This is a genomic window from Synechococcus sp. MIT S9508 (assembly GCF_047303045.1).
Lineage (GTDB): Bacteria > Cyanobacteriota > Cyanobacteriia > PCC-6307 > Cyanobiaceae > Synechococcus_C.
Map to the genome: position 1 here is coordinate 224,144 of NZ_CP138941.1, position 55,929 is coordinate 280,072.

Consider the following 55,929-nt stretch of genomic DNA (forward strand, 5'->3'; position numbering starts at 1 on the left):
TTCACGCAAATCGGCGTTTCTGAGATCTGCATCACGAAGGTCAGCGCCGATCAGGTGAGCACCCTGCAAACGAGCCGATCGCAGATCGCAGCCTGAACAGGCACCGCTGATCAGCAATCGCTCCCTGGCAGATCCATGAGGCTGCACGAGCAATGACTGAAAAGGTTCAGCCTTCGTCACAGCAAGAGGAATAAGTGTGGTGACCAGAAGGGCAGCGGTGAGCTGAACAGGTCGGAACTGGTTCATGGCAGCAGTGCCTCTGTCTAAGTCTTAGACAATCTGGTCCCTGTCTGCCGTGGACCATTGATCACAAGGTCTCAGCGAGCTTAAAAACCATTCAGATAAGGGAGTGCCACCATCGTGCGGGTCAGCTCCGCATCTCTTGAGACCAGCTGCCCCGTGGCATCCCACTGGCCTGTGCGAAGCATGTCCAGAGAGCCTGAAGCCAAAGAAATAGTCTGCGACGTTGATCCATCACTGAACGTGAGGGCCTGAAGATCGAGCGTCCATTCAGCAGTGGGGTCCGCTGCTACCGCATCCTGAAGAGCGGAGATTTGATCAGGAGTGGCCGTGGCACAGGGAATGCCCAAAGCGAGGCAATTGCCTTGAAAAATTTCGGCATAACTCACACCCAGAACAGCACGAATCCCCCAGCGCATCAGTGCCTGCGGCGCATGTTCACGACTTGAACCACAGCCAAAATTGTCGTTAACAACCAGAATCGAAGCCCCTTGATGCACCGCCTGGTCAAACGGGTGTTCACCGGCCAGTTCCTTGCGGTCATCGGCAAAAGCCTGTTCCCCAAGAGCTTCAAAGCTCACACACTTAAGAAAGCGGGCTGGAATGATCCGGTCGGTATCGATGTCATCACCCCTAAGCACAAGACCTCGGCCCGACACATGGCCGATTGGGCCTTGAGGGAAGGCGATGGTCTCAGTCATCACAGATCAAGCAGCATGGGGAGAACGGTCAGCGGTGGAATGGAACTGAATGCGATGCACGCTCAGCTCAGCTGGCGCACATCGCTCACTCGACCAGCAATGGCAGCAGCCGCCACCATCGCGGGACTCATCAACAGAGTCCGGCCACTGGCGGAGCCCTGACGACCCTTGAAGTTGCGGTTGCTTGAACTCGCACTGATCTGGCTGCCCTCAAGACGGTCAGGGTTCATGGCCAGACACATAGAACATCCCGGCTCACGCCACTCAAAACCTGCCTCGCGAAACACCTGATCGAGGCCTTCCTTGATCGCGGCACGAGCCACCTGTTCTGAGCCAGGCACAACAAAGGCCTTGATTCCTTCAGCGACGTGCCGACCGCGAGCCACAGCAGCTGCGGCCTGAAGATCACTGAGGCGACCGTTGGTGCAACTGCCAATGAAACAGACATCAACAGGCACTCCTTCAATCGGCTGTCCGGGAGCCAGGTCCATGTAGCGATAGGCCTCTTCAGCAATCGGGCGGTCGGCCGGATCAAGCTGCTCAGAGACCGGAACACGTTCATCAACACCAATGCCCTGTCCTGGTGTGATCCCCCAGGTCACCGTGGGCGCGATGGCAGCCGCATCGAAGCGAATTTCATCATCGAAGGTCGCATCATCGTTGGACGCGAGTGAACTCCACCAGGCAACAGCACGGTCCCAAATGTCTGCTGCTGGAGCCTCAGCGCGACCCTTCAGGTAATCAAAAGTGATCTGATCAGGATTGACATACCCGCAGCGTGCACCTCCCTCAATCGCCATGTTGCAGAGGGTCATCCGCTCCTCCATGGAGAGAGCCTCAATCGCAGGCCCTGCGAATTCATAGGCGTAACCGACGCCGGCCTTCACCCCCAAAGTGCGAATTACATGGAGGATCAGATCCTTGGCGAAGACACCATCAGTGAGTCGGTTCTCCACCCAGATCCGACGCACCTTCAACTTGCTCATGGCCAAGCTCTGACTGGCGAGCACATCACGCACTTGGCTCGTTCCAATACCGAAGGCAATCGCCCCGAATGCTCCATGCGTGGAGGTATGGGAATCACCGCAAGCAACGGTCATTCCTGGCTGGGTGAGGCCCAGTTCAGGTGCAATCACATGCACAATTCCCTGCCGACCACTCCCCAGTCCGTTGAGTGTGATGCCGTGACGCGCGCAATTGCGCTCGAGGGTGCTGAGCATCTCCTCGGCCAGAGGATCAGAAAACGGTCGCTCCTGACTGATGGTGGGAACGATGTGATCGACAGTGGCAACTGTGCGTTCTGGGCAGCGCACGGGAAGACCCTTTTCATCTAAGGCCGCGAAGGCCTGAGGACTCGTGACCTCATGAATCAGATGAAGGCCAATGAACAACTGCGTGGCACCTCCGGGAAGATCCGCGACGCAATGCAGATCCCAGACCTTGTCGTAGAGGGTTCCGCTGCTCATCTGATGTCAGCCTTCAACAGCCAACACTAATGGCCGACATCCATTACATAGCCTCCATCAGACGCAACCGCAATCGATTGAGAGCCTCTCCAACGCTCACGGTCTGGACCCAGTCTCGTCCTCGCGTTTCACCGAGACGGATGGGCTGACTAAAACAACCATCGGGACCGGCAACGGCGATGTAGACCAAGCCAACCGGCTTCTCCGCCGAACCACCTCCAGGGCCGGCAATGCCCGTCACCGCCATCGACCAGTCGCTTCCCGTGACGCGTCGTGAACCCTCAGCCATGGCTTGAGCCACAGGATCACTGACCGCCCCGAACTGCTCAAGCAGCTCAGCTGATACGCCAAGAAGACGTTGTTTAAGGGCATTCGAGTAAGCGATCACACCACCCAGAAGAACGTCAGAGGATCCTGGGATCGCCGTGAGTTCGGCCCCCAAACCACCGCCGGTACAGGATTCCGCAACCGAGAGGGTTTGTTGCTGTTTGCGCAGCTGTTCAAGAACCACCGACGCCAGCGACTGATCATCACAACCAAAACAGAGCGAGCCGGTGCGCTGACGCAGTTCAGCTTCGGTGGCATCCAGCAGCCGAAGCGACTCGGCTTCAGAAGTGGCGTGAGCTGTGACGCGCAGCTTGACCTCACCACGACCCGCATAGGGCGCCACCGTGGGGTTGCTCTGATCCAGCAGATCATGAAGCTGTTCAGCCAGGGTGGATTCACCAATGCCCCAGAAACGCAGTAATCGACTGTTGAACACACCTTTTGACAGCCCCGAGCGTTGAAACCAGGGCACTGCCGTGGCTTGCCACATACTCCGCATCTCACTGGGGACCCCAGGGAAGGTGAGAACTGTGAATCCCTCGATCGGGGACCAGATCATTCCTGGAGCCGTTCCAGTGATATTGGGCAGCACATCCGCACCGCGCGGCAGCAGAGCCTGCCGGCGCGTCTCGGCTCCAGGAGTACGCCCGCGACTGCGCGCTTTGGTTGTGATGTCGTCCCAGACCTGGGGACGCTCGTCCAACGGCGTGGAAAACGCTGCTGCAATGGCTTCCGTCGTCAAATCGTCGGGCGTTGGGCCCAATCCACCCGTGGTGATCAACACCCGCGAACGACGCGAGATGGCCTGCACTTCAGCGATCAAGCGATCACTGTTGTCACCCACCACCGTCTGACGGAAGTGCGGCAATCCAAGAGCTGCCAGTTGCTCAGCCAGCCAGCGTGCATTGCCGTTGACGATGTTGCCGAGCAGCAGCTCAGTCCCAATGCAGAGAATCTCCACCCCGGAAGGCGGGGACGCATCAGCCACGGGAATCCGAGCAGCACGACTGGGCGCATTCTTCCTGAGGCTCTTGATCTGTCGCCTCGAGAAAAAGGTCGCTCTGGCGATGTCGCTGCATCACCATGACGGTTCCCACGAGAATTGCCGTGGCCAATCCCAGCCAGAGAAACCGCATTTCCACATTGGCCACCACCATGGCGATGGAGGCCAACCACTGCGTGAAAACGTAGATCAGCAGAACGGTGCGGCGGTGACTGAAACCCGCGCGCAGTAACCGGTGGTGAAGATGGCGACGATCGGGATAAAAGGGTGAACGACCTGAGCGCAGGCGCCCCATGATCACCGCAGACATATCCGCCAAAGGCAGGGAGAGAATCAGCAGAGGCAGGAGCAAGCTGACCGTGGTCACTCCTTTGGCGGGGCCGACGATGCTGATTGCCGCGAGGCTGAATCCCAGGAAATAGGAGCCACCGTCGCCCATGAAAATCCTGGCCGGATTGAAATTGTGTCGCAGGAATCCGAAACAGCACCCAGCCAGTGCTGCAGCCAGGAAAGCCGCTGCCACCTGATGCAGAGAAAAGCTGACGGACACCAGGCCGATCGCAGCAATGCCGGCGACACCGGCCGCGAGTCCATCGAGGCCATCCAACCAGTTGATCGCATTGGTGATGCCAACCAGCCAGATCACGGTGGCTAAAAGGCTGATCACATCCGGAAGGATGACGGCTTCGGCGCTGCTGGAGAGCCAGGGAAGATCAATTGCACCGATTTGAACACCCTGCGACCAGACCACCACAGCCACAGCCACTTGACCGGCCAATCTCGGCCAGGGAGACAGAGAAAAGAGGTCATCCGCCAGGCCGATCACGAAAAAGCACAGTGATCCAGCCAAGGTTGTCCAGATGAGCTGGTCGCGAGCCGGGGGCAACATCCCGAACCCCCCGAACAACCAGGTGAGACCAAGCGCCAAACAAAACCCCAGCACCATGGCAATGCCGCCGAGACGCACCATCGGAACACTGTGCTGTTTCCGAGCGTCGGGAGTATCAGTGAAGCCGTGCCTGAGTCCGAGCCGCCTCACCAATGGCGCGATTGCTGTTGTGATCAACGTCGACGTGACGAAGATCCCAACAGCAACGGCGAGGGGAGTGCTCGCGAGAGTCAAACAAAACTCCGGAGGTGAAGACCAGGATGAGGCCGAAACATCAAGATCCTAGGCAGACCTCTATGCAGGATCCAGTGCTCGGTAGTCCAGTCAGGCAATCGCCGGCTCCGCGGCGGCGGCGTAAAGGGGGAAACGGCTGCAAAGGCTGGCAACCGTCTGGAGACAACGAGCCTGAATGGCATCGTCCTCAGGATTGAGCAGTCGATCAGCGATCACATCCGCCACTTCACGGAAGGCAGCGACATCAAAGCCCCGTGTGGTGAGAGCTGCGGTACCCAGGCGCAGGCCGCTGGTCACGAAGGGGGATTCCGGGTCAAAGGGCACGGTGTTTTTGTTGGCGGTGATGTGGACATCACTCACGAGGAGATCCGCGACCTTTCCGGTCATGCCGATTCCCCTTAGATCAAGAAGAACCACATGGTTCTCGGTGCCACCGCTCACCACATCAATGCCGCGCTCGATCAAGCGCTCCGCCAGAGCGGCAGCATTGGCGACCACCTGCTGGCTGTACGACTTAAACGAGGGCAGCAACGCCTCTCCAAAGGCGACTGCCTTCGCAGCGATGACATGCTCTAAAGGGCCGCCCTGAGTACCGGGGAACACGGCTTTATCGAATTTCTTGGCGAATTCAGCATCACGGCAAAGGATTAAGCCGCCACGGGGGCCGCGCAATGTTTTGTGCGTGGTGGTCGTCACAACATCGCAATGGGGGACAGGGCTGGGATGAACACCCGCTGCTACAAGCCCGGCGATATGGGCCATGTCTGCCAGCAGATAAGCGTCCACCTCATCGGCGATCGCGCGGAAGGCGGCGAAATCGATGATGCGGGGATAAGCGGAATACCCACACACAATCAGTTTTGGCTTCTTCTCAAGAGCCAACGCGCGGATCGACTCCATATCAAGGCGCTGGGTTTGCTTGTCCACGCCGTACTGAACGACGTTGAACCACTTACCGCTGACGTTGACCGGAGAACCATGGGTGAGATGGCCTCCATGGGAGAGGTCAAGACCCATGATCGTGTCGCCGGGCTGGAGCAGTGCCAGAAACACAGCAAAGTTCGCCTGAGCACCACTGTGAGGCTGAACGTTGGCCCAGGCTGCACCGAACAACTGCTTGGCACGCTCGATCGCAAGCTCTTCGACCGCATCAACATGCTCACAACCGCCGTAATAGCGCTTGCTCGGCAACCCTTCGGCGTACTTGTTGGTGAGCACGGAGCCCTGAGCTTCCATCACCGCCCTTGACGCGAAGTTCTCGGAGGCAATCAGCTCGAGATGAGTCTCCTGACGCTTCTGCTCCTGATCAATCAGACCGGCAATGGCCGGGTCGGACGATGCCAGGGATGCATTGATCGGGGCCGAAGCGAAATCCGCCATGCGTCGCAGTATTGCTTTGACCAAATCGTAAGCAACGAGCCCTGCAGTGACGTGACATGACAGGACGTGAGCAAAAAAAAACTGCCCTGGGGCAGTTTCACAAACGCGCCTGGAGAGATTCGAACTCCCGACCCTCTGATCCGTAGTCAGATGCTCTAATCCGCTGAGCTACAAGCGCTTGCGTCACACCATCTGACCCCACGAAGGTGCCGTTCGTCAACTGCGGCACATCCGCGCGCCAGAATCGTTGCACTGCAACGACACTTCTAAATGCCCATCCGCTGGTACGGCACCGGTGACAACACAGATCCCCTCTACAGGCACTACAGCCGGATTGTGAATTTCACGCTGCATGCGGGGGCTTTCGTCGCACTAAGCAGCGGTCTGTGGTTTGTGCAGTCGATGCGTCATCCCTGGAATCACCTGGATCTCTTCTCTGAAATCTGGTTTGTCGCCCTGTTGATCCACCTAGCTGTAGTGGTCAAGCGACGTCCACCTGCGGATGCGGACAGCCGTGAATCCTGACGGCACGATGGTTCAAGACACCTTCTCGCCATGACCCTGGATGCAGCTGACCTGAAAGACCTCTCTGCAGCCCTGAGTGAACGACTCTATCTACAGATTGCCGGCTGGCATCTCTACCTCGGAGATGCTGGCTTAGCGGAGACTCTGGCAATTGAATGCAGTGCTCTGCTGGACCAGGGTCCAGCCGTCTGCGCTCGACGCGCACTTGAGGCCGTTCAAGTTCCCATCGGTGCTGGAAGCAGCAGACTGCCTTTGGCCCGCTTGTTGCCGTCCTCGCAACTTTCCGAGCTGGAGCAGATTCTCGAGGACCACTGCCGATAAGGTTGCTGACCTTCAGGGAGTGAGCGTGCTCATCATCGAGGTCACCAATTCCCGCGACGTGGTGCGTCAGCGCATCGGTCGACTGGGTGAGCGCCTAATCGGCAAAGTGGTCGATCCGGAAGCACAAGTGGAAAAGGCTCTGATTCAGGAGATCGACACTGCTTTCCGGGAGTTCGGAATCGAGGCAAGGATTCTGTCCGTGCAAGGCCCTCAGTTGGTGGGACGCCAGCACATCGAGCTCCCCATCCAGGTTCGTGAAGAGCGAGAGGTGCGTCTCAACGACGCCTGAAACGGCTGGCAATCCCACGGCTGATCTCGCTTACCTCAGGGACAGACAAGGCCTGAGCGCACAGCACAAACAGCAGCAATCCCAACGCACCGGAAAGACCCACCTGGAACAGTCGGCCAACGAAGTTCTCGGGCCAGGCAACGACAAGGCTGAGCGCCCAGGCCGCCAGTCCTGCGGCCACTGCTGCAAGGGTGAGCTTGAGTGCGTCGAGCCCCCACTCACGCAGCGGCAATCCAGCCAGTCGCTTCTGCAGCGCCAAGAGCAATGCAAGACAAGTGAGCAGATTGATCAGAACAGTGGCCAGAACCAACCCAGGAGCCCCAAGATTGATCGGGAACTGAGGCCCCCACGGGGAAGGGCCACCCACAAGCGCCCAATCAAAAAGCACATTGAGGCCGATCCCCGCCATCGAGAGGCGGAAAGGGGTTGTTCCATCGCCAAGTGCATAAAAAACACGAACCAGCACATCCCGGCCGAGATAAGCCGGCATGCCGATCCCATAAGTCATCAGCAGACCGGTCACCAGCTGCACGGCCTGCTGATCAAACGCGCCACGTTCATAGACAAGGGCGACGATGGGCGTAGACAGAGCCAGAAACAAGGCCCCAAGCGGCAGCATCGAAGCGGTCGACAGCATCAGTCCCTGCCGGATCCTGGCGATCAGCGGCAGCCGATCTTCGGGAGCTGTGAGTCTGGAGAAAGTGGGCAGCAATGGCACCAGCAGAGCATTGGAGATCAGGCCCAATGGGGTCTGGACCAACAGATTCGAGTAGCTCAGGCCTGCTGCCGCACCAAGGATGCCTGAAGCAAAAAACATGTCGGTGAACACATTGATCTGCAGCATTCCCGAAGACAACGTGGCGGGGCCCATCACCCGCCAGACCTCGCGCACGCCGGGATGACTCCAGTCCCAGGAGAGGCGCAGGCGCGCCATCCCCTGACGGGCTAGGGCCGGCAGCTGCAGCAACCACTGCAGCAGAGCCCCAACCAGTGTGGAGAGTCCCAGGACCACGCCACCCCAGAGGGCATTCACGGGCAGGGCAATCTCGGCCCCGAGCTGCCACCACAGCAAGCCCACACCAAGAACGAGAGCCACGCTCGACATCAGCGGTGAGATGGCGGGGATCCAGAACTCATCGGCGGCATTGAGCGATCCGAAGCCAAGTCCGATCAGACCTGCCAGCAGTGCCATCGGAGCCATCACCTGCAACTGCGCCACGGCGATCTGATGCAGATCCGAGGGCAATCCAGGACCCACAAGCGTGATCAGTGGATCAGCAGCGAGCACCAACACCGCAGTGACCACGAGCAGCAAGGCACTCACGGTGGTGTTGAGGGTGGCCAGGATATGGGCCCCTTCCTCACGCGGCCGGCGGCTGAGCACACTGACCATGGCGCTGTGAAAAGGGCCGTTGATCCCTCCCAGAAGGATTAGCAGAAAACCGGGAAGGATGTAGGCGTAGTTGTAGGCGTCATAGGCCGCACCAACTCCAAACGCTGCAGCTATCACCAGCTGACGGATCAGCCCTCCAGCTTTGCTGAGCAAGGTGCCATAGGTGACCACCAGAGCGATGCGCTTGAGAGATCTCCCCATCGATGCCTGCTGAACCATGCCGTCAATGAAAGAGATCTTCGGACCATCGCCAGGCACCATGGCGCCAGTCAGCCCGCCTCCATGACCGGCACTCCTCTGCTTGAGTTCACTCCTTTAACGGAGGGAGTGCTGATCAAGCGCTACAAGCGCTTTCTCGCCGATGTGGAACTCAAGGACGGGTCAGTAGTGACGGCGCATTGTGCCAATACGGGACCGATGACCGGCGTGCTCCACCCTGGAGGTCGAGTGAGGATGCGATACGCCCCTTCCCCCAAGCGCAAACTGGCCTGGACCTGGGAACAGGCGGAAGTACCAAGCGCTGATGGGACCTCCTGTTGGGTCGGAATCAATACGGCTCTACCCAATCGGCTGATCAGAGCCGCCATTGAGGCCGGTTGCCTCAGCAACGCCCTGGGGCCGATCGCGGGGATCCGCACTGAAGTGCCCTACGGCGAGAACCGCCGCAGTCGTATCGATCTGCTGCTCACTCCGGAAGAGGAGTCCCATGATCCAAGACCGATCTACCTGGAGGTGAAAAACACCACCTGGTGTGATGGTGCGCTGGCTCTGTTCCCCGACACAGTCACCGAACGGGGTCAAAAACACCTGCAGGAGCTGATGGCTGTGCTTCCTGATGCACGTGGGGTGCTAGTGCCCTGCCTGAGCCGCCCCGATGTGTCGTGTTTTGCCCCGGGGGACAGCGCTGATCCGCGCTACGGAGAGCTGTTCCGTGAGGCATCCAAGGCAGGCGTTGAAGTCTTGCCCTGTGCCTTCAGGTTCGAAATCGATCGAATCCTGTGGGAGGGCCAGCGCTCTGTCCAGTCAAGCCAATCAGCGATTCGGTAGCAACGGCGACTCGGGAAGTGTTCACTATTGAGCAATTTATCTAAGTCTGATGGTCTCTATCAAGACTGTCTGAACTGCAGTTTCGCTTTCTTTCCATGACAACTGCTCTGCATCCGCCATCGCGGCGGCGCAAAGCGCGCCTCCAAGAGGCAAGCCTGATCGAAGGTCCAATGCTTCTCCTTCAGAGCATTCGGGGCTTCAAATCCAATCGCTCAATGCTTTGGCTGGCCTGTGTGCCAGTAGCCCTTTTCGGACTTGGCATTTTCAATCTTGCAGCACGTGCTGAAGGCGCAAAGCTGGATGACTTGACTGGTCTTCAACTTGCAAGCTTTCTGGCTGACAACCTCTGGCTTTTAGTGGCCACGATCCTCGTCATCTTCATGAATGCGGGCTTCGCCATGGTTGAAGCCGGTATGTGTCGACAAAAGAATGCCGTCAATATCCTGGCCAAAAACCTTTTCGTCTTCGCACTAGCTGTTACCGCGTACTGGTTCGTCGGCTATTCGCTGATGTATGGCGGATCTGTTGTTGACGGGTGGTTGTTCTTCAAAGGTCTTTTCTTTGATCCATCCGCTGCAGATGCAATCGCATGTGCAGCTTCAGGTAAAGCTGACGACTGCGTCCAACTCGTTCCAGCAGTCGACTTCCTGTTTCAGGCAGCGTTTGCCGGAACCGCAGCGACGATTGTTTCCGGCCTTGTTGCCGAGCGCGTGAAGTTTGGCGAGTTCGTCATCTTCGCTCTCGTGCTCACTGCTGTGATCTATCCCATCTCCGGCTCTTGGCAGTGGAACGGAGGCTGGCTGGATGGGCTGGGCTTCATTGATTTCGCAGGCTCGTCGATCGTTCACTCCGTTGGCGCATGGGCAGGCGTGGTCGAAGCGATGTTGCTCGGACCCCGTATCGGCAAGTACGTGAACGGCAAAACCCAGGCGATGCCTGGTCACAACATGGCCATAGCCACCCTTGGAGCTCTCATCCTCTGGATTGGCTGGTACGGATTCAACCCAGGATCCGAGTTGGAGATGGATCAGTACGTGGCCTATGTGGCAGTCACCACAACATTGGCTGCTGCAGGGGGAGCAATCGGGGCAACCGTGATCTCCACCCTGACATCGGGCAAGCCTGACCTCACCATGATCATCAACGGCATCCTCGCCGGCCTGGTGAGCATTACGGCCGGTTGCGGCAACATGACCATGGTCGGGTCATGGGTGGCCGGTCTGATCGGCGGCATCATCGTGGTGTTTTCCGTTGCAGCTCTTGACGCTGCAGGAATTGACGATCCGGTTGGTGCATTTTCAGTTCACGGCGTATGTGGTGTCTGGGGCACAGTTGTGGTCGGACTCTGGGGCGTCAAAGGCATGTCTCCAGAAGACTTCTCGGTGGGAATCGGTCTTTTCAATGGCGGCGGTTTCTCACAACTGGGAATCCAGGCACTCGGTGCAGGTGCTTATGCCATCTGGGCTCTGGTGACCTGCTGGATCGCCTGGAGCGTAATTGGCGCCATGTTCGGCGGCATCCGCGTGACCGAAGAAGAGGAAATCAATGGCCTCGACATCGGTGAACACGGCATGGAGGCGTATCCCGATTTCGCCTCTGCTGGCAATTGAAGTCCTCCTGAAGGACTCTGAACCCCGGTCCACAGGGACCGGGGTTTTTTCTTGGTTTGGTCAGTACGGGCATCAGCAAAAGACAGCTCCCACCCACAGCCCATAGAGTCATCGCACTGCCGCAGCGGCCATGGATACCCACGCCTTCAAGCGCTCTCTTCATAATTCCGACCGCTACAATCGTCGCGGCTTCGGGCGCGCTGAAGAGGTGGCTGGAAGCCTGGAACAGGCCTACCAGAGCAGCCTGATCGGATCCATTCGAGAAAATGGCTATCAACTCAGCCATGGACGTTTAAACGTTCGATTGGCTGAGGCCTTTGGTTTCTGCTGGGGAGTGGAGCGCGCCGTCGCCATGGCGTACGAGACGCGCAAGCACTATCCGAGTGAACGGCTGTGGATCACCAATGAAATCATCCACAACCCTTCGGTGAATGATCATCTCCGCAAGATGAATGTCCATTTCATCCCTGTCGACCAGGGAGTGAAGGACTTCTCAGGTGTGGAATATGGCGATGTGGTGATCCTTCCTGCTTTCGGGGCCACCGTGCAGGAAATGCAATTGCTCAATGATCGTGGCTGCCACATCGTTGACACCACATGTCCCTGGGTGTCCAAGGTTTGGAACACCGTGGAAAAGCACAAGAAGCATGTGTTCACCTCGATCATTCACGGGAAGGTGAAACACGAAGAGACTCTCGCTACCAGCTCCTTTGCCGGGACGTATCTCGTGCTTCTGGATCTGGAGGAAGCTGAGTACGTCGCTGATTACATCCTTGGGAACGGTGATCGAGACAGCTTCATGGCCCGTTTTGCCAATGCCTGTTCACCAGGCTTCGACCCGGACCGGGACCTGGAGCGTGTCGGTGTCGCCAACCAAACCACCATGCTGAAAAGCGAAACAGAGGAAATCGGCCGGCTGTTCGAACGCACGATGCTGACCAAGTTCGGTCCTATCCAACTGAATGAACACTTTCTGGCCTTCAACACCATCTGCGATGCAACCCAAGAGAGACAAGACGCGATGTTCTCTCTCGTCGACGAACCCCTTGATCTGATGGTCGTGATCGGCGGGTACAACTCCTCCAACACCACCCACCTTCAGGAAATTGCCATCAGTCGTGGCATCCGTTCGTTCCACATCGACACACCGGAGCGAATCAGCGAGGACAACACCATCGAGCACAAACCACTCGGCGAAGACTTAACCCGTGACACGGACTTTTTACCGAGTGGGCCAATCACGGTTGGCATCACGTCTGGAGCTTCAACCCCAGATCGGGTGGTAGAGCACGTGATCCAACGCATGATCGCCATCAGCGACGCAGATTGATCGCCGAGAAGCTTTACATTGATTCATCACAGCAACACTCCTGATCGGAGCTCGTCCGTCCTGCTCTTGTCGAGACCATCCGACGAAGCCCTACGTCACCAGGAAGACGTGGACCCACAGGTGCGTTGCTATCGCAGCCACTTCAGTGACCGCATGGAAATGCGGGCAGATCCCGACACGATTGCGACATATCTGGATCAACACCAGGGCTGGTTCCGCAGGTGTGCGTCGCCCATGGAGGTCGAAGCTCTCGATCCCCAGGCTTATGCGCTGACCCTTGGACGCTTTGGGAATTTCGGCTTCGAAGTGGAGCCGACCATCGGCCTACGACTGTTGCCGCGCCAAGAGAGGAGTTACGCGATTGAAACCGTTGCCCTTCCAGATCACGATCCAGCTCTGGCGAAGTTGTACGACGTTGATTTTCAGGCCAATCTGAGCCTGATTGACCAGCCCATAAACGACTTGGAGCATGATCAAACATGGGTGAACTGGTCTCTTGATCTCACAGTCTGGATTGCACTCCCCAAAGTGATCACCATGCTCCCCAACGGCCTAGTTCAGTCCAGTGGCGACCACCTGCTGCGCCAGATCGTGCGCCAGATCTCACGCCGACTGACCTGGAAAGTTCAGGAGGATTTCCACGCCACTCATGCACTGGCATGCCCTCCACGACAAAGGGCTGCTTTCTGATAGTTGAACCACCAGAATCAGCCGCAATGATTGACCGAATCAACGACAGATAGCAAAAGCTCAATACTGATTGGCCCTTGCCAAAATTTCGGTCAAAAGCTTAAAGCTGCACGTCATTCACTGAACATTAGTCATTCTTAAAAATAGGCAATCGTTGTCGCTACTAAACGGAATTGATCAAGCGTGAAGCCGTGGAGCTTCCCTAAAAGCGCTCTCAACAATCCTTCAGAGCGATCCCCAAAACCCCAAATTCAGACGAGCTGATTTGTTGCAAATTGTGAAAACACCCATATGTTATCTTTTTTACTTCTCGACCAATCAGCAATGGCATTGTCAGGGTTTGAGATTGCCGTAGGCGGCCTCGCTTCCATTCCAGTGTTGGGCGGCCTAGTCCTATTCGGATACAAAGCTTTCGGCGAGAAAAACCTCGATACCTCCAAGCTAAAACCCAAAAAACCAGCAGCTGCTGACAAGAAACCCGCACCTGCTGCAGAGAAGAAAGCTGCTCCCGCCGCTGGCAAAAAAGCTGCACCTGCTGCAGAGAAGAAAGCTGCTCCCGCCGCTGGCAAAAAAGCTGCACCTGCGGCTGATAAGAAAGCTGCTCCCGCCGCTGATAAAAAAGCCGCACCTGCGGCTGATAAAAAAGCCGCACCTGCGGCTGATAAAAAAGCCGCACCTGCGGCTGATAAAAAAGCCGCACCTGCGGCTGATAAAAAAGCCGCACCTGCGGCTGATAAGACAGCTGCTCCCGCCGCTGATAAAAAAGCCGCGCCTGCGGCTGATAAGACAGCTGCTCCAGCCGCTGATAAAAAAGCCGCGCCTGCGGCTGATAAGACAGCTGCTCCAGCCGCCGATAAAAAAGCCGCGCCTGCGGCTGATAAGACAGCTGCTCCAGCCGCCGATAAAAAAGCCGCGCCTGCGGCTGATAAGACAGCTGCTCCAGCCGCCGATAAAAAAGCCGCGCCTGCGGCTGACAAAACAGCTGGCTCAACAGAGGGATGAATGCCGTCCAGGCAATTCCTCCTTGGCCTATCAATGCAGTATCTTTTAAATCAAAAGACGCAGATTAAGTCATTAAAACAGAGATAAATTCATCAAAACACGACTCAAGTCGCCAAAAGTTTATAGCGATTTGCATTCTCCAATCTCCACCACCGATTCAGCCATTCACGGGACAACCGTGATCATTGGATCGCACTGAAGACAAAAAAGATGCATGAATGAATTCATTGGCGACTAAGATTAAAGTGCAATGATGCACAAACATGGGTGACTGGAGTCAGCAGCTTCTGGAGATGAATTTCCAAAAAGAAACAAAAGAAGATGGTTCGACCTCTTATACGCGTATTACTGGACATCGACGAGACTATTACTGGACAAAAATCACTGTGAAGCAGGTCGGCTCACCGACGCCCGATGCATGGCAAGTGACCTGCGCAAGATCAGAGATTCGGATTGGTCTCTGGAAAATTCATAATACGACTCAAGACATCAGCGTCGTCGTTCACACAAGTGCTCAAAAAATGATCGAAGACATCAATTATCAAACAAGCCTGAAGCCAAGCTTTTTGTCAAAGATCAGCAACTGATCCCATACCGAGGCTTGATTCACCAAAGAGAACTCGATGATCACCTGGCTTTAAGTTTGGCAAAATGACTGCAAATTAAGAATCAGTTCATACGACCTGAGATGACGATGGTCAAACACAATGAACGGATTCCTGTTGATCCATGAACATCGCAAAACCAAACGTGAGACCAACTCTCAATCCAAATGAGATCGATCAAGCCATCAGCCAGGCTGATCTCAGCGAGATTGAAAGTGAAATTCTTGAATACATACGGTATATCGGGGTCTTCAATGAACTCAGCCTAAAGAAGGCGTTGTCTATGCCATCCAAGCCACCCGCTTTATATCGACTCTGCAAGGCATGCGAAAAGATTGGCGATCAACTCCCTGATCAATTTAAAACGATGATGGCTTGGTCAGAAGAGCAAAGCGATGACAACATCGCTTGGCAGGGAAATTTAGTTTGCGCAATCGCGTATACATGCGACGGCACTAAATTACAACCAGAAAATGCAACGTCTCTCTATCATACTTTTGCAGTCCATCAAGAATTATTCAACGGACTAGAAGCTGATTGAATCGGACGCCCTCACAGGAGTTGGTTGTATAGTAAGTGACAATACATTGTTAAATACTATTTGATCAAAGCCTCGGGGCGAGAAAAAATAGTGTTGATAGGTTTCTCTATGAAATTTACGATTGTCTTTGCATCAGCGACCGGTCACACGGAAGACATTGCTGAGAGGCTCGACCAGCTCCTTCCAGATTCTGAGCTGAAAGAGCTTAGTGATTTGCAGGACATCAAAGATATTGAAGGCTGCGAGGCACTGATCTGCTGCACTCCAACTTGGAACACCGGCTCAGACGTCAAGCGGTCAGGAACAGCATGGGACGAACACATTGAACAGATCCCAACCCTCAATTGCTCAGGAAAACCTGTGGCTATCGTTGGTCTTGGAGATTCAGCAGCATTCAGCAAATTTTTCTGTGATGCAATGGAGGAGCTTTATACAGCCTTCCAAAAAGCTGGTGGCAAGTCGATTGGTCATGTATCAGGTGAAGACTATATTTTCGATGATTCAAAAAGCATGATCAACGGGATGTTTTGCGGGCTTCCGATTGACGAAGACAATGAATCAGAAAAAACGCAAGATCGCCTGGAATCCTGGTGCAAAACAATTTTAGAAGAGTCTAATCAGTGATACAATGAGCATTGGCTTAAATACTTATCAATTTTGATACCGGCCAACTACATTGCAAGACACAAGATTGTTTCATTCTCGAAGCGTATAAAAATCATTCGATTTGCTTGCCCTGAAAAGACACACAATTCACTGGAAGACCGGCAATGATGCTGACCAGTACAGGCGTCATCACCATGGCAACGATCAGAAGTCCAATCGGTTGCGGTGTTGATTCGCGCGTTGCCTGAAACAGTGCCAGCACACAACTGCTCACATACAACAGAGATATCAAAAACGGCTTTAGCACCTGAACATTATTTCGATTGCAACCAATTCTATGACACTTGGGAAAGGGTGCGAGCTGTCGCCACTTCCAACCCTTAAACGACAATTGCCAAGCCCGGATGCATGGCTCAACTCAATTCGACTTCGACAGCAGGGGGAAGTTAACTTTAACAAAGCCGCCTGAACTACACTTAGGCCCAAATCAAAAGAGTCCTAGGCTCAATCTTTTTGCAGGGATTCAAGCAGCCGATTACTCCTTTGCCAATAAAGAATGGACGACTTTGCGGAGAAGAAGCCGCCAAAATAAATCAACCTCAAGTGACCAATGGTTGAACCGAATTGGGATTATTTCATCAACGCTCCATTGGACCAAGGAACCATTCGGTTTGAAACGAAAACTGAGAGAGCCCTGCACGCACGAGTTGTTGCAGCAGAAGCCAACTGGATGGAAACCAAAACCTGCGAACAACTCAGTATTTATTGGTCTGCCAGAAGAGATCTAGATGCGTTTCGAGAAGGGCGGCAACAAGCAAAGCAAAAGTAATTCTACTCACCAACCGCAGATCAGCACGCCTTGGTTTAATTGCAAAAAAGAATTGAACCCATCAATCTTCGTAATATAAATAACCTAGATGAACAACACAAGCTACTTGGCCCAGTTATTGTATAATGAAGAAATTACCTCAAAGCTTCGATGTATCAAGACTATACGGCAATTGCAATCCTGTTATTAACAGCAGTACCCCTTCTGGCTGTTGCTGCAACCGTTTTCTTTTACGTTAGAAGTAACGATAGAAAAACTCCTCTTACCCGAGAAGATTTTTATCGTTGATGCTATCAACATAAATCAATCTCTTCAGCGGTTAGTCCAAATTCTGTTCATGATTTGCATACCACTGACAGCTTGCCAGAGAAACAATGTGAGCATTCCCATGTTTAACCCGACATGAGCTTTGCGCGCCACAAGATTGCCACGTTGCATTAAGGGTGAAAGAGCGGAGGCTGCTGCAATCATTCCGGTCATAACAAGACCAACCAATAAATGCGGACCTACAAACAGCTTGCCGTTGTTCAGATAGGTCACCGCCATTCCACTCAGCGTTCCGAAAACCATCACGGCCATCAGAGCGCTGCCCCAGAGATAGTGCCTCTGAGCGAATTTTCCTTTAACGAGATCCTTGCGTTGCTCGGGGGTCCCTGTACGCACCTTCTTGGCCTTGATTCCCAAGTACATGGAGTAGCCGCCTGCGGCGAGCAACAGCCACATCATCAGCGGATGCACGAAGTTGAGGCCAAAAGACAGGGGCTGAGGCATCAAAAATCACACGACTGGTCGAAGGCTAAAACTGCAGCCCTCAGGTCGTGGACTCCCTCAACCTCCCGACGGTTCAGGTGATCAGTGCAGGAAGTGACGACGCCCAGTCAGAAGCATCGACAAGCCGAGTTCATTGCAGGCCTGGATTGAATCCCCATCACGCTTGCTGCCGCCTGGATGGATGACAGCCGAAATTCCATGTTCTGCAGCCAGGCGGACCGTGTCGTCAAAGGGGAAAAAGCCATCACTGGCCAACACCGCACCCCGGCTGCGCTCACCGGCGGCTTGGAGGGCGATCTGCGCAGAACCCACCCTGTTCATCTGGCCGGCTCCTACTCCGAGGCTCTGACCTTCGCTGGCGACGACGATCGCATTGGAACGAACGTGGCGTACTAATTGCCAGGCAAAACAGAGATCTTCGCGTTCCCTTGCGGTAGGGACGCGTTCAGTTGCCACGGTCCAATCATCCGAGCTCACCGGCTGATCATCAAGATCCTGCACAAGGACTCCACCAAGAATGCTGCGCACATGGTCGTGGCCGGCGGAATCAATCGAATCTGGGGAGAGTTCAAGCAAGCGCAGATTGGCTTTGGCGGCGAGGATCTCCCGCGCTTCGGGCGAAAACGCCGGTGCAACGACACATTCCAGGAAAAGACCCGTGAGTTCACGGGCAGCGGTTGCATCAACACAACCGTTCAAAGCCACGATGCCTCCAAAGGCGCTGACCCGATCCGCATATAAAGCCCGACTGAGTGCGGCAGCAGTGCCATCACCCATCGCCACCCCGCAAGGGTTGGTGTGTTTCACCACAACAGCTGCAGCGCGACTAGCGGGGTGACTACCCGTGGTGCCATAGCCAAATTCTCGGACCGTTGCCAAGGCAGCCTCCAGATCCAAGAGGTTGTTAGTGCTGAGTTCTTTGCCTTGCAATTGGATCGCTCCTCCCCAGCCCGACTTGGCGCTGTACCAGCTGGCATGTTGATGGGGGTTTTCTCCGTATCGCAGGCGTTGACGCAATGGCAAAGCTTCGAGCCAGGGAAGATCTGCCGCAGTTGGATCATCTGTGTCACTCAGCTCCGGCCTGACCTGCATCCAACGAGTAATTGCAGCGTCGTAAGCGGCAGTATGCGCAAAAGCCTCCACGGCAAGCTGGCGACGAACAGCATCCGAAAGTGCCCCACCTGAAGCATCCAGCGCTGCCAAAAAGCGGTCGTACTGATCCGGGGCAGTGAGCACAGCGACATGCGCGTGATTCTTGGCAGCGGATCGCACCATCGTGGGACCACCAATGTCGATGTTCTCGATGGCGGTGTCCCAGCTCACCGCTGGATCAGCCACCGTCTCCTTGAACGGATACAGATTGACGACCACAACATCAATCGGTGCGATCTCCTGAGCGATCAGATCGGCTTCATGGCTGGGATCGCCACGTCGGGCAAGGATGCCGCCATGAATGCGGGGATGCAGCGTCTTCACACGTCCGCCAAGAATCTCGGGCGCGCCGGTGTGATCCGCCACAGGAGTGACAGGCAGACCAGCCTCCTTGAGGACCTTGGCTGTCCCACCGCTGGAGAGCAACTGGTAGCCGTAACGATGATGCAAAGCCTCAGCGAGAGGCACCAGTCCGCGCTTATCGGACACGCTCAGCAGCGCAGTGGGAGCCATGGCAGCAGGACAGGAATGAGACCTTGGGCCAACCTACGCAGCAGCAGGTCAACCAGTTGATGCCTGATTCAGTGATTCATGCCGGTCGGGAACCGGGACGCATTCGCCTGGTGCTTCTGCATGGCTGGGGGGCAGATGCCGAGGATTTGCTACCGCTTGGCGATGGGCTGGCGGCAGCAGCAACAGTTCCTGCGGAATGCATTGGACTGCAGGCACCCGAAGCTCACCCAAGCGGTCAGGGGCGCCAGTGGTACGGCCTGTTCCCGTCTGACTGGCAGGCCGTGCCGTCAGCAACGCAACAGTTACGCCATCGCATCGAAGAACTCGACCTGGAGACGATTCCTCTCTCTCAAACGGTTCTGATCGGTTTCTCCCAGGGAGGTGCCATGGCCCTACACGTGGGTTGCGACCTGCCACTGGCGGGAGTGATCAGCTGCAGTGGCTTCCCCCACCCGGGATGGCAACCTCCGTCGAGCCGACCACCTGTGCTGCTGCTACACGGCCAGAATGACGAAGTTGTACCGGCTGCGGCAGCAGAGAGGCTGCTTGAACTCCTGAAGCCGGGATCCAATGAATGCAACCTGAAAACCTTCGCCGGTGGACACACCATTCCACTGGAAGCTCAGGAAGCCATGGCTAAATCGATCGCGTCCTGGCTGAAATAACCCAACCAGGACAACATCTCGCCTGATTCAAACGAAGGCGTATTCGTACTCTTCCATCTCTTCCCAGTCGTCGGAAGACAACTCAAGGCCTTCAAAGATCACCTCTTCGCCAACGCGGTCGACGATCGTGCGCAGCGAAGGGAAGAGAAAGTGATTTTCCTCCGCATACTGGGCACTGAACAAGCCCTTTTCACCCCAGAAAAAACGGTCGGTGGTGTGCTCATTGCGACGCACATTCAACAACGCTGGAGGAACAAGACATCCTTCAGCGATGAAGCGGCGGGCCGCTGTGACGGGCTTGTGTTCACCGGTTTCAAGATGAAAGGTGGCCACGTGGGCCAGAACACGCTGACCGGCAAGACGGCGGCGGCTAATCCGCTTGCGCTTCTTAGACATAAGGTTGCCTCCCGCAAACGGGAGCTGAGAGGTGGACTGAAGGGAGCTGTTGGGCTGAGCCGTTGGATGAGCAATGCCCTGATTGATCCGCAAGGGGAGAATTCAGGTCATCAGCGTTCGGACTGCGGAAATCCGGTGAAGGCCGGCTCGCAATAAGACACACTCCATTGCTCGCAACGACAAATGTCGACGTCAACAGGGGACCATCAACCTCTGCTGTAACCTTGGTGGCACGGAAAGTGCAACCTCAATTGGAGCAACGAAGGAGCAAGGCCTCCCAAGAGCCGTGCTGTCGGTCGCATCTCCAATCTTAAGACTTTTTCCCAATTTGGCAAGCAGTCCAGATGCTGTACCGCACGACCGTCTGTATTCCGTGATGCAGTTCGGCTGATGCAACTGTCCGATCGGTTCCTAGAGCTGGCTCAGCAGCAGCTGCAGTCTCTTGCGGTCGAGACGGCCATGGCGCGTCTTGCCCTGTATGTCACCGATCGTGAACAGGGCTCCACTCCGACCCTGACGCTTGTGGCTCAGTGGCCTCTCGACTCAGCACTGCCACCAGCCATTGCCGAAGACCCCAGCCTGCGCAGCGTCGCCCAAGAACGTCGCTGGTACCCCTTACGCCACGAGAACATGCTTCTAGGCGTGCTGCGTGCCGAGCAACAACCGCTGCCCGGCAGGCGCGTCGACCATGACCCTCGCCTGCAGATCTGCGCGGAAACGCTCGCTTGCATTCTCGGTCTGGAACAAGATCGCCGACAGCTTCATCACCAACTGGACGAGCAACGCCAGCAACTGAACCTGGTGGTGCACCAACTGCGGAACCCCTTAACGGCTCTGCGCACTTACGCCCAGCTTTTGCTGCGTCGCATCGGCCCAGACGATCAGCAGCGCTCATTGGTGGAAAGCCTGATTCAGGAGCAGGATCAACTGAATCGTTATCTCCAGTCATTAGACCGGATCGGTAAGGGCGAGCTCAGGTTGGAGGCGGATGCGTCCACACCTCTGCTGCTACCACCCGTTCCCGTGGATGCTCCTGATCTGACCGTGGCTGACCTGCTCAATCCTCTGATCCAGAGGGCTTCTGCCACAGCAACCCTGCAAAATAGGCCCTGGCATGGCCCTCATCAGTGGACTGCCTGGACCAAAGCCGCTCGCCCGGCCGCCGATGCCGTGATGGCTGAAATCGTGGCCAACCTTCTGGAAAACGCCTTCCGCTACAGCCCGGCTGGCTGCGCACTGGGCCTGAAGCTCATGAACCATGCCATCTGCGTCTGGGACGCAGGCCCCAGCATTCCCGCCACGGAGCACGAGCGCATTTTCCAGCAAGGAGAACGTGGCAGCAACAGCACCGATCGTCCAGGCTCTGGACTAGGTCTTTCGCTGGCCCGTCGCCTGGCGGAAAACCGCGGAGGCTCACTGAACCTTCACACCGAACCGAAGACGCTGGATGCAGATCTGCCTGCGCAGGGCAATGCCTTTCTGCTCAAGCTGCCGGCAACAGAGCAGGAACAAGCAACGCAAAACCCAGCAGAGTGAGCGTTTCGCAGATCATCAACGTGGCGCCATAGCTGTCGCCGGTATGTCCCCCCAGACGACGGCCCAGCCACTCAGCCGGAAAAAGAGCTGCACAGGTCCCAAGCAACGCAACACCGGCCCAGGCGATGAGTAGCCGAGGCTCTAGCCCCCACACCAGCAGGCCTGTGGCAAGCAACAGCAACAAGGTCGGGTTGCCTTCACGCCAACCACCCCAGTTGCTGCGATGGAACGCCGCAGTCCCCGTATCCTGCTGGCGCAGGTAAGGGAAGCGGCCCATGGCCCAAAGCGGCGAGACCCTCGCGAAAATCGCAGAGACCACCAGGGCCGCAGGAGCGAACCCACCCAGCTGAACCAGCGCTGAAAACTGGAGCAGCAACGCGATGAACGCCGCCTGAACCCCACTGGCCCCGACACGGCTGTCATCCATGGCCTCGAGACAACGACTGTTCCCGGCAGCCAAACCGTCGGCCGTGTCCATCAGTCCGTCCAGATGGAGCCCACCTGTGAGCAATAGACCAAGAGCCAAGACTGCAGGCGCGATCGCCACAGGTGGCCAATTCAGAGCACTGAGCAGCAGCCAGAGGGCTGCCATCAGCCCGCCGACCACGGCTCCGATCCAGGGAGCAAAACGGGCAATGCGCTCGAAACGGGGTACGGGCCATGGCCAGCCGGGGAGCACTGAATAAAACACCCAGGCACCGGCCAGATCACGCAACCAAGTGGGAGAGGCAGACCGCAGAACAGCGCAGATCAGGAAGTTCACTCACCGTAGGGTCAGAGGTCGGGCGGAGGTGCGCGTGTTCGACTTCAAGATCAGCGCTCACTGTTCGCGCACTGAAGCGCGCTGTGCAACCTTCTCAACCCCGCATGGAGTCGTCGATACGCCGCGGTTCATGCCGGTGGGGACCCTGGCCACCGTGAAGGGGGTCAGCACGGACCAGCTGGCAACCACCGGTGCCCAGATGGTGCTGTCAAACACCTACCACCTGCATCTGCAACCGGGCGAGGCGGTAGTGGAGGCCGCGGGTGGGCTGCATCGGTTCATGGGCTGGAATGGACCGATGCTCACCGATTCCGGTGGATTTCAGGTCTTCAGTCTTGGCGATCTCAATCGCATTGATGACCAAGGCGTGGATTTCCGCAATCCACGCAACGGCAGCCGCATCCTGCTCACCCCAGAGCGATCGATGGAGATCCAGATGGCACTCGGGGCGGACGTGGCCATGGCCTTCGATCAATGCCCCCCTTATCCGGCAACCGAGAACGATGTGGAGGAGGCCAGTCGTCGAACCCATGCCTGGCTGGAGCGCTGCGTGAGCGCCCATCAGAAGTCCGATCAGGCCCTGTTCGGCATTGTGCAGGGAGGATGTTTCCCACACCTGCGTGATGCCAGCGCCAGGGCGGTTGCCGGCTTCGATCTGCCGGGAATTGCCATCGGCGGAGTCAGCGTGGGCGAGCCGGTGGACGACATGCATCGGATCGTGCGCCAGGTCACTCCCCTGCTGCCGAATGATCGCCCTCGCTATTTGATGGGGATCGGAACTCTGAGGGAAATGAGCGTTGCCGTCGCCAACGGGATCGATCTCTTCGACTGCGTCTTGCCGACACGGCTTGGCCGGCACGGCACAGCCCTGGTGGGTGGGGAACGCTGGAATCTGCGCAACGCCCGTTTCCGCCACGACCACACACCGCTGGATCCAAGCTGCCCCTGCCAGGCCTGCCTTCAACACAGCCGCTCCTATCTGCACCACCTGATCCGCAGTGATGAGCTGCTGGGGCTAACCCTGCTCAGCCTGCACAACCTCACGCATCTGATCCGCTTCACCACCGCCATGGGGCAGGCGATCAAGGACGGCTGTTTTTCAGAGGATTTCGCTCCCTGGGAAGAGGACTCCCCGGCTCATCACACGTGGTAGCGTCCGCTCACTGACCGTTTTCCGACTGGATGGCTGCTTTCTCACTTGATCTGCTGGCCCAACTTCCAGAGGCCTATCAGGCTTTCGGTCCGCTGGTCGACATCCTCCCAATCATTCCTCTGTTTTTCTTGTTGCTGGCCTTCGTCTGGCAGGCTTCAGTCGGTTTCCGCTGAAGCGTTCAGCGCTCTTGCTTCCCGCGACACAGCACCGACCAGGCGAAGTGAGGCAGCGCGATATAGCGCCTCCAGCGGCTTGGGTCTTGCAACAGTCTGTAAAGCCATTCCAGTTGCAAACGACTGGTCCAACCTGGGGCACGTTGCTTCAAACCTGACCAGACATCAAAGCTGCCGCCGACGCCCATCCAAAGACCGGGCAGCTGGTTGCGCATTCTCTGAATCCAGATTTCCTGCAGTGGCACCCCTAGTGCCACAAGCACCAGATCAGGGCTGAGTCGCCGCAACCTTGTTTCAAGCTCCGGCCAAGCACTGGCGTCCTGATATCCGTGTTCTGCGAAGACAAGCTGCAATTCAGGACTCTGTTGAGCAAGGCGGTCACACAGCCTTTCCATCACTTCAGGCGACGCTCCGACCAGTGCGACTCGCCACCCATGGGCTTCGGCGTAATTGAGCAACGACCAGGCCAGCTCGATTCCTGGACTGCGTTTAACCCTGACGCCCTGGCGAGCGAGAGCCCAGACCACCCCTGCCCCATCAGGAACCACAAGATCCGCGGCGCGGATGACACCACCCAGGTCGATGTTGCGGCGCGCAAGCATCGTCATCTCTGCATTCAGCGTGACGATCTGACCTCCACCCTCCGCATGCAGGCCGATGGCTGCGGCTGTGACATCCCTGCAGGCATCTACGGGAATATCGAGAATGTGGCAACGACGTTGATCGCGCGGACCCGTTGTCAGTACTTCCATCCGCGTGTCCGCTGCACGAGAGAATCTAGATCCGGTCGCGTTAGCCACCATGGTTCTGTCGAACCCGACCCGTGAAGAGGATCAGCTGCGGGCGCAACGACTGACACAGCTCGACCGCTCCATCGAGCGGGTGGTGCTGCAGCGACAGAACCCGATCAGTGGGCTGCTGCCTGCCAGTACGGCCCACACCGTTCATGGCAATTACGGTGACGCCTGGGTTCGTGACTGCATTTATTCGATTCAGTGCGTCTGGGGGCTGGCGATCGCCCACCGGCGCCAACAAGGCAGCTGTCAACGTTGCTGGGAGCTCGAACAGCGCGTCATCGACCTGATGCGCGGATTGCTAAACGCCATGATGCGTCAGGCCGAAAAAGTGGAGCGTTTTAAAAGCAGCCTCGATCCACTGGATGCTCTGCATGCGAAATACGACAGTGCCAGTGGATCCCCGGTCGTTCCTGATGATGGATGGGGGCATCTGCAGCTGGATGCCACATCACTGTTTCTGCTGCAGCTGGCCCAGCTGAGCTCCAGTGGTCTGGCTGTGATCCATAACCGCCACGAAGCATCCTTCATCCAGAACCTGGTGTACTACGTGGCCAGGGCCTACCGCGTTGCTGATTACGGAATCTGGGAGCGGGGCGACAAGGGCAATCACGGCCTGCCGGAACGAAATGCCAGTTCGATCGGCATGGCCAAAGCCGCACTGGAGGCACTGGACGGGGTTGACCTCTGCGCGTCCCACGGAGACGGAAGCATGCAGGTGCTGATTCCCCACGGTGCTGTGGTGCGTCTGAGACGAGCCCTGACGGGGCTGCTGCCGCGTGAATCAGCAAGCAAAGAAGTCGACAGCGCCTGCCTCTCGGTGATCGGCTACCCCGCCTGGGCGGTGGAAGACCGGGCGCTAGTGGAGCGCACCAACAGGCGGATCAGGCGCGAACTGGGAGGTCCCTACGGCTACAAACGCTTTCGCAGGGATGGTCATCAAACGGTGGTGGAAGACATCACCCGGCTGCACTACGAGCGTGAAGAACTGGCCACCTTTGAAGGAATCGAATCGGAATGGCCACTGTTTCTCGCCTACGAATTGGTCACCGCCTGCTTCGAGCAGCGCTGGGACGAGGCCAACCTCTGGCGTGAACGTCTGCAGGCACTTCAGGTGGAACGCGATGGAGAACGACTGTTCCCAGAGCTCTACCTCGTGCCCGCCGAACAGCTGGAGCTGGAACGGCGGGCACCCGGGAGTCAGCGCCGCATTGCCAACGAGAACGTGCCGCTGCTCTGGACCCAGAGCCTCGCCTGGATTGGAGAGATGCTGCTGGATGGACTGATCAAGGCGGAGGATCTTGACCCCTGTGGACGGCGACTGCCCGCCACGCTGGGAGCAGACACAGTGTTGGTTTCGCTGGTTCCTGCAACTGATGCCGTCGCGCGACAACTGCAAAAGCTCGGCTTACCGGTCAGCGATCCAGAATCCGCTGACCTACCGGTGCTGCCATCTGAGGCCCTACGAAAACGGTTAGGCAACGTTGGCGCCGACGAGGCCCTTGGTCTCAGCGGTCACCCACCACTGCGACCGGAAACAGCGGTGACGGCTCGCCTCTATCGCCAAGGCGAACAACAACTGGCTTTTCTGCCGGCAGTACTGGAGGAGGGCACGTTCTTTCTCAGCCATGACCCACGACAGCTGATCGAAAGCATCGTCAACGAGCTGCACCTGCTCCAACGGCATTGGCAGGGCCAGGGAGCACCCCTGCTGCTGATCCCCGTGCAAGCCGCTCTGCTGGAAAGACACGAAACGCTTCTGCTGGAACTAACCCAACGCCTGCAGAGCGGCAGCGTCGAAGAGGTTGCTGTGGATTTCGCTGATCTTGAGACCCTGGCCAGCAAAGCCCAGTGGTTAACACTGCATGATGAGCGAGAGAAAACGACCGAGCCTGACAAAGCAGAACAGGCAGCTGAACTGCTGCAGGCCTCCACAGACCTGAGTGACCTGACAGCGGCCCAGGAGCAGGAACTGGATGACATTCCCCTGGGAGAGCTACGCCAGAGGCTGTGGAGCAGCCATTCGCTAAGGGAACAAGCGGAAGTTCTGGAGCTGTTGACGCAACGACTCGGTCAGCAGGCCATCCTCAGCGGACCCAAGGGAACTCCAGTTGAGCTGTCCACCCTGCTGCAGGAGATCTATCGCCGCGGCCTCAGCCAGGAGGACTGGAACGTGGCCAGACGCTGCGCCGGGGCCATGGGTCTGGTTCATCCTCAACTGGAAGACGCACTCACGGACCTGCTGAGCCGCCAGAAACAGGTCGTGATCGGTCGCAACTACAGCAGCGACTCCCGGCTGACCAGTCCTGTCTCCAGCCAGTCGATCGCAGCACTGATCGACCGCACCTGCGGCAGTGACGGACGCGAACGGATGCTCCAGCAGGAGTTGTTGCTGGCACTGGACGGGATCGCCAGGCGTGAACCGGGCATGATCCGAGGCTCTCTGACTTTCCAGCTCGGGCAGTTGCTGCTGCTGCTGACCTCAGAGCTGGCCGCCGAGCTGCAGTGCAGTCAGGACGAAGCCTTTGAAGCCCTTTGCGATGAACCTCCTCACCGCATCAGCCTGCGCCTGCGCACGGTACTGGCCGACGTTGACCATGCCAGAGCCGCCCTGCAACGTCGGGAACTGTTGCACCTGAGCGGCAAGGTGCAATGGAACATCCCCGAACCCCTGGATGAAAGCCCCAGCGGTAGCGACTGGTTGCAACACCGGATCCGCCTGGGCTCACTGCAGCAGGTGCCCAAAGACTTTTATGCAGGGATCTGGTCACTGCTGCACCACTGCCGTGGGTTGGTGATCGGCGACAAACTGGAGCGCCGCAACCGTCTGACCAGCGCGCTGGTTCGTGAAAAAACCCCGGGCGAACGCAACTTCGCCATTCAGGTGGAGCATCTGCTCAGTCGCATTGGAGCTCCGGAATACCGGCAGCTCTGCACGGAAAGCCTGCTTTCGCTGATGGCCTTTTCAACCGCCAATCCCGACATGCGCTTCGACGACGACATCGCTCTTGATGTGGTCATCGGCCACGCCGTGAGAGTGGGCTGGAGGAATCGCCATCCTGAGCAGAACACCGTGGACTATGCCCAGCACAAAGCCGCTGCCTGGGATCAGTTCTACCGGTCATCTCCCGCCGAATGCCGGCAGTGGCAGATCGAAGCCCTGAGGGAACTCGCGGATCAGGAAAGACTGCACTGATCCCAATCAGATGGGGGTCTCGATCGCAACACCAACGCCAGGCTGCTCCACTGCCTGTTCAATCAGATCAGCCAGTCGCAGGGCTCTCGAAGCCTGCTGACCATCGACTGCCGGAGTCTCTCGTCCGCGAACACATTGCAGAAAGTGTTCGAGCTCGGCATACAGAGGCTCAATCGAGGTGGTGCTCACCTCTTCAATGAAGCCGTCGTTGCGGTAGAGCAGCTCTCCGTGATCCGCGGAGTACCACTCATGGGCCCGGCGGTGGATGTGGAGGTTGTGATTGAGGAAGTCGGTTTCAACAAGGCTGGCTCGGCAATGCGCACTGAGCGTCCGGATCTTGCGATGGCTCATCTTGCTGGCCGTGAGACTGGCCACCACACCGTTTTCAAACCCGAGCGTGGCGTTGACGTAATCGATCGGTCCCTCCGAGCTGCGACCACCCGCCGCCGCCAGTTGCACCACCGAGGAACTGGCCAGTTCGAGCACCAGATCCAGATCGTGAATCATCAAATCAAGCACCACGGACACATCGTTGGCACGATCGGCATGGGGGCTGTGACGACGGGCCTCGAGCACAACCACCTCTTCGTTGGCCACCACCTTGGTGAGCTCACGGAACGCGGGATTGAAGCGTTCGATATGGCCCACCTGAAGCAAGCGGCCCACTCGGCTGGCAGCATCAATCAGGGCAGCGGCCTCCTCCTGGCTGGCGGCGATCGGCTTCTCGATCAGCACGTGAGAGCCAGCCTCCAGGCAAGCCAGACCAACGGAGTGATGCAGGAGGGTCGGCACCGCGATGCAGACCGCCTCAACCTCCTCGAGCATGGTGCGGTAATCAGAAAACCAGCGACATCCGAACTGCTCGGTGGCCAGAGCCCCGCGTTGAGCGTCAGGGTCGGCAACACCAACCAGATCGGCGTCCTTGAGCAGGCTGAGCACGCGCGCGTGATGCCAACCCATATTGCCGATCCCGATCACGCCGACCTTCACCGGAACCATGGCGTCGGTCATCAGTGGGACTGCACGAACCGGCTGATTATCGGTGATCAGTGCAATGGGGAGTGAATTACATCAATCCCTGGTCCGGATTATCGGGATCGATCGGCAAATCCGGCTCCTCAATGAGGACCAAAAGCACCCTCACAATGCGGGGACCAGCCATGGCAACAATCTCGAACTGGATGTTGTGATGGCGCAATGCTTCGCCCGGTGAAGGGATGTGCTGGAGCCGTTCCAGCAGGAAGCCGGCCAAGGTGTGATGGTCACTGGCTTCCGGGAGATCCAGCTGCAGCTGGCGATTCAGCTCAACAATCTCCAGATCTCCTGCAACAAGCCAGGTTCCCGGCTGGCCCTCCATCGGCACCAGGTCTGGTTCATCGGTTTCATCGTCAGGTTCATCGCCAACGATTTCTCCGGTGAGGTCTGCTGCGGTCACCAGGCCCTCCGTTCCGCCATGTTCATCGACCACCAGCAGCAGCGGGTTACCCGAGCGGATGATGGCCAGCAGATCAGCAAGATTGCTGGTTTCCGGCACCGTCTGCGCAGGCATCAGGTAGGGCTCAAGCCAGGAGTCTTCGCGCAGCTCCCCTCGAGCGATCGGCTCGGCAAGACGCCGCAGATCAAGAACTCCCCGCACATCATCCAATGACTGACCGATCACGGGGAAGCGCGCATGGCGGGTGCGATGCACCGCCTCCATCAGCTCCGCGAAACGCACCTCAACGGGGAGGGTGACCATGCCGGATCGCGGCACCATCACCTCACGGACTTGAGTGTCGTGCAGAGCGAACACACCCTCGAGGATGTTGCGTTCGTCGGGTTTGAGACCGGTCACCGCGCCACTCTCGATCAGGGTCTCCAGCTCGCCGGCCGTGAGGGCAGGAACTGGTGCATCCCAGCGCTGGGTGAGCCCTACGAATCGCAGCAACAGCGAAGCCAGGCTGTCGAGTGCCGACAACAGTGGACTCAGCACCCGGATCGCGCCCTCGAGCACAGGTCCAAGCTGCAAAGCAGCGAACTCGGGACGGCTGAGCACCCAGGCCCGTGGAAGCAAGCCGGCAACCAGGGTGGCCAGCACGACCAGCAGCAAAAACCAGGCGAGATCCCACCAGCGGCCAGCGGGAACCTCCAGGGGCCACCAGCGCTGACCGAATCCACGACCGATCCAGCCCAGGGCTACCAGCGACAGGCAAGCCCCGAACTGTGTCATCAGCAGAGCAATGCGCAGATGCCGCTGCAGTCGCTGCACCGACTGGGCACCAGGGCGGCCCTCCTCGCTGAGAGCCTGCACCTGACTTGGCCTGAGCCGCAGGAGAGCCACCTCAGCAGCTGAAAACAGAGCCGGAAGAACCAGCAGCGCGATCAGCAGCAGGGTGCGCATTGGAACCAAACGATGGGGGTCGCGGGGATCGAACCCGCCTTAGGCGAATTATGAGTTCGCTGCATTCACCAGATTGCTAGACCCCCCTAATCCGTGGGTTTACCACAGGGCACGCATCGGCTGAAAGGCATCCTCGTCCTGAATGAGATCAGGGGATGGGCTGCCACTGAAACCGTTGGGAATATCAACCGTGCGCCAGGGAATCGGATCACTCTGATCCTCAAGCAGCATCGTGTAGGTGTTCTCGACAGCAGTCCCGTCCCAAATAATCGTCTGATCAGGGAAACCGAATCCCATGAAGCGGTTGCCCTGAGGCCCGGCAACGGCAATGCCCAGCAGGTCCGTGACCTGGTGCAGGAGATCCACACCCCTGGCATAAGGAGCTGTCCAGCTGTAAAAGCGCTCTTCCATCAAGGCTGAAGTGCTCTGCACCGGCCCGCAACGGGTGACCTCAACCGGTGATGGAGTTACATCTCCTGCAGAGATCGCAGTCGAAGGAGCCTCCAATGTGGTGGAGCAGACCACCGGTCGAGCCACTGCAGCTGCCTGAAATGAACTCAGTGACAGAAGCAGAAGCAAAGTTCTGAATCGAAGCCTGTCCAAGGGAGGAGGCACCACTGAGCGCAAACTAGGCAGAGGATCCGCGAAGCACCAGCCCCATGCCCGTCAATTCCGACCCATCCATGGATCGCCAGGTCCTGCTGGACCGACTGGCCCGGGAGGCTTATCGGCACGGGCAGTTCACCCTCGCATCGGGTCGCAGCAGCGAACACTATGTGAATTGCAAACCGGTGGCCCTCAGTGGCAGTGGCCTGGCACTGCTCAGTCCCGCCATGCTGGCCCTGGTGGACAACGATGCCGCCGCCGTTGGAGGGCTCACGCTTGGGGCCGATCCCCTGGTGAGCGGGGTGGCCATGGCAGCAGCGCAGCAGGGCCGTGATCTGAATGCACTGATTGTGCGCAAACAGGCCAAAGGCCATGGCACCGGTGCCTGGCTGGAAGGCCCATTGCCTGCATCAGGTGCCCTAGTCACGGTGCTGGAGGACGTCGTCACGACCGGTGGGTCCTCGATCCAGGCTGTTAACCAGCTGAAAGAAGCCGGATATTCCGTTCGGCGCGTGGTCACCATTGTGGATCGTGAAGAAGGTGGTGAGGAGGCCATGGATCAAGCGGGCCTGGAACTGGTCAGACTGTTTCGATTGAGCGAGGTAGCTGCCAGAGCCAAGGAGCTTGAACAGTGATGAGTAGGGATCAGGACGCAACAGCATTGATCTGGGATGCGCGATTCCCCCTCATCCGTCTTGAGGGCCAAGGATGCAGCAGCTTTCTGCATGGCCAGACCAGCGCCAGGGTGGATGGCTCCACCCACGGCGATCTGATCAAGGCCTGTTGGCTCAATGCCACAGGCCGCGTGCAGGCCCTGCTTGAAATTCGCCTGGATTCGGCTGGCGCCGATGTACTCGTGCTCAACGGAGACAGCAGCAGTGTCGCTGGCGGTTTTGATCGGGTGATCTTTCCCGCAGACCAAGTGCGGCTGGGAGAGCAGCGCCAGCAGCGCCGGATGCAACGCCTTGAAGCTGGCAAGGCGCCCGACTTCACCCAGGTGATCTGGCTGAGTGAAGCCAGCGAGCCACCGACCTCCTGGGCAGAACTCAGAGCCTGCAACGCCACAGAACTGGAATGCTGGCGGAACAAGCAGGGCTGGCCGCTGGGAGATCAGGAGCTCACTGGAGACACCAATCCCTTTGAACTGGGTTTGTCCGATTGGGTCGAGCTGAACAAAGGCTGTTATCTAGGACAAGAAACGGTGGCCAAGCTGGCATCCCGCGGTGGTGTGAAACAGCAACTGCGTTGCTGGCAAAGCACCTCTCAAATTCAAAAGGGCCTGAAAAGCGGCGATCAGCTCAAGCTGAATGACTCGCGTGCCGGAATTATCACCAGCGTTTCCAAAGATACGGAAACAGGAAGCAGTTTCGGCCTCGCCCTGGTCAGGCGTCAGGCGCTCGACGCGGAAACACTGCAAGCGGGAGACAGTGATGTCGAGGTCTCCATCGCACGACCCAGTGCCTTCTGCGACCCGCCCGCTCTAGGTTGAGAGCGACTGTCGGCTTCGAGCATCCATGCAGCCACCGCCCAGGTGGCCAAGCCATCATCACGGTTGTAGGTGAAGATCCAGCGCAGAGCCTGGACATGCCCACGGTCTTGCGGTCCGGTGCCACGCCACTGCCTCCACCAGAGCAGCGCCCTTGCACCATCCACCCCAGCCTGACTCCAGCTGAATCCAAGCCAATCGGCCACTGTCTTCAACCCGTAACTATTGAGGGGAAGTCGCCAGTGAGTGCGCAACCGGGCATGCACATCGACCAGCCGGCAACGCAGGGCCTGTCGATCCTCATCACTGACGGCCTGGCGTTGGGCCATCTTGCACAAAGCCAGTGACTCCGTCTCTCCGTAGTGCAAGACGGGCCAGCCCTCAAAACGGTTCAAAAATCGCTTGATGCGCTGCCAGCAACGCCCCTCACCATGCTCCTGCAGCATCAACAGAGGGTGATAACTGGCTCGATAAAGAGCCCAGCGGCCGTCGGGATCCCGGGGTAGGCAGACAAATCCATGCAGAAAGTCATCACGGGCATCCGGGTCTGATTCGATGTCATAAAGCAGCACCCCAGGCGCATGCCTTAGTTCTGGCAAGGCGAAGGAATCGGCCAGAGCCTGCGCCTGCCCATCCCGCTGGGCTCGAGCCTGAGCTACGAGGGGAGCCGCCACGGCTCCGTGTTGCTCTCCAAATCGCTGCAGCTGCTCCGCCAGAAGATGCGGATCAGCATCAGCAAGTGCGTTCAGGCCATCAATCCCCAGCTCGAGGAGCATCTCCCGTCGCTTGGCGCCAATACCACTGACCTCACTGAGATGTCCAACCCGGCGGGCCTCGGCGTTGCACACACCTCGCCAGCTGCACAACGAACACTTACGCCGGTCAGAGGCAAGCGGAGGTGGGTCTGTCCGCTCCAGATCAGATGCCAGTTTGCGCAGAGCCTCATCCAGCTGACGCTGCAAGGACTCACCGAGAGCAACAGTTTCCTTCTCGAGATAGCGGCCTGCTCCCGCCAAAGCCAGCCCGTCCTTGACGGGAGCGTCCTGAAACAGAGCGAGCAGACGAGCTGCCAACGCCAGCTGCAGTCGATGCTCCCTGGTGAGTCGTCGCCCCTGCCTGGCCAAGACGGGGCGATAAATGTAATCACCCCAGCGACTGCGACCGGGCTGGCGCTGCAGCAGAACTGGATGCGCCTCGATGCTGTATCCCTCCGCAGTGCGTCCACGCAGCCTCAGTCCCACCACACCGACTTCACCCCGCTCGCAGGCAGCAAGCCCATGTCCAGGCTTGTGAGGCAATAACGCAACAAAACTGCGTTGCTGATCATCAAGCTGGAGGGTGCGATGGGCGGTGTAAACCCTCTTGCCCTGATCACCATGGCGATCGAGCCAGGCCCGACGCCGGCAGCGGGACCAGCTGCGCAGCAGTCGGTCGGTGAGTGGCTTGTCAGCAGAAGGGGTGTCACCCATGGCCCAAGGTTAAGGCGGCCAACTGCTAAATCCAGATGGACTGCAGGCATGCCATGGCGTCGGCTCCCCTCCCTCTGAGCGCAGCTCCGATCCGTTTTGGCACCGACGGATGGCGAGGAATCCTCGGGGTGGATATCACCGTGGAGCGGTTGCTGCCAGTGGCGGCGGCCGCGGCCAAGGAACTCGCCCATCAAGCACCGGATCAGCTCAACAGCAAGACGGTGGTTATCGGCTACGACCGACGTTTCCTGGCACCGGAACTTGCGGAGGCGATCGCGTCTTCCGTGCGCGGGGTTGGCTTGGAACCCCTACTCACGAGCACTCCTGTTCCCACTCCTGCATGCAGCTGGACCGTGGTGCAGCGCCGGGCGCTGGGAGCCCTTGTGATCACGGCCAGCCATAACCCGCCCGAATGGTTGGGTTTAAAGATCAAAGGACCGTTCGGCGGATCCGTTGACGGCACGTTCACTGCCGCGGTGGAGCGGCGATTGGCTGCAGGCAGCATCAACGTGCCGGTTGCGGGAGAGCTGCCACGCTTTGACGCCCGCAGCGAACACCTTGAGGGGCTTCGAACCAAGCTGAATCTAGGCGCCATCAGCTCTGGGCTGAAGGCCATGGGCCTGCGGGTGATCGTGGACCCGATGCATGGCTCTGCGGCAGGTTGTGTGTCTGATTTGCTCGGAACCGATGCCGAGGGCCTCATTTGCGAGATCCGCAGCCAGCGTGATCCTCTCTTCGGTGGCTGCCCTCCGGAACCGCTCGCTACTCACTTGCAGAAGCTGATTGCTGCGGTTCAGGCTTCCAGTCGCAACGGGCAACCAGCAGTGGGTCTGGTCTTCGACGGTGATGGCGACCGCATCGCAGCAGTCGATGAGCACGGTTGTTTCTGCAGCACCCAACAACTGATGCCACTGCTGATCGATCACCTCGCCGGAACAAGGCAATTGCCTGGAACCGTGGTCAAAACCGTCAGTGGCTCCGACCTGATGCGTCTGGTGGCGGAGGACCATGGCCGGCAGGTGCTGGAGCTGCCTGTGGGCTTCAAATACATCGCCGCAGAGATGCTGGCGGGTGAGGTGCTGATCGGCGGGGAGGAGTCGGGAGGCGTTGGCTTCGGCATGCACCTGCCTGAACGCGATGCACTGTTCGCCGCCATGCTCGTGCTGGAGGCTCTCGTTCAGGGAGGCAAGCCACTGGGAGCTCGAATGCAGGCTCTGCGTCTGCGCTGTGGAGGTTCGAGTCATTACGACAGGCTTGATCTGCGCCTGGCAGATATGGCGTCCCGCCGACGCCTGGAGCATCTGCTGTCAACCCAGCCTCCGGCTGAAGTCGCAGGACAAACCGTGTCGGAGGTGATCACGACGGACGGTGTGAAACTGAGGCTTGGTCCCAGCCACTGGTTGATGCTGCGCTTCTCCGGCACTGAACCCCTGCTCCGGTTGTATTGCGAAGCACCCGACAGCAATCGTGTAGAGGCCGTGCTCGCCTGGGCCCGCAGCTTTGCGGAGAGCGCTTGAGCATGGAGACGCAAAGCCTGGTGATCGCCAGCGGCAACTCCGGCAAGGTTCGGGAATTCGAAGGTCTCCTCAGCGGACTACCACTGACTGTGAAAGCACAGCCTGAAGGGTTAGAGATCGAGGAAACCGGTAGCACCTTCACCGCCAACGCCCGCATCAAAGCGCTTGCCGTGGCTGCAGAGACCGGGGAGTGGGCTCTTGCAGACGACTCCGGTCTGAGCGTGGATGCTCTGGATGGAGCTCCAGGTGTTCACTCCGCCCGCTATGCACCCAGCGATCCAGAACGGATCGCACGACTGCTGCAAGCGCTCGAATCTGCAGACAACCGCACCGCCCGCTTCTGTGCAGCGCTCTGTGTGGCAGCACCGGACGGCATGGTGTTGCTCGAAGTAGAGGGCCAGTGCAAGGGTTGGATTACTCGATCACCGAGGGGTGATCAGGGCTTCGGTTACGACCCGATTTTTGAAGTTGAAGGCACACAAAAAACGTTCGCGGAAATGTCTTTGAAGGAGAAAAAAGCCCACGGTCACCGTGGTCGTGCTTTCAGCTTGCTGGAACCACGCCTGCGCCAACTGCTTTCTCAGCAGTGAAACCCGCCAATGCACGGATTGTGACGAGGTGCTGACAAACAGTTCCTGTACGGTGTGATCTGTCGCTGACGAGGTCGATGGCCATCGCCATGACCACCGGTTACAGCGCACAGACTGAAGGCGCTCTGCTTTGCATCGAAGCCGCCTCGGACTGGGCCCTGACTTGTGTTGACCAACTTGCTTCCGCTGACAGCCATGTCCTGATCGATTACGGAGCTGCCGATGGCGGCACGGCCGTGGGTCTGTGGCACCAGGTCCTGGATCGCCTGCATGCCAACCAGCCCCAGGCCCACCTCACCCTGATTGGCAATGATCTGCCCAGCAACGACAACGTTGCCCTGGCTGAAAATCTGGCACTGCAGATTCCGCGCACTCCCAAGCCCACCGTGTTGGTGAGCGCCCGCAGCTTCTATGAGCCATCGGTGGGTCCCAACACGGTGAGCTTTGGCTTTTCCGCCACAGCGATGCACTGGCTGAGCGAGTCGCCAGGGCCGCTGAATACCCATACCCACGTTCTGGCATCCGGTGATACCGATGCCCTGCAGCGTTTCACGGCGCAGGCGCTCAAAGACTGGACTTACGTTCTGGAATTGCGCAGCAAAGAGCTGAAAGTGGGTGGTCGCCTGCTGACGGTGAACCTGTCTCGCGATGGAGAGGGTCGTTACCTCGGCCACAACGGCGGTGAAACCCGCAACGTGCACGACCAGCTGCATCAGATCTGGAAGAGCCTTGCTGACGAAGGCGTGATCACTGAAGAGCAGTACCGCACGGGAACGGTGCTGAACTTCTACAAGTCACCCGAGGAGTTCATGGCGCCGCTGAAAGATCAGAGCTCGGCGCCTTACCGCAATGGTCTGCGTCTGGTGGATGAGCGCACGGTGTACGTCAAGTGCCCTTACCGCCGCCGCTGGGAGGAGAACGGCGATACGGCAGCGTTCGCGGCTGGACTGATGGCCACGATCCGCAGCTGGAGCCGACACAGCTTCGCCAGCACTGCTGGAGATGCCGTGGCAGATGAGGTGTACAAGCGCCTTGAGCAACGCATCGCGGACGCCCCTTCCGAGTGGAGCCTGGATTACGTGGAGCACCACCAAATGATGGAGAAAGTGGCCTGATGACAACCACAACCCGACCCGCGCCAGATGTATCGGTGCTAGCTGAACATGTCTCCGAGCATCTGTCGGTGTTCGTGGTGGCCGAGAACACCGATGCGCGCCGCCCGGCCAACGGCGGCCTGCGTCTGCTCAATTACCCCAGCGATGAGGCCTGCATTGCTGACGGAGAGAGACTTGCCGGGCTGATGACCCACAAGCACGACCTCTATGGCACCGGTTTCGCCGGCGGCAAGATCGTGGCGCGCGCCGCCGAACCGGAGGCGGTGAAGGACGAACTGATCAGCATTACCGCAGAGCTTCTGGAGTCTCTGGACGGAGCCATGATCACCGGCTGTGATCTCAATACCAGCCTGGAGGATATGGAGCGCCTGACGGAGCTCACTCCCCACGTGCTGGCAGCCGTTGGCAGTCCTGTGGATGCCAGCGCAGCAACGGCTCATGGCACCCTCGGAGCAGTTGAAGCCGTGCTCGAATCAACCCTGGCTGACGCGAAACCCGGCCGCGCGCTGGTGCATGGCTGTGGCGCCGTCGGCGGAACTGTGGCTCGCGTGTTGGTTCAACATGGCTGGACAGTATTCACCGTGGATCTCAGTCCAGAACGTTCAGGCTTCCCTGGTGCCACACCACTGCCTCAGGACTGTCCCTGGTGGGAGCTGAAGCTGGATCTGCTGCTGCCCTGCTCGATCTCAGGTCTGATCAATGCTGAGATCGCCTCTGGCCTGAGGGTCAAATCAGTGGTCCCAGCAGCCAATGCTCCCTTCCAGAGCACTCAGCTCGCCGACGACCTGCGTCGCCGCGGCATCCGGGTGCTGCCGGATCCATTGGTCAATGCCGGTGCCGTGATCGCCGACTCAATCGAGCGCTTCTCACCCAACGCCTGGAAAGGTGCAGGCGCGGAGGATGTCTACGCCTTCGTGCGCAGCGAGGTGCGCCAAAGAGCCACTGACTACCTCAATCAGCGCGATCAGGGCCTCTCGGTTGGAGCAGCTCTTGTGGAAGTCACCGCCGAACGGGAAACTGATCCGATCGGGCTCAGCTTCGGAGACGTGGCATGAGCTCCGCCGCTCTTCCTTCCCAGGCCGAGGTGGTGATTATCGGCGGAGGCATGGCAGGTCTCAGCTGTGCGGCGTCCCTGGCTCGTCGAGGCATCACTGACGTGGTGCTGCTCGAGGCCAAAACCCTTGCGCACGCCAAGGCCAGCAGTTACGGCGAAACCCGGATGTTCCGGGAGATGTATTCCGATCCCGTGCTCTGCCGTCTGGCTCAGGAGGCCAACAGGCTCTGGCGTGAGGAAGAGATCTACGCAGGAGAGCAGCTGCGCGAAACCCATGGGTTGCTGTTTTACGGCGAAAGCTGGGATGAGGAAACGATCGAAGGGTCGATCCCAGGGGCCCGCCGGGTGATGGACGAACAGGGCATCCCCTATGAGGCACTGAATGCCGATCAGATTTCAACCCGCTTTCCTCTGAAACCGAAAAGCGATTTCACCGGACTGTTTGAGCCCACCGCTGGGGCAGTGCGCAGCGACAAGGTTATTGCTCACTGGATCAGCATGGCCCGTCATGCCGGCCATCAACTGGTGGAACACTGCCGGGTGGCGAACCTGGATGCCGACGGTGGCGGCGTCACTCTCGAGGATGGCCACCACATCGCCGCAGGACAGCTGGTCGTGGCCTGTGGCATCTGGAGCCAGCTGATGCTGGCTCCGCTTGGACTCGCGCCAAAACTCGAAGTGTGGCCGATGCTCTGGGCTCATTACACCGTGGACCCTGCATTGGCGGATCGTTATCCGCAATGGTTCTGCTTCCAGAAGGAACGCGGCGATGACGGAGGCCTGTATTACGGCTTCCCGGTGCTCAGCCACACCAGCGGCGGTCGGCCACGCATCAAGGCGGGAATCGACTGGGCACCCAGGGGGCTGCGTGTCGCAGAGCCCAATGCCATGACCACCGAGCCACCGGCAAGGCTGGTCGAACTTCTCGATACATTCCTGTTCAACGAAGTCGAAGGCGTGCAGGAACGGGTCGAAACCGTGATCAGTCCCTACTCGATGGCCAGCGACGTCAATTTCGTGCTGGACCGTCTAGGCCCAAAGCTGAGCCTGTTTGCCGGTGGCTCAGGCCAAGCCTTCAAATTTGCGCCCCTGATCGGCGACTCGTTGGCACGACTGGCCAGCGGTGAAACCCCTGCTGTGGATCTTTCCTGCTGGAGTCACCAGCGCGAAGCCGTCAGCGCCTAAAGCCCCTCTCGCCCAGAGATCTCCCTTGCCCGACCCATCAACCCTCCAGGACGGCATGACTGAAACCAGCGCGTGGTGGCAACGCAAGCCCCTGTGGATCGGCGCAGGCCCATTGCTGGTATTTCTCGTGGTCGCAGCCGTTGACCTCAAACTGGCGCAGCATTTCACCAGCTCAGGCAAGGCCATTGTGAGCAACGCTCTCGGCGGCCTCTGGCAGTGGATGGTGCTGTTGCTGTTTGTGATTGCCATCGTGATGGCCATCAGCCCGATCGGGAGCTTGCGCCTGGGAGGTGCTGAAGCCAAACCGAGCCTGAAATTCTTCGACTGGTGTGCTGTGCTGATTTGCACGCTGCTGGCCGGCGGAGGTGTGTTCTGGTCTGCAGCCGAACCGCTGTTTCACTTCCGGGATCCCGCGCCCTATTTCGTTGGAGTCGAGGGATCGACCGCAGCTGCGGTTGATCCCTCCTTAGCCGTGAGCTTCCTGCACTGGGGATTCCTGGCCTGGGCTCTGGTGGCAACAACGGTGACGATCACACTCTCGATCCAGGAGCAACGCGGCGAGCCTCTGCGGCCACGCACGCTGCTGGTTGGCATTCTTCCCAGCCGCTGGGTGGAAGGTCCCCTAGGAGACCTCGCGGATGGCCTCTCCGTGGTGGCGGCCATCGCAGGAACCGTGGGACCGCTGGGGTTCCTCTCTCTTCAATTGAGCAACGCCGCAGGGATGCTGCCTGCTTTCACCGACAGCGCCGGGCTCCAATCTCTAGTGGTGGTGCTGCTCACTGCAGTGTTTGCCACTTCCACCGTGAGTGGAATCCAGCGAGGCATCAAGTGGCTATCTGAGCTGAACGTCTGGCTGACCCTTGGTCTTGCCGCAGCTCTGCTGCTGCTGGGCCCAGGGCTTTGGCTGATTCAGCACTTCATCAGCGCATTTGGGCTCTATCTCACCAACCTGCCGCGCATGGCTCTTGCCCCCAACAGCAGTCCAGGCAACTGGGTGAATGGCTGGACTGTGTTCTATTGGGGCTGGTTCCTCGGCTATGCACCGCTGATGGGTCTGTTCACGGCAGGGGTTAGCCGCGGCCGCACTCTGCGCGAACTGGTGCTGGCAGTTGCCATCCTCTGCCCGATCGTGACCAACATCTGGTTCACATTGCTTGGCGGTTCTGGCATGCAACTGGAACTCGCCAACCCCGGCTCCATCAGCGGCCCGCTCACAGCAAGCGGTGAGTCGGCAGCACTACTGGCGATTCTCGGCCAGCTGCCCCTGTCCTGGCTGCTGATTCCTGTTGGCCTTGTGTTGGTGGTGCTGTTCATGGCCACCAGTGCCGACTCCATGAGTTATGCCGCAGCCATGGTGGTTAGTGCGCAGCGGACACCACCAACCCTCCTGCGGTTGTTCTGGGCTCTAATGATCGGCAGCCTCACCCTGGTGTTGCTGCGTATCGGCACCAGCCTTGGCGACAACACCTCGATCAATGCCCTACAGGCCTTCATTGTGATCACTGCCGTGCCGGTCACTCCCCTGGTTCTGCTGAGTCTATGGACGGCACCGCGTCTGGCCTGGAAGGAATGGCGCCAACGGCAGCCGACTCAGAGCTGAAACTGATCCAGCTGGCCATCGCAACGCCAAACAGGGCCAGTGCGCCGTAGATCAGCAGCACCAGCGACAGGTCTCCCTGAGGAGAGGCCTGAAGAATCAACCCAGACACGATCGTCATCAGCCCGCCCATCACTGTGCCTGAGGTGTTGACGATCGAAACGGTCATCGCCGTCTGCCCGGGAGGTGCAGACGCTTCCGAGATCGGGAACGCAAGCACGGACGTACCGATGCCAACACCAAAGCTGAAGGCGGGCAGTATCAGAACCCCCTGCGGCAGCAAGGGCTTGATCAGCAGCAACAACGAGAGCAGCGTGATCACGGTGCCAGTTAGAAGCAGACCACCACGTTGCTGAGGGCGTCCGCCGAGAGCCCCACTGGCCACCATCCCCACCACCAGGCCGATCGACATGATCAGAGTGAGACCTTCCATAAATGAATTGGGCCAGCCCCTCAGGCTTGAGAGCAGGCCGTACTGCGCCATCCCAAACACGAAGCCAAGCCCCCACGCGTAGAGCAAGCAGCACTGAATCAGGCGATTCACTCCTGCCCTGGTCCAGCGCTGAACACGCATGTCCTGCTCTGCCGCTGGCAACTGAGACGGCGCGCGCCGGCGGCCTCCGAGCAGAAGCATCGGCAGGGCCACCATCAGGGCCACTGAAAGCCCCTGAAACAACACCAGGTCACGCCAGCCGGAGCGACCCAGCAGCAGGGGCACCACGGCCGCCAACGCGGCGCCGACGCCCAACAGGCCATCGGTGAATCCCATCGCCAAAGCGAAGCGATCTGCGGGCAGGCTGCGTCGTGCCAGCACCGCCGATGCCGGGAACGCCACCGCACAGGCCATGCCTGTGCCGATGCGCGACAACAGCAGCCCCTGCAGGCTGTTGCTGCTGGCAAACACCAGACTGCAAAAGGCAGCGGCCAATGCAGCCAGCAGCAACCAAAGCTCGACCCTGCCACGGTCAATCAGGCGACCAACGGGCACTTGCACCAGGCCATAGGGCAATAGAAAGCTGCCGGCCACCAGCGCCACCCCTGCCGAATCCAGACGCAGATCCGATCCCAGGGAACCCTCGAAATATTGAAAGCTGGATTCGACCCAGACAAGCCAAACCACGAACAACAGGCTCGTGACCCAGAGCAGTCGATCGCTGCGTCTTGCTTCCATGCCTGACTGCCGACAGCTCAACGTCAGTGTGGGTGAATGGCTCAATTAAGGCAGTAATCCAACGCAAGACTGAGGCTGGCTTTGGGCAGCGGCGCTTCCTCCGGCCTGAACCGAGTTGAGGCATTGACACCCATCGCCGAGAGGCGTGTGCTGGCATGACTGCGTTGATCGATGCGCAGCAATACAACGCGACGTAGCCCCAGGGCAGATGCTGTTCGCTCTGCCTGACTGCGACCGCGCTGCAGAGCTTTCTCAAGCAGTTGGTCTTGTAGACGATCCTGGCCTTCAGCGGATGGCAGGGACGTCATGCCCTGGAGTCGAACACCCGGCAAACGGCCTGCCCGCTGAATCAGGGTGTCGTAGTTACTGCGACCAACTATTCCAGTGATGGTCGTTGCAGCCCGGTAGTCGCTAGATGGCTGAGAACCGGCCATGGCATAGGTGCTTGGAGCAGGAATCACAAGCCTTCCATCGACTAAGGACTCCAACACCTCGCGCAGCCTGGCCTGTCGGCCACTGAGTTTTTGCAACGCCCCCGATGTTGTCGAAGCTTCCGCCTCAAGCCGAAGGTTGAACCGGAAACGATCAGTGCGGCTTTCACCGCTCTCGCGCACATACAGCTGCAAAAGGGTGCCACGGCAAACAGGACCCTGAATCTCAGCTTTGGCCGTTCGAGGAAACAGAGCAGCCGACGGCAACAGCAACAGTGCTGCGAATAACGACATACCTGGTGGTTTCAGTGCAGAAGTGATCACAAACCTGAAAGCAGAGAGACCTTGAGTCGCTGTCTAAGTCAGGCGCCGCCTCAGAACCTTTCCGAACCATTACCAGCGCCCGTTAAAACACCACCACATCAAACTGACTCAGCGGGCATCAACCCAGCTGCCATGGAGGCCGTGGGGGATTGCCAACGGCAGCTCGAACACCGCCAGCTCGCGTAGATTTGCAGCATCAAGAATTACCAGATCGGAACCTTCCCGATCTCCGTTCCAGACCAGTTCCAACACCCAGCCATCGTCTTCAACGCTGGCACCAGGCCTGGGAACCATGAGTGGCTCACTCACAAATCCGTGTGGGACAGCACTCCAGATCTGGCGCTCGCCGCTGACCAGGTCAAGCTTCTTGACCACCTGAAGCGGATCATTACCCTGCTCACGCGCTGCGGCGGCCATCCAGGCGAAGCGACAGGGCAACCCCTCTTTGTCGGGATTCACCATCGCGAACTCACAGCAGCGTTCGCTCAGACGCGTGGTCTGCACCGTGGCGTTCTGCAGGTTGATGCGGCACTGCTCAAGCAGCCCCTCAGGGATCAGATCGAAGTCAACAGCGGCAAAGTCGACATCGGGACCAATCGAGGGGAAATCGCTGTAGTAAATGCTCTCCACCACCACATCTCCCTCCTGTTCCCAGGCGTTGAGGTGGTGAAACACAAATCCCTCGGGTGCATCTAAAATCCGCGGGGCCTCTCCTGCATGGGCGCCACTGTCCCGTGGAATCAACCAGAATTTGGCCTGACCATCCTGCTTCGACTGCAGACACTGGGCCGCACCTTTCTGGCCGAGCACAAAAGGCAGAGGGTTGAAGTCGATCGCGTTTTGAAGAAACACCGCCCAGTTGGGTGTGATGGCGAAATCGTGCAAGAAAGCGAAGCCGTTGAAGCTGTCGCGACGGTCGCTGAGAAGGTCTCCTGCCTTGATCCCGGCGGCAGAATCATCTTCGGTAGCGAATTCCATCAAGCGAATAGTGCTGCGAGGGCCGGTATTGACCCCGAAGGTGACCATGCGCGGCCGATCGTGATGACCGGGATCGAAGCGAGGATGGGCACTGAAGGCCTCGCCTTTCTTCAAAACACCACCCAAAAGGCTGATGCCGTGGGTCTCGAGGGTTTGGGGGTCGAGTGCATGGGGTTCAGCAGCTTCCCAGAGCGCAAGCAGTTGGTCGCCAAGCTGCACAACGCCGGTATTGGCGATGTTTTTCAACCTCAGATCAAAGGCATTGGCCAGCGGACCTCCGGGTTTCTGGCTTCCAAACACGCCTCGGTAAAGCACCTTGCCGGCCGCTTCCTCGGCCTGCCAACCAGCGGTGCGCACAAACCGATTGGTCAGCGAAACACCCTCAGCATTGAACTGAATCGCGGTGATCATGCCGTCACCATCAAAGGGATGGTGCACGCGCTGCCCGTCACGCTCCAGCAGCCCAGGGCCATTGCGGTAGAGGGTTCCCAGTAGCTCGGAGGGCACCTCGCCCCTCGCCGGCTGAAGCGCAACATCAGTGAGCTCCTGCTCCACATTGCGGAAGGCGCTTGCCCATTCCGACCGGTTGAAACGTTCAGCGGCGGTAGCGACGGTCACGGAGAACAACTGCTGTGGTCCCCATCCTCTCGTAACGGACTGTGAAGCGCGACTAAGACTCAGTTCGCTCCAGCCTGCTCGAGCACACCCTTGCTGCTGGGAACCGCTCCAGAGCGCCGAGGGTCGATCTCCGTCGCCATGCGCAAGGCCCTTGCGAAGGCCTTGAAACAGGCTTCAACAATGTGATGGGAATTGGTTCCATCCAGCTGACGGATATGGAGGGTGAGGCCGCTGTTGTTGACCACCGCAACGAAAAATTCCTTGACGAGCTCGGTGTCGTAGCGACCAATCTTCTCTTTCGGAATCGTGAGGTTGTACGAGAGATGGGGTCGACCGGAGCAATCGAGCACGACCTGCACCAGCGCTTCATCCAGCGGCGCGACGAAATGACCGAAACGCACGATGCCGCGGCGATCACCTAAAGCCTGTGCCAAGGCCTGTCCGACGGCAATGCCCACATCTTCATTGGAGTGGTGATCATCGATATGGGTGTCACCCACCGCATTGATCTCCAGATCGATCAGGCCATGGCTGCTGATCTGATGGAGCATGTGATCCAGGAAGGGCACGCCGGTGCTGGCTTGGCACTTGCCACTGCCGTCTAGATCCAGGCACACCTTCACATCGGTCTCACCGGTGACTCGATGGATCTCACCCGTACGCATGCTGTTCAGCTCCGGAGGCGGCGACTTCGCTGTTCCGATCATGCCGAAACAGACGGCGCAGACCAAGGCCCATCAGCGCAGAGTCACATGCCGTTAACGCAGTAGCCGGCATCCACATAGATGGTTTGGCCAGAAATACCACTCGACAACTCGCTCAGCAGGAATGCAGCAGTGTTGCCCACTTCCGTCTGTGTGACGGTGCGGCGCAGCGGTGCTTTCTCCTCCACGTTGTGAATCATGTCGAGGATGCCGCCAATCGCGGAGCTAGCCAGGGTGCGAATCGGTCCTGCACTGATGGCATTCACTCGCACCTGCTTGTCAGGACCGAGCTCGGCCGAGAGGTAGCGCACGGACGCTTCCAGAGCGGCCTTGGCCACACCCATCACGTTGTAGTTGGGGATGGCTCGTTCAGCTCCCAGATAAGTCAAGGTGACCACCCCGGCTTTCTCGCTGAACAACGGCTTGGCATGACGACAGAGGGGAGCCAGGGAATAGGCACTGATCTCGAGTGCTCGGGCAAATCCCTCAGAGCTGGTGGCGCTGTAATCACCGATCAGCTCTTCCTTGCCCGCGAACGCAAGGCAATGCACTAATCCATCGAGGACGCCCCACTTCTGCCGAATCTCTGCAAAAACGGATTCCATCTGATCGGAATCCTGAACATTCAGAGGCAGAAACAAGGAGGGTTCAAGCGGGGCAGTGAGCTCACGCACCTTGGTCTCAAAACGACCTTTGTCGTCTGGCAGATAGGTGATGCCCAGTTCGGCACCCGCCGCTTTGAGCTGCTGCGCGATGCCCCAGGCAATCGATCGATTGTTGGCGATGCCGGTAACGAGGATCTTCTTGCCCGTGAGATCGAGAAGCATCGGACCGGTTGTCGCTGAACTGTTGGGGGATTCTCCACCATCCCCGACCCGAACTCCCAGGAATGGTCGCGTTTGAGCCATTGGATCGACAGGATGACACCGTGAAATCCATCGTCCGGTGCCCCCGCAACCCAGCCCAACATCTCTGTCATGGTCTGAACAGCCAGGGGATCTTCCCAGAAACCTTGTGGACCGCAGAGCCCTCGATCGCCTGCTGGCTGAACAGTTTCCAGAAGCTGGCGGAAGGCTCAGCCCGCTGCGCGGAGGTCGAGACGCCGCAGAGACAACACTGAGTCGGATCGACCCGCGGCGTTACACCAAAAGCCGCAATCACCTCAAAGGCGCAGTGACAGGCCTATCCCCTTACATCCGCCACGGTGTGCTCAGCCTTGCCGAAGTGCGTGACGCCGTGTTCCAGCGCATTCGCAGCCGCGACGAAGGAAGCAAGTTGATCAATGAGCTGGGTTGGCGCGATTTCTGGCAGCGGATGTGGCGCGACCTCGGCGATGGCATCCAGGACAGCCAAGAAGAGCTGAAAACCGGACACGATCCTGCCTCCTATGCCCGAGAGCTCCCTGAGGACATCCGCTCGGGACGAACAGGCCTGGCCTGCATGGATGGATTTCAAAGCGAACTCACCACCCGTGGCTGGCTGCACAATCACGCCCGCATGTGGATGGCGGCTTACGTGGTGCATTGGCGCAAAGTGCACTGGAAGGCTGGCGCAGACTGGTTTCTGGAGCATCTTCTTGATGGAGATCCTTCCAGCAACCATCTGAGTTGGCAGTGGGTGGCCAGCAGCTTCAGCCACAAGCCCTACTTCTTCAACAAAGGCAATCTTGAGCGGTTTAGCGATGGCCAGTTCTGCAGGAACTGCTCCAGCAGCGATCGCTGTCCATTTGAGGGCAGTTATGAGCAGCTGGAAGATCAGCTGTTCGCAAGCCAAGGCGCCATTCGTGATGTTCCCGCCAGACGCAACCGCAACCAGCAGCAACGCTCAGGCCGACAACAGGGTCTGAATCGAAGCGGTCATGCGGCCATGGCCCGACCCAAGCAATAAACCATGCCTATTCAACAACCCGTTATCTGGGTGCACGAGGAAGCCCTCGGTACCAGCAACCCGGTGCTGCTGAAGCAGCCGGACAGCCCAGGCGTCTTTGTGTTTGACACTGAATGGATCCAGGAAGCCTGCATCAGCCGCAAACGACTTGGCTTTTTGTACGAAAGCGCCCTGGATCTACCCATCACCCTGCGCAAGGGCGATGTAGTCAAAGAAGTAATCGCCTTTGCCGAGCGTCACAACGCCGATGGCATCTTGAGCAGCCTCCCTGTCGACCCTCGCCTGGAACGCATCGCTGCAGCCATCGAAAAGCAGTACCCACTGGAACTGCTTGAACCGGAACCATTCGTAACCATGGAGCGACCACCACGGCTTGGACGTTTCAGTCGCTACTGGCGCGAGGCTGAACCGGTGGTCTGGGAAGGCTTCTGAGCGTCACCAAGCAGTTCCTTCTCAAGCCGCTTTTCTTCGGCGGGATCCCTCAGTAGATCGCGCCGCTCATAAGCCGGCAGCTCAACAGGCCTCAACTCCGATGCATCTGTGGGCGGGGGCGTCCAGCGCCAGCGGGCTTCTGGAGCACGCTGCTGACAGAGAGCTTTTAACTGCGTCTGCAGAGCGCGGCGCACATCGCTGCGACGCACAGCAGCGAAAAATTCCTCACGCGGCACTAGCCCTGCACTGAAAGGCGCTGTGCCGTTGCCGTTGAACAGACGTGCAGCATCGGGGAACCAACGCGGCGAGCATTCCGCTGGATCGTCCGTGTCGGTTTCCAGAAAGAAATGAAGACCAAAGCCGTCGGGCTGACTCACAACCGCCAGGCCGTCATGGGGCATCTGCCGCGGCAGCGGAAAAACTTTCCAGCTGGGCCTCTGTGGTCCCGAACAGGCCGTCAGCACCAGAACTAGCGTGAAACCTGAGATCCGACCTGCCTTGGCACGCCTGAGCACGCGTTCTTTGCACCGGAGGGACGGAGTCTGAACCAGGATGAAAGCTGACGCACCATTTGTTGCTCGTTCGCCATGGCTCTCACTCCCTCGACCATGCTGCCCCTTGGCGAGGTGCTGCCCGCCTTCCAGTTGCCGATGGTGAGCGGAAGCTTGAGGGATGGCACTGACGCAGCCACTCTCAGCGACAGCGAGCTGCCCGCACAACCGCTGCTGGTGATGCTGATCTGTGCTCACTGCCCGTTTGTAAAACATGTGGAGCCCGAGCTGAGCAGGATCGCCGAGGACTACGGCCCAGCCTTGACCCTGCTGGCCGTCTCCAGCAACAGCCTCTCCACCCATCCACAGGATGGTCCCGAAGGCCTACGTCATCAGGCAAAACAGCAGCAGTGGCGTTTTCCCTATCTGCTCGATGAGCAGCAGAAACTGGCCAAAGCCCTCAAGGGCGCTTGCACGCCGGAGTTCTATCTGTTCAGACCCGATGAGGCAGGCCTTCAGACCTTGTGCTATCGGGGCCAGCTCGACGGCAGCCGCCCAGGAAACGAGGTGCCATTGGATGGCCGCGATCTGCGCAGGGCACTAGATGCGGTCCTCAATGGCCAGCCTGTCAACCAAGACCAGCAACCATCGGTTGGCTGCAACATCAAGTGGCATCCCGGACAAGAGCCACCGTGGTTCGGGGCACCGGCTTAAGGTGCCACCCATGCAGGTGCCTCCCTTCAGCCTCAGTCAGCAGCTCGCCGACCTGGGGCCGGAACTCGATGAAGCCGCGCTGCGTGTGTTGCGCAGCGGGCAGTACATCGGTGGCACTGAAATCCAATCGTTTGAAACGGCCTTCGGGGCAGTGGTCGGCACTGCCCACGCTGTTGGCTGCAACAGCGGCACCGATGCCCTGATCCTGGCCCTGAGAGCCCTTGGCATCGGAGCTGGTGATGAGGTGATCACAGCCTCATTCAGCTTCTTTGCCACAGCTGAAGCGATCAGCGCTGTTGGTGCGACGCCGGTGTTTGTGGATGTCGATCCACTCACTTACCTGATCGATCTCAATCAGATCACTGCTGCGATCACGCCCGCAACCAAAGCCCTGATCCCAGTGCATTTGTTTGGTCGGCCTGTCGACATGACGCGGTTGATGGCAATCGCCAAAGATCACAACCTTGTCGTTGTTGAAGACTGTGCTCAAGCTACCGGGGCGAGTTGGAACGGACGACCCGTCGGCAGCTGGGGCGACATTGGCTGCTTCAGCTTTTTCCCCACCAAAAACCTCGGCGCAGCTGGTGATGCCGGAGCTGTGACCTGCCACGACGCAGCCCTTGCTCAGCGCATGCGCGAGCTAGCGGTGCATGGCATGCCCCGCCGCTACCTGCACACGGAGCTCGGTTACAACAGCCGACTGGATGCCATGCAGGCCGCAGTGCTCAACGTGAAACTGCCCCGGCTGAACCAATGGGTAGAACGCCGCCGGCAGATCGCCCAGCGCTACCGCGAAGCGCTGCAAGATGTGCCAGGCCTGCTCATCCCCGATTCGTCCGCAGGCAACGGCCATGGCTGGAATCAGTTTGTGGTGCGTGTCACGGTTTGCCCGGCTGACATCTCCTCCAATGCCAACCATCCCCCAAGTGAGTTCGGATTACCCAGCAGTCATTGCCGCGATTGGTTGAAACAGAGCCTGCAAGAGAAGGGCGTGAGCACGATCATCTATTACCCCATTCCCATCCATTGCCAACCGGCCTACGCCAATCAACATCAAGGCACCCGTCTACCGGTGACCGAACAGCTCTGTAGCGAAGTGCTGAGTTTGCCGATCTTCCCGGAGCTCTCCAGCGAACAGCAGGAACAGGTGATTGCCGTGCTTCGCTCGCTGCTCATCCAAACCGCTCCTCTGGATTCGCAAACCTGCAGCGTTGCGGCCTGAACTCAGGAACGGATGGTGGCGTACAGCTGCTTGAAGTGGGCCTGCTGTTTCTTGTGATCAATCAGGAGCTCCGGGTATCCGCGTCGCTCCAGTGCACCGATCTCACCACTGAGCAGATCCTTGGTGTTCACATGGCGCAGCTCAGGTAACCAGTGACGGATGTAGTCAGCTTCAGCGTCGAACTTTGATGCCTGCGTCGCGGGATTGAAAATTCGCAAGGGCTTGGGATCCATCCCACTGCTGGCACTCCACTGCCAACCGCCATTGTTGGCCGCAAGATCGCCGTCCACCTCCAGCTCCATGAAGGCACGCTCGCCCCAGCGCCAGTCGCAGATCAGGTCTTTAACCAGAAAAGAAGCGACGATCATGCGACAGCGGTTGTGCATCCATCCGCTCTGGTTGAGCTGACGCATCGCTGCGTCGATGATCGGCATCCCTGTTTGGCCCTCTCTCCAGAATCCAAACCACTCTTCACTGTTCTCCCAGGGGAAGCGTCGCCATTGCTCGCGATAGGGACCATCCGCCAATTCGGGGAAATGGAACAAGGCCTGCTGGTAAAACTCACGCCAGCCCAGCTCCTGCTCCCACACCGTGATCGCATGCTCCTGTTCATCACTGCGCACGATCTCCTTGGCGCTCTGGGCAGCACACCAAGCCTGCCTGGGACTGATCGTGCCGACACTCAAAGCCGCACTTAAAGATGAGGTCCCCTGCTGCCCAGGGAAATTACGGTCAGGCTCGTAGCCAAGCAGAGGCCCGTCAGCAAACATTGCCAACTGATCCGCTGCCGCGATTTCTCCAGGGCGACAAGGACACAAGTTGGTGCCAGCGAAGCCATGGCTGCTGCGCAGACGCTCAAGCTCTGACTGTCCCTGGGAACAAAGCCGACCAAGGTCTCCTTCTGCAGAGCTGATCTGCTGAAGCTGGGACTGGTTTAAATCCTGCAGGCCTTCTGGAGCTGGTGTGGTGCGTGGGGCGAGCCGTTCGACCTGACCACGCCAATTGCGCAGAAAAGGTCCATACACGCGGTAAGGGTCACCTCCACCGGTTTTGAGCAACTCCGGCGCCACCAGCAGCTGGTCCCAGTCGACCAGCAGCTTGCGCCCATCGGCCTGCAGGGCCTTGGCCACCTGACGGTCTCGCTCGCGGGCATAAGGCTCCACATCGCGACTCCAAACCATGGTGGGTGCGTCCAGGAGGGCCGCCAACTGCGGCAGCAGCACAATCGGATCACCAGCCAGCACCAGCAGGCGACTCCCGGCCTGATGCCAGCGCTGTTGCAGTTCAACCAGGCTTTCCACCAAAAACCACAACCGAGCGGGTGCCATCGGCGGCAGCTGGTGTGGCGGCGTGATCAGAACCGGATCTAGCACATAAACGCCCGTGACAGCCTGGCCCAGTGCCACGGCCGCCTGAAGACCTGAATTGTCCGCCAAACGCAGATCGCGGCGGTGCCAGAACAGCGTGCGAGGGGTACTCATCGGTGGTCGCGAATTCAGAAACCGAGCAACTGCTTGGCCCGATACCAAGCGGTCACGCTTTTGCCATCGAGCCACTCCTCGCCGGAACTCAGGCGAGCATCCAGTTCGGCAGGACTCATCTGCAGAACCTCGAGATCTTCATCGTCATCTCCTGCCGGGGGGTTCTCCAGCGCCGTGAGATCCCTGGCCAGGAAGCAGTGAATCACCTCATCGGAATAGCCAGGGCAAGGCAGCATGGGACCAAGGGCATCCCAGCGAGCGGCGCTATAGCCGGCTTCCTCTCCGAGCTCCCGCTTCATCGACTCCAAAGGATCTTCTCCGTCCTCCAGCGTGCCTGCCGGGAACTCCAGAAGCCTGGCCTGAACAGCAAAGCGGTACTGACGCAGCACCACCACCTGCCCCTCATCGGTGATTGGCACAGCCAGTGACGCGCCTGGATGCTTGATGATCCCGAAACTAGCCTCTACCCCCATGGGCAACCTGATGCGGTTGCGCTCGAAGCGCACTTTTCGCGCATCCAGGGCATCGATGGTCTCCAGCAGCTCGTATGGCTCTGGAGCCGGCAGCGGAGCCATGGCTTCTCACGACAGTGGGCACCAGCATGGCGGGTGAGCGTCAGGATCGACGGACGACCTTCCCTTGTTTCCACATCGCACTGACTGATCAAGCACGGCTGCAGCAGCTGCAGCTCCTCAAGGCCTTAGCGCGGGAGGCGGGCTGGCGACATCTCGCCTTGCAGACCTTGCTGAGCGTGCTCAGCAGCCTGCTCGACATCGCTGGTCTTGGGCTGGCCGTCAGCCTCTTGCTGAACTCGGGGACAGAGTCCGCTGCATCGCCAGATCTACTTAAAGCGCTGCCCTTGTCATCCAGCCTGGCTCTATTGGTGAGCCTGATCCTGGCTCGAGGGCTGATCCAGGCCTGGGTGGCCGTCAGCAGGGAATGGCTGCGCTCCGGTTTCAGCGATCGGCTTCGGCAGCAGTTACTGCATGAGGTGTTCTCAGCCTCCTCCAGGCAACTGGATCAGCTTGGCCGGGGGGATCTGCTGGCGTTGCTGATGGCCGACATCACTCGCTCTGCCATGAGCCTGGATCAGGCCTTGCGCATGGTTCAGGCGCTGCTGGCCATGCTGATTTATCTCATCAGCGTGCTGTTGGTGGGACGCACTGCAGCCTGGCCGCTGCTGCTGGCGCTGGCTGCAACCGCCGGCGCGGCCCTGCTGAAACGATCGGGCAGTTGGGGGCTGGGCCGAATCCAGACTCGCCTGAATGCAGCCCTGCAACGCACCGTGGGGGATGGCTTGCATGGACTCAAAGCCTTGCATGCCGCTGCCGCACAAGACTGGCTGCTGAACCGCTTTGCGCGGGAGACAGCCAAAGGCCGCTTGCTGCTGAAGGAACGGGTACGCAGACGCGCGGGCTACAACGCCTGGCGCGACACCCTGGTGGTCGCGATTGCTGGCCTCTGGATGCTGATGCAGGGGGACGCACTCAAAGCTGAAGTGTTGGCCTCAACACTGGTGCTGGCCTATCGAGCCGGTACATCGCTCAGCGCTGTGGTGCAGGCCCGACGCCTTTGCCTTGGCAGCCTGCCTGGATTCGAGGCTCTGCTTGAGCGACGCCATCAACTGCGGTCCAATCCTTCGCAAACCAATGGGACAACTCTGAGCAAACAATCGCTGCCCACACTCAGATTGGAACACTGGGGCCAGCTTCACTGGCAAAGCACAGACCCTGGAGCAGCTCCGCCCACATCCATCAGCCTTCAAGCAAACCGACTGGTCGTGATCACAGGGCCTTCCGGCTGCGGCAAAACCAATCTTCTGGATCAGATCAGCGGACTCCGAGACGAAGAGAACAGCTGTTGGACGATCCACTGCCAAGACACAACCTTTCAGCTGTCGGGGCTATCGGCTGCCCAGCAGTTACGCGGCCTGATGGCCTGCGCACCACAACATGCCGTGCTGTTTGAGGCCAGCTTGCGCGACAACTTGCTGCTTGGCGCTGATCTTCCCGACAAGACCGTTGAGGAATGGCTGCATCGCCTAGGTCTCAGCCACCTACTGGACAGACAGGAAGGCCTGGATACCCGCATGTCACTGGCCCAGACCCCCTTCTCCGGCGGTGAGATCCATCGACTTGGCTTGTTACGAGCCTGGCTGCGTAGCCGACCGGTCGAAGTGCTGGATGAGCCCACAGCATTTCTTGATGCCAGCGCCAGCCAGCTGGTGCGAGAGGTAATCGCTGAACGGTCGCGAGAGCGACTGGTGCTGATCAGCAGCCACGACCCAGCTCTGATCCAACAAGCTGATGGGGTGATCGACCTGACCTCTTCATTGCTGAAGATCTGACTCAGGACACCAGTCGACTGATCGCTGCATGGCTGCCAGCAAGGGCTCCAGAACAAATTGGCGCAGGTGCAGACGAGGGTGAGGCAGTACCAGCTGCGGATGATCCAGACGCCATTCCCCCCAGAAAAGGAGATCCAGATCGAGAGTGCGCGGACCCCACGGCAGCTCCTTATCTCGATCACGGCCAAAACATCGCTCAAGCTGATGCAGCTCCGTGAGCAACTGCAACGCCGCAGCCTCGGAGGCTGAGCGCTGTACACCTGCGCAGAGCACCACGGCATTGCAGTAGAGCGGCTGTCCTGGTGGCCCGCCCACTGGAGCCGTCTCCAGCAGTGGCGACCAGGAGCAGCGCATCTCTGCTGATGCAGCCCTGCCCCAGGAGATCAAAAGCTGCTCCAATTGAGGACGCAGCGTGATCAGCGTCTGGCGAGGCACACCTGCGGCACTGGGAAGGTTCGCCCCAAGGGCAATTGCAAGGGACTGAGGCTGATCAGCGAGACTGGCGCTCACGCTCAGGGCTGGCAAACATTCATGGTTTCAGGTGGAGGGGTCGCTAGCGGCATGGCCAGCACAGCTGCTCAAGAACAGGCGAGCCGTGCATTCCCACTGGCAGCCATCACTGGCCATGGAACGCTGAAACTATCCCTAATGCTGGCAGCGGTAGACCCCGGCCTGGGGGGCGTGATCATCGCCGGCGGCCGAGGCACCGGCAAATCCGTTCTGGCACGGGGCCTGCATGCCCTGCTGCCACCGATCGAGGTGCTGGATCAAGACAGCGCAGATCTCCCTGCAGGACCGGGGCTCAACCTCGACCCGACCCGACCCGAGGAATGGGATGGGAGCTGGCGAGAGCGGCTGAGCAGCGAGCCACCCTCCAAGGTGATTCCCGCTCCCTTCGTACAGGTGCCGCTGGGCATCACCGAGGACCGACTGGTCGGTGCCGTGGATGTGGCGGCATCACTGGCCAGCGGCAGCCCTGTGTTCCAACCGGGGTTGCTCGCAGAAGCTCACAGAGGAGTGCTGTACGTCGATGAGCTCAACCTGCTCGATGACGGCATCATCAATCTTCTGCTGGCCGCGGTGGGTGCCGGCGAAAACCAGGTGGAACGGGAAGGCCTCAGCCTCAGCCACCCCTGCAGGCCACTGCTGATCGCCACCTACAACCCCGAGGAGGGCAACGTCCGCGACCACCTGCTCGACCGCTTTGCGATCGCCCTCTCAGCCAATCAGTTGGTGAGCACCGAGGAACGCGTGGAAATCACCAATGCGGTTCTGAGCCATGGCCAGTGCAGCCGCAGTTTCTCCGAGCGCTGGAAAGAGGACACCGATGCTCTTGCCACCCAGCTTCTACTCGCTCGTCAGTGGCTGCCGGACGTGCGCATCAGTCGTGAGCAGATCGAGTACCTCGTGACCGAAGCAGTTCGCGGCGGCGTGGAAGGGCACCGATCCGAGCTTTATGCAGTGCGCGTCGCCAAAGCCCATGCGGCCCTCAGTGGCCGTGAACAGGTCGAAGCAGACGACCTGCAGGTGGCTGTGGCCTTGGTGATCGCGCCGCGTGCATCGCAACTGCCACCGCCAGATCAGCAGATGGAGCCGCCGCCGCCGCCGGAACCCCCTCAAGATCAGAACCCACCGCCGCCGGAGGCAGGCGAGCAGAACCCGGAAAACCAGCCCCCTCCGCCAGAAGGGTCTGATCAGGATCAGAACGACCCGACCGAGGAGGCCTCCAACGAAGACAGCGACGACGAAAACTCAGATGATGACGAGTCGGATCAGGACGAGGCACCGCCTTCGGTCCCCGAGGAGTTCATGCTCGATCCAGAGGCAGTCTCGATTGATCCCGACTTGTTGCTGTTCAACGCTGCCAAGAGCAAAAGCGGCAGCAGCGGCAGTCGTTCGGTGGTGCTCAGCGACAGCCGCGGCCGCTATGTGAAACCGATTCTGCCCAGGGGGCCCGTGCGGCGTATCGCCGTGGATGCCACGCTGCGCG

At 58.9% G+C, this 55,929-nt stretch carries 57 protein-coding genes and 2 tRNA genes (2 of these 59 only partly in view); 31 read left to right on the forward strand and 28 right to left on the reverse strand.

All coding sequences use genetic code 11. From position 1 onward, the window contains the following. The 7 genes from SIB42_RS01270 to SIB42_RS01300 all read right to left on the reverse strand — a co-directional run. A protein-coding gene (locus tag SIB42_RS01270) for a pentapeptide repeat-containing protein (protein WP_067098486.1) crosses the window boundary here: on the reverse strand, positions 1–246 show its 5' portion. 228 nt of this gene lie to the left of the window's left edge; the window shows 246 of its 474 coding nt (coding positions 1–246); the start codon lies at positions 244–246; its stop codon lies off the left edge, out of view. An 80-nt stretch (positions 247–326) separates the two neighbouring features. Further along, on the reverse strand, positions 327–941 hold the full coding sequence (locus SIB42_RS01275) for a 3-isopropylmalate dehydratase small subunit (protein ID WP_067098479.1): 615 nt from the start codon (positions 939–941) through the stop codon (positions 327–329). Between the two features lie 62 nt (positions 942–1,003). Then, positions 1,004–2,407 (reverse strand): 3-isopropylmalate dehydratase large subunit, encoded by a 1,404-nt coding sequence (gene leuC / locus SIB42_RS01280; protein WP_067098476.1) that lies wholly within the window; start codon positions 2,405–2,407, stop codon positions 1,004–1,006. A 43-nt stretch (positions 2,408–2,450) separates the two neighbouring features. Continuing rightward, complete coding sequence (locus SIB42_RS01285; RefSeq protein ID WP_067098472.1) at positions 2,451–3,722, reverse strand: competence/damage-inducible protein A; 1,272 nt, start codon at positions 3,720–3,722, stop codon at positions 2,451–2,453. After that, on the reverse strand, positions 3,715–4,860 hold the full coding sequence (locus tag SIB42_RS01290) for an MraY family glycosyltransferase (RefSeq protein WP_067098469.1): 1,146 nt from the start codon (positions 4,858–4,860) through the stop codon (positions 3,715–3,717). Before SIB42_RS01290 ends, SIB42_RS01285 begins: the two co-directional genes overlap by 8 nt. Before the next feature lie 90 nt (positions 4,861–4,950). Next, on the reverse strand, positions 4,951–6,240 hold the full coding sequence (glyA, locus tag SIB42_RS01295) for a serine hydroxymethyltransferase (RefSeq protein ID WP_067098466.1): 1,290 nt from the start codon (positions 6,238–6,240) through the stop codon (positions 4,951–4,953). 104 nt (positions 6,241–6,344) lie between these two features. Then, positions 6,345–6,418 (reverse strand) — tRNA-Arg (locus SIB42_RS01300). Positions 6,419–6,510: 92 nt separating this feature from the next. Between SIB42_RS01300 and SIB42_RS01305 the strand changes: the two genes are divergently transcribed. From SIB42_RS01305 to SIB42_RS01315, 3 genes are read left to right on the forward strand one after another with little or no spacing between them, the layout of a single operon-like run. Next, complete coding sequence (locus SIB42_RS01305; protein WP_067098463.1) at positions 6,511–6,765, forward strand: hypothetical protein; 255 nt, start codon at positions 6,511–6,513, stop codon at positions 6,763–6,765. Between the two features lie 30 nt (positions 6,766–6,795). Beyond that, positions 6,796–7,086, forward strand: coding sequence for a DUF3181 family protein (locus SIB42_RS01310; RefSeq protein ID WP_067098460.1), 291 nt, complete (start codon positions 6,796–6,798; stop codon positions 7,084–7,086). Between the two features lie 25 nt (positions 7,087–7,111). Further along, complete coding sequence (locus tag SIB42_RS01315; protein ID WP_067098609.1) at positions 7,112–7,375, forward strand: cytochrome-c oxidase; 264 nt, start codon at positions 7,112–7,114, stop codon at positions 7,373–7,375. On the opposite strand, the gene murJ is transcribed toward SIB42_RS01315, so the two are convergent. Next, a complete protein-coding gene (gene murJ, locus SIB42_RS01320) occupies positions 7,362–8,969 on the reverse strand; it encodes a murein biosynthesis integral membrane protein MurJ (RefSeq protein WP_067098606.1) in 1,608 nt (535 codons plus the stop codon). The two genes, SIB42_RS01315 and murJ, sit on opposite strands and share 14 nt — an antisense overlap. A gap of 81 nt (positions 8,970–9,050) precedes the next feature. On the opposite strand from murJ, the gene sfsA reads away from it, so the two are divergent. From sfsA to fldA, 8 genes are all read left to right on the forward strand, one after another. Then, entirely contained in the window at positions 9,051–9,815 is a 765-nt protein-coding gene (sfsA, locus tag SIB42_RS01325; RefSeq protein ID WP_067098459.1) for a DNA/RNA nuclease SfsA, read from the forward strand. Between the two features lie 95 nt (positions 9,816–9,910). After that, a complete protein-coding gene (locus tag SIB42_RS01330) occupies positions 9,911–11,425 on the forward strand; it encodes an ammonium transporter (protein WP_067098457.1) in 1,515 nt (504 codons plus the stop codon). Positions 11,426–11,555: 130 nt separating this feature from the next. Further along, entirely contained in the window at positions 11,556–12,755 is a 1,200-nt protein-coding gene (locus tag SIB42_RS01335; RefSeq protein WP_067098452.1) for a 4-hydroxy-3-methylbut-2-enyl diphosphate reductase, read from the forward strand. A gap of 66 nt (positions 12,756–12,821) precedes the next feature. Next, positions 12,822–13,445 (forward strand): DUF1997 domain-containing protein, encoded by a 624-nt coding sequence (locus SIB42_RS01340; protein WP_231856504.1) that lies wholly within the window; start codon positions 12,822–12,824, stop codon positions 13,443–13,445. Positions 13,446–13,736: 291 nt separating this feature from the next. Then, positions 13,737–14,447: a hypothetical protein gene (locus SIB42_RS01345; RefSeq protein WP_413328254.1), complete on the forward strand. Its 711-nt coding sequence runs from the start codon at positions 13,737–13,739 to the stop codon at positions 14,445–14,447. A gap of 263 nt (positions 14,448–14,710) precedes the next feature. Then, positions 14,711–15,034, forward strand: a complete 324-nt coding sequence (locus SIB42_RS01350; RefSeq protein ID WP_067093180.1) for a hypothetical protein — start codon at positions 14,711–14,713, stop codon at positions 15,032–15,034. A 142-nt stretch (positions 15,035–15,176) separates the two neighbouring features. Further along, the gene (locus tag SIB42_RS01355) at positions 15,177–15,593 is read left to right on the forward strand and encodes a hypothetical protein (protein ID WP_067093181.1); all 417 of its coding nucleotides are present in this window, start codon (positions 15,177–15,179) and stop codon (positions 15,591–15,593) included. A gap of 108 nt (positions 15,594–15,701) precedes the next feature. Beyond that, on the forward strand, positions 15,702–16,217 hold the full coding sequence (gene fldA / locus SIB42_RS01360; RefSeq protein WP_067093182.1) for a flavodoxin FldA: 516 nt from the start codon (positions 15,702–15,704) through the stop codon (positions 16,215–16,217). A gap of 94 nt (positions 16,218–16,311) precedes the next feature. Here fldA and SIB42_RS01365 read toward each other — a convergent pair whose 3' ends face one another. After that, positions 16,312–16,473: a hypothetical protein gene (locus tag SIB42_RS01365; protein WP_156485119.1), complete on the reverse strand. Its 162-nt coding sequence runs from the start codon at positions 16,471–16,473 to the stop codon at positions 16,312–16,314. Between the two features lie 336 nt (positions 16,474–16,809). Between SIB42_RS01365 and SIB42_RS01370 the strand changes: the two genes are divergently transcribed. Next, a complete protein-coding gene (locus SIB42_RS01370) occupies positions 16,810–17,028 on the forward strand; it encodes a hypothetical protein (RefSeq protein ID WP_067093183.1) in 219 nt (72 codons plus the stop codon). Positions 17,029–17,340: 312 nt separating this feature from the next. Here SIB42_RS01370 and SIB42_RS01375 read toward each other — a convergent pair whose 3' ends face one another. Next, on the reverse strand, positions 17,341–17,799 hold the full coding sequence (locus SIB42_RS01375; RefSeq protein WP_067093330.1) for a DUF4079 domain-containing protein: 459 nt from the start codon (positions 17,797–17,799) through the stop codon (positions 17,341–17,343). A gap of 81 nt (positions 17,800–17,880) precedes the next feature. Next, the gene (gene purH, locus SIB42_RS01380; RefSeq protein ID WP_067093184.1) at positions 17,881–19,464 is read right to left on the reverse strand and encodes a bifunctional phosphoribosylaminoimidazolecarboxamide formyltransferase/IMP cyclohydrolase; all 1,584 of its coding nucleotides are present in this window, start codon (positions 19,462–19,464) and stop codon (positions 17,881–17,883) included. A gap of 59 nt (positions 19,465–19,523) precedes the next feature. Between purH and SIB42_RS01385 the strand changes: the two genes are divergently transcribed. Next, the gene (locus tag SIB42_RS01385) at positions 19,524–20,129 is read left to right on the forward strand and encodes an alpha/beta hydrolase (protein ID WP_067093331.1); all 606 of its coding nucleotides are present in this window, start codon (positions 19,524–19,526) and stop codon (positions 20,127–20,129) included. Positions 20,130–20,156: 27 nt separating this feature from the next. Here the strand turns inward: SIB42_RS01385 and SIB42_RS01390 are convergent, their stop codons facing one another. Next, positions 20,157–20,525 carry a DUF3155 domain-containing protein gene (locus SIB42_RS01390; protein ID WP_067093332.1) on the reverse strand — a complete coding sequence of 123 codons (369 nt, stop codon included), beginning with the start codon at positions 20,523–20,525 and terminating at the stop codon, positions 20,157–20,159. 390 nt (positions 20,526–20,915) lie between these two features. On the opposite strand from SIB42_RS01390, the gene SIB42_RS01395 reads away from it, so the two are divergent. Further along, complete coding sequence (locus SIB42_RS01395; protein WP_067093185.1) at positions 20,916–22,061, forward strand: sensor histidine kinase; 1,146 nt, start codon at positions 20,916–20,918, stop codon at positions 22,059–22,061. On the opposite strand, the gene SIB42_RS01400 is transcribed toward SIB42_RS01395, so the two are convergent. Continuing rightward, positions 22,009–22,815 carry an adenosylcobinamide-GDP ribazoletransferase gene (locus SIB42_RS01400; protein ID WP_067093333.1) on the reverse strand — a complete coding sequence of 269 codons (807 nt, stop codon included), beginning with the start codon at positions 22,813–22,815 and terminating at the stop codon, positions 22,009–22,011. The genes SIB42_RS01395 and SIB42_RS01400 overlap by 53 nt on opposite strands. Before the next feature lie 43 nt (positions 22,816–22,858). On the opposite strand from SIB42_RS01400, the gene tgt reads away from it, so the two are divergent. Both tgt and SIB42_RS01410 read left to right on the forward strand, forming a co-directional pair. Then, positions 22,859–23,977, forward strand: coding sequence for a tRNA guanosine(34) transglycosylase Tgt (gene tgt / locus SIB42_RS01405; protein ID WP_067093334.1), 1,119 nt, complete (start codon positions 22,859–22,861; stop codon positions 23,975–23,977). A 29-nt stretch (positions 23,978–24,006) separates the two neighbouring features. After that, entirely contained in the window at positions 24,007–24,150 is a 144-nt protein-coding gene (locus SIB42_RS01410; protein WP_067093186.1) for a photosystem II reaction center protein K, read from the forward strand. A gap of 5 nt (positions 24,151–24,155) precedes the next feature. Here SIB42_RS01410 and SIB42_RS01415 read toward each other — a convergent pair whose 3' ends face one another. Next, the gene (locus SIB42_RS01415) at positions 24,156–24,902 is read right to left on the reverse strand and encodes a WecB/TagA/CpsF family glycosyltransferase (protein ID WP_067093187.1); all 747 of its coding nucleotides are present in this window, start codon (positions 24,900–24,902) and stop codon (positions 24,156–24,158) included. Positions 24,903–24,951: 49 nt separating this feature from the next. On the opposite strand from SIB42_RS01415, the gene SIB42_RS01420 reads away from it, so the two are divergent. After that, positions 24,952–28,140: a glycoside hydrolase family 15 protein gene (locus tag SIB42_RS01420; protein WP_067093335.1), complete on the forward strand. Its 3,189-nt coding sequence runs from the start codon at positions 24,952–24,954 to the stop codon at positions 28,138–28,140. 6 nt (positions 28,141–28,146) lie between these two features. Here the strand turns inward: SIB42_RS01420 and SIB42_RS01425 are convergent, their stop codons facing one another. The 4 genes from SIB42_RS01425 to SIB42_RS01440 form a co-directional block, all read right to left on the reverse strand. Continuing rightward, on the reverse strand, positions 28,147–29,151 hold the full coding sequence (locus SIB42_RS01425) for a Gfo/Idh/MocA family protein (RefSeq protein ID WP_067093188.1): 1,005 nt from the start codon (positions 29,149–29,151) through the stop codon (positions 28,147–28,149). Positions 29,152–29,206: 55 nt separating this feature from the next. Beyond that, positions 29,207–30,520 carry a hemolysin family protein gene (locus tag SIB42_RS01430; RefSeq protein ID WP_067093189.1) on the reverse strand — a complete coding sequence of 438 codons (1,314 nt, stop codon included), beginning with the start codon at positions 30,518–30,520 and terminating at the stop codon, positions 29,207–29,209. A gap of 13 nt (positions 30,521–30,533) precedes the next feature. Next, positions 30,534–30,606: transfer RNA gene (locus SIB42_RS01435), tRNA-Ile, on the reverse strand. A gap of 13 nt (positions 30,607–30,619) precedes the next feature. Beyond that, a complete protein-coding gene (locus tag SIB42_RS01440; protein ID WP_369818419.1) occupies positions 30,620–30,952 on the reverse strand; it encodes a hypothetical protein in 333 nt (110 codons plus the stop codon). Positions 30,953–31,179: 227 nt separating this feature from the next. Here SIB42_RS01440 and pyrE point away from each other — a divergent pair, with 227 nt between their 5' ends. Next, positions 31,180–31,761, forward strand: a complete 582-nt coding sequence (gene pyrE / locus SIB42_RS01445) for an orotate phosphoribosyltransferase (RefSeq protein WP_067093190.1) — start codon at positions 31,180–31,182, stop codon at positions 31,759–31,761. Beyond that, entirely contained in the window at positions 31,761–32,615 is an 855-nt protein-coding gene (locus SIB42_RS01450) for a YgfZ/GcvT domain-containing protein (RefSeq protein WP_067093191.1), read from the forward strand. The genes pyrE and SIB42_RS01450 overlap by 1 nt, the downstream gene beginning before the upstream one ends. Here the strand turns inward: SIB42_RS01450 and SIB42_RS01455 are convergent. Further along, complete coding sequence (locus tag SIB42_RS01455; protein WP_082824981.1) at positions 32,516–34,081, reverse strand: TM0106 family RecB-like putative nuclease; 1,566 nt, start codon at positions 34,079–34,081, stop codon at positions 32,516–32,518. The two genes, SIB42_RS01450 and SIB42_RS01455, sit on opposite strands and share 100 nt — an antisense overlap. 53 nt (positions 34,082–34,134) lie before the next feature. On the opposite strand from SIB42_RS01455, the gene SIB42_RS01460 reads away from it, so the two are divergent. The 6 genes from SIB42_RS01460 to SIB42_RS01485 all read left to right on the forward strand — a co-directional run bounded on the left by SIB42_RS01460 (position 34,135) and on the right by SIB42_RS01485 (position 41,142). Then, positions 34,135–35,598 carry a phosphoglucomutase/phosphomannomutase family protein gene (locus SIB42_RS01460; RefSeq protein ID WP_067093337.1) on the forward strand — a complete coding sequence of 488 codons (1,464 nt, stop codon included), beginning with the start codon at positions 34,135–34,137 and terminating at the stop codon, positions 35,596–35,598. A gap of 2 nt (positions 35,599–35,600) precedes the next feature. Then, on the forward strand, positions 35,601–36,188 hold the full coding sequence (gene rdgB / locus SIB42_RS01465; RefSeq protein ID WP_067093192.1) for an RdgB/HAM1 family non-canonical purine NTP pyrophosphatase: 588 nt from the start codon (positions 35,601–35,603) through the stop codon (positions 36,186–36,188). Positions 36,189–36,265: 77 nt separating this feature from the next. After that, positions 36,266–37,303: an SAM-dependent methyltransferase gene (locus tag SIB42_RS01470; RefSeq protein WP_067093193.1), complete on the forward strand. Its 1,038-nt coding sequence runs from the start codon at positions 36,266–36,268 to the stop codon at positions 37,301–37,303. Next, complete coding sequence (locus tag SIB42_RS01475; protein ID WP_067093194.1) at positions 37,303–38,358, forward strand: Glu/Leu/Phe/Val dehydrogenase dimerization domain-containing protein; 1,056 nt, start codon at positions 37,303–37,305, stop codon at positions 38,356–38,358. The genes SIB42_RS01470 and SIB42_RS01475 overlap by 1 nt, the downstream gene beginning before the upstream one ends. Next, the gene (locus tag SIB42_RS01480; protein WP_067093195.1) at positions 38,355–39,542 is read left to right on the forward strand and encodes an FAD-dependent oxidoreductase; all 1,188 of its coding nucleotides are present in this window, start codon (positions 38,355–38,357) and stop codon (positions 39,540–39,542) included. The genes SIB42_RS01475 and SIB42_RS01480 overlap by 4 nt, the downstream gene beginning before the upstream one ends. Positions 39,543–39,597: 55 nt before the next feature. Beyond that, positions 39,598–41,142 carry a BCCT family transporter gene (locus tag SIB42_RS01485; RefSeq protein WP_067093196.1) on the forward strand — a complete coding sequence of 515 codons (1,545 nt, stop codon included), beginning with the start codon at positions 39,598–39,600 and terminating at the stop codon, positions 41,140–41,142. Here SIB42_RS01485 and SIB42_RS01490 read toward each other — a convergent pair. The 5 genes from SIB42_RS01490 to fabI form a co-directional block, all read right to left on the reverse strand. Continuing rightward, the gene (locus tag SIB42_RS01490; protein WP_413328262.1) at positions 41,057–42,355 is read right to left on the reverse strand and encodes an MFS transporter; all 1,299 of its coding nucleotides are present in this window, start codon (positions 42,353–42,355) and stop codon (positions 41,057–41,059) included. The genes SIB42_RS01485 and SIB42_RS01490 overlap by 86 nt on opposite strands. Then, positions 42,352–43,035 (reverse strand): SIMPL domain-containing protein, encoded by a 684-nt coding sequence (locus SIB42_RS01495; RefSeq protein WP_067093198.1) that lies wholly within the window; start codon positions 43,033–43,035, stop codon positions 42,352–42,354. The genes SIB42_RS01490 and SIB42_RS01495 overlap by 4 nt, the downstream gene beginning before the upstream one ends. Positions 43,036–43,173: 138 nt before the next feature. After that, entirely contained in the window at positions 43,174–44,661 is a 1,488-nt protein-coding gene (locus SIB42_RS01500; protein ID WP_067093338.1) for a carotenoid oxygenase family protein, read from the reverse strand. A gap of 59 nt (positions 44,662–44,720) precedes the next feature. After that, a complete protein-coding gene (gene hisB, locus SIB42_RS01505; protein WP_067093339.1) occupies positions 44,721–45,326 on the reverse strand; it encodes an imidazoleglycerol-phosphate dehydratase HisB in 606 nt (201 codons plus the stop codon). A gap of 83 nt (positions 45,327–45,409) precedes the next feature. Continuing rightward, complete coding sequence (gene fabI / locus SIB42_RS01510) at positions 45,410–46,192, reverse strand: enoyl-ACP reductase FabI (RefSeq protein ID WP_067093340.1); 783 nt, start codon at positions 46,190–46,192, stop codon at positions 45,410–45,412. Positions 46,193–46,310: 118 nt separating this feature from the next. Here fabI and SIB42_RS01515 point away from each other — a divergent pair, with 118 nt between their 5' ends. Both SIB42_RS01515 and SIB42_RS01520 read left to right on the forward strand, forming a co-directional pair. Then, the gene (locus SIB42_RS01515; RefSeq protein WP_156485120.1) at positions 46,311–47,252 is read left to right on the forward strand and encodes an FAD-binding domain-containing protein; all 942 of its coding nucleotides are present in this window, start codon (positions 46,311–46,313) and stop codon (positions 47,250–47,252) included. A gap of 3 nt (positions 47,253–47,255) precedes the next feature. Continuing rightward, positions 47,256–47,684 (forward strand): hypothetical protein, encoded by a 429-nt coding sequence (locus SIB42_RS01520; protein WP_067093199.1) that lies wholly within the window; start codon positions 47,256–47,258, stop codon positions 47,682–47,684. On the opposite strand, the gene SIB42_RS01525 is transcribed toward SIB42_RS01520, so the two are convergent. Beyond that, a complete protein-coding gene (locus SIB42_RS01525) occupies positions 47,642–48,199 on the reverse strand; it encodes a hypothetical protein (protein ID WP_231856328.1) in 558 nt (185 codons plus the stop codon). The two genes, SIB42_RS01520 and SIB42_RS01525, sit on opposite strands and share 43 nt — an antisense overlap. A gap of 72 nt (positions 48,200–48,271) precedes the next feature. On the opposite strand from SIB42_RS01525, the gene SIB42_RS01530 reads away from it, so the two are divergent. Together SIB42_RS01530 and SIB42_RS01535 are read left to right on the forward strand one after the other, a co-directional pair. Then, a complete protein-coding gene (locus SIB42_RS01530) occupies positions 48,272–48,889 on the forward strand; it encodes a thioredoxin family protein (protein ID WP_067093200.1) in 618 nt (205 codons plus the stop codon). A 10-nt stretch (positions 48,890–48,899) separates the two neighbouring features. Next, a complete protein-coding gene (locus tag SIB42_RS01535; RefSeq protein WP_067093201.1) occupies positions 48,900–50,111 on the forward strand; it encodes a DegT/DnrJ/EryC1/StrS family aminotransferase in 1,212 nt (403 codons plus the stop codon). A 2-nt stretch (positions 50,112–50,113) separates the two neighbouring features. Here SIB42_RS01535 and SIB42_RS01540 read toward each other — a convergent pair whose 3' ends face one another. Continuing rightward, entirely contained in the window at positions 50,114–51,592 is a 1,479-nt protein-coding gene (locus tag SIB42_RS01540; protein ID WP_067093202.1) for an FAD-binding domain-containing protein, read from the reverse strand. A gap of 14 nt (positions 51,593–51,606) precedes the next feature. Next, positions 51,607–52,167, reverse strand: coding sequence for an NUDIX hydrolase (locus tag SIB42_RS01545; RefSeq protein ID WP_067093203.1), 561 nt, complete (start codon positions 52,165–52,167; stop codon positions 51,607–51,609). Here SIB42_RS01545 and SIB42_RS01550 point away from each other — a divergent pair. Further along, complete coding sequence (locus SIB42_RS01550) at positions 52,140–53,939, forward strand: ABC transporter ATP-binding protein (RefSeq protein WP_231856329.1); 1,800 nt, start codon at positions 52,140–52,142, stop codon at positions 53,937–53,939. The genes SIB42_RS01545 and SIB42_RS01550 overlap by 28 nt on opposite strands. On the opposite strand, the gene folK is transcribed toward SIB42_RS01550, so the two are convergent. Then, complete coding sequence (folK, locus tag SIB42_RS01555; protein WP_067093344.1) at positions 53,922–54,449, reverse strand: 2-amino-4-hydroxy-6-hydroxymethyldihydropteridine diphosphokinase; 528 nt, start codon at positions 54,447–54,449, stop codon at positions 53,922–53,924. The genes SIB42_RS01550 and folK overlap by 18 nt on opposite strands. 21 nt (positions 54,450–54,470) lie before the next feature. On the opposite strand from folK, the gene SIB42_RS01560 reads away from it, so the two are divergent. After that, a protein-coding gene (locus SIB42_RS01560; protein ID WP_067093204.1) for a magnesium chelatase subunit D family protein crosses the window boundary here: on the forward strand, positions 54,471–55,929 show its 5' portion. 701 nt of this gene lie beyond the right edge of the window; 1,459 of the gene's 2,160 nt are visible here — the first part of the coding sequence; its start codon is at positions 54,471–54,473; the stop codon falls past the right edge of the window.

What these genes read in the sequence shown, in the direction of transcription:
- SIB42_RS01330 (WP_067098457.1), top strand. Translation starts at nt 9,911, where the DNA reads ATGACAACTGCTCTGCATCCGCCATCGCGGCGGCGCAAAGCGCGCCTC.
- SIB42_RS01370 (WP_067093183.1), top strand. Translation starts at nt 16,810, where the DNA reads ATGGTTGAACCGAATTGGGATTATTTCATCAACGCTCCATTGGACCAA.
- pyrE (WP_067093190.1), top strand. Translation starts at nt 31,180, where the DNA reads ATGCCCGTCAATTCCGACCCATCCATGGATCGCCAGGTCCTGCTGGAC.
- murJ (WP_067098606.1), bottom strand. Translation starts at nt 8,969, where the DNA reads ATGGGGAGATCTCTCAAGCGCATCGCTCTGGTGGTCACCTATGGCACC.
- SIB42_RS01430 (WP_067093189.1), bottom strand. Translation starts at nt 30,520, where the DNA reads ATGCGCACCCTGCTGCTGATCGCGCTGCTGGTTCTTCCGGCTCTGTTT.
- SIB42_RS01530 (WP_067093200.1), top strand. Translation starts at nt 48,272, where the DNA reads ATGGCTCTCACTCCCTCGACCATGCTGCCCCTTGGCGAGGTGCTGCCC.
- leuC (WP_067098476.1), bottom strand. Translation starts at nt 2,407, where the DNA reads ATGAGCAGCGGAACCCTCTACGACAAGGTCTGGGATCTGCATTGCGTC.
- SIB42_RS01455 (WP_082824981.1), bottom strand. Translation starts at nt 34,081, where the DNA reads ATGGGTGACACCCCTTCTGCTGACAAGCCACTCACCGACCGACTGCTG.
- SIB42_RS01425 (WP_067093188.1), bottom strand. Translation starts at nt 29,151, where the DNA reads ATGACCGACGCCATGGTTCCGGTGAAGGTCGGCGTGATCGGGATCGGC.
- SIB42_RS01410 (WP_067093186.1), top strand. Translation starts at nt 24,007, where the DNA reads ATGGCTGCTTTCTCACTTGATCTGCTGGCCCAACTTCCAGAGGCCTAT.
- SIB42_RS01345 (WP_413328254.1), top strand. Translation starts at nt 13,737, where the DNA reads ATGTTATCTTTTTTACTTCTCGACCAATCAGCAATGGCATTGTCAGGG.
- SIB42_RS01485 (WP_067093196.1), top strand. Translation starts at nt 39,598, where the DNA reads ATGACTGAAACCAGCGCGTGGTGGCAACGCAAGCCCCTGTGGATCGGC.
- SIB42_RS01540 (WP_067093202.1), bottom strand. Translation starts at nt 51,592, where the DNA reads ATGAGTACCCCTCGCACGCTGTTCTGGCACCGCCGCGATCTGCGTTTG.
- SIB42_RS01480 (WP_067093195.1), top strand. Translation starts at nt 38,355, where the DNA reads ATGAGCTCCGCCGCTCTTCCTTCCCAGGCCGAGGTGGTGATTATCGGC.
- SIB42_RS01550 (WP_231856329.1), top strand. Translation starts at nt 52,140, where the DNA reads ATGGCTCTGGAGCCGGCAGCGGAGCCATGGCTTCTCACGACAGTGGGC.
- SIB42_RS01355 (WP_067093181.1), top strand. Translation starts at nt 15,177, where the DNA reads ATGAACATCGCAAAACCAAACGTGAGACCAACTCTCAATCCAAATGAG.
- SIB42_RS01420 (WP_067093335.1), top strand. Translation starts at nt 24,952, where the DNA reads ATGGTTCTGTCGAACCCGACCCGTGAAGAGGATCAGCTGCGGGCGCAA.
- SIB42_RS01545 (WP_067093203.1), bottom strand. Translation starts at nt 52,167, where the DNA reads ATGGCTCCGCTGCCGGCTCCAGAGCCATACGAGCTGCTGGAGACCATC.
- SIB42_RS01275 (WP_067098479.1), bottom strand. Translation starts at nt 941, where the DNA reads ATGACTGAGACCATCGCCTTCCCTCAAGGCCCAATCGGCCATGTGTCG.
- glyA (WP_067098466.1), bottom strand. Translation starts at nt 6,240, where the DNA reads ATGGCGGATTTCGCTTCGGCCCCGATCAATGCATCCCTGGCATCGTCC.
- hisB (WP_067093339.1), bottom strand. Translation starts at nt 45,326, where the DNA reads ATGCGTACGGGTGAGATCCATCGAGTCACCGGTGAGACCGATGTGAAG.
- SIB42_RS01310 (WP_067098460.1), top strand. Translation starts at nt 6,796, where the DNA reads ATGACCCTGGATGCAGCTGACCTGAAAGACCTCTCTGCAGCCCTGAGT.
- fabI (WP_067093340.1), bottom strand. Translation starts at nt 46,192, where the DNA reads ATGCTTCTCGATCTCACGGGCAAGAAGATCCTCGTTACCGGCATCGCC.
- SIB42_RS01495 (WP_067093198.1), bottom strand. Translation starts at nt 43,035, where the DNA reads ATGTCGTTATTCGCAGCACTGTTGCTGTTGCCGTCGGCTGCTCTGTTT.
- SIB42_RS01375 (WP_067093330.1), bottom strand. Translation starts at nt 17,799, where the DNA reads ATGCCTCAGCCCCTGTCTTTTGGCCTCAACTTCGTGCATCCGCTGATG.
- SIB42_RS01390 (WP_067093332.1), bottom strand. Translation starts at nt 20,525, where the DNA reads ATGTCTAAGAAGCGCAAGCGGATTAGCCGCCGCCGTCTTGCCGGTCAG.
- SIB42_RS01415 (WP_067093187.1), bottom strand. Translation starts at nt 24,902, where the DNA reads ATGGAAGTACTGACAACGGGTCCGCGCGATCAACGTCGTTGCCACATT.
- purH (WP_067093184.1), bottom strand. Translation starts at nt 19,464, where the DNA reads ATGGCTCCCACTGCGCTGCTGAGCGTGTCCGATAAGCGCGGACTGGTG.
- SIB42_RS01395 (WP_067093185.1), top strand. Translation starts at nt 20,916, where the DNA reads ATGCAACTGTCCGATCGGTTCCTAGAGCTGGCTCAGCAGCAGCTGCAG.
- SIB42_RS01335 (WP_067098452.1), top strand. Translation starts at nt 11,556, where the DNA reads ATGGATACCCACGCCTTCAAGCGCTCTCTTCATAATTCCGACCGCTAC.
- sfsA (WP_067098459.1), top strand. Translation starts at nt 9,051, where the DNA reads ATGACCGGCACTCCTCTGCTTGAGTTCACTCCTTTAACGGAGGGAGTG.
- SIB42_RS01470 (WP_067093193.1), top strand. Translation starts at nt 36,266, where the DNA reads ATGGCCATCGCCATGACCACCGGTTACAGCGCACAGACTGAAGGCGCT.
- rdgB (WP_067093192.1), top strand. Translation starts at nt 35,601, where the DNA reads ATGGAGACGCAAAGCCTGGTGATCGCCAGCGGCAACTCCGGCAAGGTT.
- fldA (WP_067093182.1), top strand. Translation starts at nt 15,702, where the DNA reads ATGAAATTTACGATTGTCTTTGCATCAGCGACCGGTCACACGGAAGAC.
- SIB42_RS01535 (WP_067093201.1), top strand. Translation starts at nt 48,900, where the DNA reads ATGCAGGTGCCTCCCTTCAGCCTCAGTCAGCAGCTCGCCGACCTGGGG.
- SIB42_RS01460 (WP_067093337.1), top strand. Translation starts at nt 34,135, where the DNA reads ATGGCGTCGGCTCCCCTCCCTCTGAGCGCAGCTCCGATCCGTTTTGGC.
- SIB42_RS01385 (WP_067093331.1), top strand. Translation starts at nt 19,524, where the DNA reads ATGCCTGATTCAGTGATTCATGCCGGTCGGGAACCGGGACGCATTCGC.
- SIB42_RS01475 (WP_067093194.1), top strand. Translation starts at nt 37,303, where the DNA reads ATGACAACCACAACCCGACCCGCGCCAGATGTATCGGTGCTAGCTGAA.
- SIB42_RS01520 (WP_067093199.1), top strand. Translation starts at nt 47,256, where the DNA reads ATGCCTATTCAACAACCCGTTATCTGGGTGCACGAGGAAGCCCTCGGT.
- SIB42_RS01305 (WP_067098463.1), top strand. Translation starts at nt 6,511, where the DNA reads ATGCCCATCCGCTGGTACGGCACCGGTGACAACACAGATCCCCTCTAC.
- SIB42_RS01450 (WP_067093191.1), top strand. Translation starts at nt 31,761, where the DNA reads ATGAGTAGGGATCAGGACGCAACAGCATTGATCTGGGATGCGCGATTC.
- SIB42_RS01350 (WP_067093180.1), top strand. Translation starts at nt 14,711, where the DNA reads ATGGGTGACTGGAGTCAGCAGCTTCTGGAGATGAATTTCCAAAAAGAA.